This is a genomic window from Mesorhizobium sp. M0317 (genome assembly GCF_040321555.1).
Classification (GTDB): domain Bacteria; phylum Pseudomonadota; class Alphaproteobacteria; order Rhizobiales; family Rhizobiaceae; genus Mesorhizobium.
The window spans coordinates 1-55017 of the sequence record NZ_JAMYRV010000011.1 but is presented as its reverse complement, the minus strand read 5'-3'; the positions used below and the strand labels follow the sequence as shown (position 1 = coordinate 55017).

Annotated in this window: 59 protein-coding genes (1 of these 59 only partly in view); 34 read left to right on the top strand and 25 right to left on the bottom strand. The window is 63.0% G+C overall.

The window, feature by feature from the left end:
- Window positions 1-127 carry the start of a branched-chain amino acid aminotransferase gene (locus NKI88_RS11015; RefSeq protein WP_352655089.1) on the bottom strand. Its footprint begins 767 nt before the window's first position, so 127 of the gene's 894 nt are visible here — the first part of the coding sequence; it begins with the start codon at window positions 125-127; its stop codon lies off the left edge, out of view.
- A 244-nt stretch (window positions 128-371) separates the two neighbouring features.
- On the opposite strand from NKI88_RS11015, the gene NKI88_RS11010 reads away from it, so the two are divergent.
- The 4 genes from NKI88_RS11010 (at window position 372) to NKI88_RS10995 (ending at window position 4346) form a co-directional block, all read left to right on the top strand.
- Window positions 372-905 (top strand): MarR family winged helix-turn-helix transcriptional regulator, encoded by a 534-nt coding sequence (locus NKI88_RS11010; RefSeq protein WP_023817578.1) that lies wholly within the window; start codon window positions 372-374, stop codon window positions 903-905.
- On the top strand, window positions 892-1611 hold the full coding sequence (locus tag NKI88_RS11005; RefSeq protein WP_023672025.1) for a response regulator: 720 nt from the start codon (window positions 892-894) through the stop codon (window positions 1609-1611). The genes NKI88_RS11010 and NKI88_RS11005 overlap by 14 nt, the downstream gene beginning before the upstream one ends.
- 74 nt (window positions 1612-1685) lie before the next feature.
- Window positions 1686-3101, top strand: coding sequence for an ATP-binding protein (locus tag NKI88_RS11000; RefSeq protein WP_023672026.1), 1416 nt, complete (start codon window positions 1686-1688; stop codon window positions 3099-3101).
- A gap of 222 nt (window positions 3102-3323) precedes the next feature.
- On the top strand, window positions 3324-4346 hold the full coding sequence (locus tag NKI88_RS10995) for a glycosyltransferase family 4 protein (RefSeq protein ID WP_023683722.1): 1023 nt from the start codon (window positions 3324-3326) through the stop codon (window positions 4344-4346).
- A gap of 10 nt (window positions 4347-4356) precedes the next feature.
- On the opposite strand, the gene NKI88_RS10990 is transcribed toward NKI88_RS10995, so the two are convergent.
- From NKI88_RS10990 to NKI88_RS10980, 3 genes are all read right to left on the bottom strand, one after another.
- Window positions 4357-4716: a tRNA-binding protein gene (locus NKI88_RS10990; RefSeq protein ID WP_023672028.1), complete on the bottom strand. Its 360-nt coding sequence runs from the start codon at window positions 4714-4716 to the stop codon at window positions 4357-4359.
- A gap of 6 nt (window positions 4717-4722) precedes the next feature.
- Window positions 4723-5223: a type III secretion system chaperone family protein gene (locus tag NKI88_RS10985; protein ID WP_006202532.1), complete on the bottom strand. Its 501-nt coding sequence runs from the start codon at window positions 5221-5223 to the stop codon at window positions 4723-4725.
- Between the two features lie 314 nt (window positions 5224-5537).
- Complete coding sequence (locus NKI88_RS10980) at window positions 5538-5840, bottom strand: accessory factor UbiK family protein (protein ID WP_023672029.1); 303 nt, start codon at window positions 5838-5840, stop codon at window positions 5538-5540.
- A gap of 77 nt (window positions 5841-5917) precedes the next feature.
- Here NKI88_RS10980 and NKI88_RS10975 point away from each other — a divergent pair, with 77 nt between their 5' ends.
- The 10 genes from NKI88_RS10975 (at window position 5918) to NKI88_RS10930 (ending at window position 14068) form a co-directional block, all read left to right on the top strand.
- Complete coding sequence (locus NKI88_RS10975; RefSeq protein WP_023683721.1) at window positions 5918-6088, top strand: hypothetical protein; 171 nt, start codon at window positions 5918-5920, stop codon at window positions 6086-6088.
- Between the two features lie 149 nt (window positions 6089-6237).
- Window positions 6238-6477 (top strand): BrnA antitoxin family protein, encoded by a 240-nt coding sequence (locus NKI88_RS10970; RefSeq protein ID WP_023683720.1) that lies wholly within the window; start codon window positions 6238-6240, stop codon window positions 6475-6477.
- Between the two features lie 103 nt (window positions 6478-6580).
- Complete coding sequence (gene lgt, locus NKI88_RS10965) at window positions 6581-7465, top strand: prolipoprotein diacylglyceryl transferase (protein ID WP_352655087.1); 885 nt, start codon at window positions 6581-6583, stop codon at window positions 7463-7465.
- Window positions 7462-8526, top strand: a complete 1065-nt coding sequence (locus NKI88_RS10960; protein WP_352655085.1) for a class I SAM-dependent methyltransferase — start codon at window positions 7462-7464, stop codon at window positions 8524-8526. Before lgt ends, NKI88_RS10960 begins: the two co-directional genes overlap by 4 nt.
- 151 nt (window positions 8527-8677) lie before the next feature.
- Window positions 8678-9472, top strand: a complete 795-nt coding sequence (gene pgeF / locus NKI88_RS10955) for a peptidoglycan editing factor PgeF (RefSeq protein ID WP_352655082.1) — start codon at window positions 8678-8680, stop codon at window positions 9470-9472.
- Complete coding sequence (locus NKI88_RS10950; protein WP_023672036.1) at window positions 9472-10623, top strand: M24 family metallopeptidase; 1152 nt, start codon at window positions 9472-9474, stop codon at window positions 10621-10623. The genes pgeF and NKI88_RS10950 overlap by 1 nt, the downstream gene beginning before the upstream one ends.
- A 55-nt stretch (window positions 10624-10678) precedes the next feature.
- Window positions 10679-11266 carry a hypothetical protein gene (locus NKI88_RS10945; protein ID WP_023695795.1) on the top strand — a complete coding sequence of 196 codons (588 nt, stop codon included), beginning with the start codon at window positions 10679-10681 and terminating at the stop codon, window positions 11264-11266.
- A 140-nt stretch (window positions 11267-11406) separates the two neighbouring features.
- Window positions 11407-12342, top strand: coding sequence for a ribose-phosphate pyrophosphokinase (locus NKI88_RS10940; RefSeq protein WP_023686119.1), 936 nt, complete (start codon window positions 11407-11409; stop codon window positions 12340-12342).
- Window positions 12343-12434: 92 nt separating this feature from the next.
- Window positions 12435-12950, top strand: coding sequence for a hypothetical protein (locus tag NKI88_RS10935; protein ID WP_023670049.1), 516 nt, complete (start codon window positions 12435-12437; stop codon window positions 12948-12950).
- A 146-nt stretch (window positions 12951-13096) separates the two neighbouring features.
- Window positions 13097-14068, top strand: coding sequence for a Bug family tripartite tricarboxylate transporter substrate binding protein (locus NKI88_RS10930; protein ID WP_352655079.1), 972 nt, complete (start codon window positions 13097-13099; stop codon window positions 14066-14068).
- A 34-nt stretch (window positions 14069-14102) separates the two neighbouring features.
- On the opposite strand, the gene NKI88_RS10925 is transcribed toward NKI88_RS10930, so the two are convergent.
- Window positions 14103-14975: an AraC family transcriptional regulator gene (locus tag NKI88_RS10925; protein ID WP_352655077.1), complete on the bottom strand. Its 873-nt coding sequence runs from the start codon at window positions 14973-14975 to the stop codon at window positions 14103-14105.
- Between the two features lie 203 nt (window positions 14976-15178).
- Between NKI88_RS10925 and NKI88_RS10920 the strand changes: the two genes are divergently transcribed.
- Together NKI88_RS10920 and NKI88_RS10915 are read left to right on the top strand one after the other, a co-directional pair.
- Window positions 15179-16423, top strand: coding sequence for an MFS transporter (locus NKI88_RS10920; RefSeq protein ID WP_023744301.1), 1245 nt, complete (start codon window positions 15179-15181; stop codon window positions 16421-16423).
- A 141-nt stretch (window positions 16424-16564) separates the two neighbouring features.
- Window positions 16565-17479, top strand: a complete 915-nt coding sequence (locus tag NKI88_RS10915; RefSeq protein WP_352497571.1) for an alpha/beta fold hydrolase — start codon at window positions 16565-16567, stop codon at window positions 17477-17479.
- Window positions 17480-17577: 98 nt separating this feature from the next.
- On the opposite strand, the gene NKI88_RS10910 is transcribed toward NKI88_RS10915, so the two are convergent.
- Complete coding sequence (locus NKI88_RS10910; protein ID WP_155923731.1) at window positions 17578-18420, bottom strand: alpha/beta fold hydrolase; 843 nt, start codon at window positions 18418-18420, stop codon at window positions 17578-17580.
- A gap of 149 nt (window positions 18421-18569) precedes the next feature.
- On the opposite strand from NKI88_RS10910, the gene NKI88_RS10905 reads away from it, so the two are divergent.
- Entirely contained in the window at window positions 18570-19001 is a 432-nt protein-coding gene (locus NKI88_RS10905) for a MarR family winged helix-turn-helix transcriptional regulator (protein WP_023828119.1), read from the top strand.
- Between the two features lie 22 nt (window positions 19002-19023).
- On the opposite strand, the gene NKI88_RS10900 is transcribed toward NKI88_RS10905, so the two are convergent.
- The 4 genes from NKI88_RS10900 to NKI88_RS10885 all read right to left on the bottom strand — a co-directional run bounded on the left by NKI88_RS10900 (window position 19024) and on the right by NKI88_RS10885 (window position 24460).
- Window positions 19024-19785, bottom strand: a complete 762-nt coding sequence (locus tag NKI88_RS10900; protein ID WP_023828120.1) for a glutamine amidotransferase — start codon at window positions 19783-19785, stop codon at window positions 19024-19026.
- A 79-nt stretch (window positions 19786-19864) separates the two neighbouring features.
- On the bottom strand, window positions 19865-20866 hold the full coding sequence (locus tag NKI88_RS10895) for a rhamnose ABC transporter substrate-binding protein (protein WP_023828121.1): 1002 nt from the start codon (window positions 20864-20866) through the stop codon (window positions 19865-19867).
- 46 nt (window positions 20867-20912) lie between these two features.
- On the bottom strand, window positions 20913-21902 hold the full coding sequence (locus NKI88_RS10890) for an ABC transporter permease (RefSeq protein ID WP_023831424.1): 990 nt from the start codon (window positions 21900-21902) through the stop codon (window positions 20913-20915).
- The gene (locus NKI88_RS10885; RefSeq protein ID WP_352655074.1) at window positions 21899-24460 is read right to left on the bottom strand and encodes an ATP-binding cassette domain-containing protein; all 2562 of its coding nucleotides are present in this window, start codon (window positions 24458-24460) and stop codon (window positions 21899-21901) included. Before NKI88_RS10885 ends, NKI88_RS10890 begins: the two co-directional genes overlap by 4 nt.
- A 187-nt stretch (window positions 24461-24647) precedes the next feature.
- Between NKI88_RS10885 and NKI88_RS10880 the strand changes: the two genes are divergently transcribed.
- From NKI88_RS10880 to NKI88_RS10860, 5 genes are all read left to right on the top strand, one after another.
- Window positions 24648-25934 carry an ROK family transcriptional regulator gene (locus NKI88_RS10880; RefSeq protein WP_023825363.1) on the top strand — a complete coding sequence of 429 codons (1287 nt, stop codon included), beginning with the start codon at window positions 24648-24650 and terminating at the stop codon, window positions 25932-25934.
- A gap of 263 nt (window positions 25935-26197) precedes the next feature.
- Window positions 26198-26842: a 50S ribosomal protein L25/general stress protein Ctc gene (locus NKI88_RS10875; protein ID WP_023683704.1), complete on the top strand. Its 645-nt coding sequence runs from the start codon at window positions 26198-26200 to the stop codon at window positions 26840-26842.
- Window positions 26843-26863: 21 nt separating this feature from the next.
- Complete coding sequence (pth, locus tag NKI88_RS10870) at window positions 26864-27604, top strand: aminoacyl-tRNA hydrolase (RefSeq protein WP_023683703.1); 741 nt, start codon at window positions 26864-26866, stop codon at window positions 27602-27604.
- A gap of 95 nt (window positions 27605-27699) precedes the next feature.
- Window positions 27700-28803: a redox-regulated ATPase YchF gene (ychF, locus tag NKI88_RS10865; RefSeq protein ID WP_023683702.1), complete on the top strand. Its 1104-nt coding sequence runs from the start codon at window positions 27700-27702 to the stop codon at window positions 28801-28803.
- Window positions 28804-29042: 239 nt separating this feature from the next.
- Window positions 29043-29969, top strand: coding sequence for a three-Cys-motif partner protein TcmP (locus tag NKI88_RS10860; protein ID WP_084627161.1), 927 nt, complete (start codon window positions 29043-29045; stop codon window positions 29967-29969).
- Here NKI88_RS10860 and NKI88_RS10855 read toward each other — a convergent pair.
- Window positions 29924-30676, bottom strand: a complete 753-nt coding sequence (locus tag NKI88_RS10855) for a DUF5131 family protein (protein ID WP_023683701.1) — start codon at window positions 30674-30676, stop codon at window positions 29924-29926. The two genes, NKI88_RS10860 and NKI88_RS10855, sit on opposite strands and share 46 nt — an antisense overlap.
- Before the next feature lie 340 nt (window positions 30677-31016).
- On the opposite strand from NKI88_RS10855, the gene corA reads away from it, so the two are divergent.
- The 3 genes from corA to NKI88_RS10840 all read left to right on the top strand — a co-directional run bounded on the left by corA (window position 31017) and on the right by NKI88_RS10840 (window position 32992).
- The gene (gene corA / locus NKI88_RS10850; protein WP_352655070.1) at window positions 31017-31991 is read left to right on the top strand and encodes a magnesium/cobalt transporter CorA; all 975 of its coding nucleotides are present in this window, start codon (window positions 31017-31019) and stop codon (window positions 31989-31991) included.
- A 78-nt stretch (window positions 31992-32069) separates the two neighbouring features.
- Window positions 32070-32531: a MaoC family dehydratase gene (locus NKI88_RS10845; RefSeq protein WP_023670033.1), complete on the top strand. Its 462-nt coding sequence runs from the start codon at window positions 32070-32072 to the stop codon at window positions 32529-32531.
- Window positions 32528-32992 carry a MaoC family dehydratase gene (locus NKI88_RS10840; RefSeq protein WP_023733357.1) on the top strand — a complete coding sequence of 155 codons (465 nt, stop codon included), beginning with the start codon at window positions 32528-32530 and terminating at the stop codon, window positions 32990-32992. The genes NKI88_RS10845 and NKI88_RS10840 overlap by 4 nt, the downstream gene beginning before the upstream one ends.
- 115 nt (window positions 32993-33107) lie before the next feature.
- Here NKI88_RS10840 and NKI88_RS10835 read toward each other — a convergent pair whose 3' ends face one another.
- From NKI88_RS10835 to petA, 5 genes are all read right to left on the bottom strand, one after another.
- Window positions 33108-33653: an adenine phosphoribosyltransferase gene (locus NKI88_RS10835; protein ID WP_352655068.1), complete on the bottom strand. Its 546-nt coding sequence runs from the start codon at window positions 33651-33653 to the stop codon at window positions 33108-33110.
- A gap of 9 nt (window positions 33654-33662) precedes the next feature.
- Window positions 33663-34808, bottom strand: coding sequence for an alpha-hydroxy acid oxidase (locus tag NKI88_RS10830; protein ID WP_023741061.1), 1146 nt, complete (start codon window positions 34806-34808; stop codon window positions 33663-33665).
- 186 nt (window positions 34809-34994) lie between these two features.
- Window positions 34995-35867 (bottom strand): cytochrome c1, encoded by an 873-nt coding sequence (locus NKI88_RS10825; RefSeq protein ID WP_023670029.1) that lies wholly within the window; start codon window positions 35865-35867, stop codon window positions 34995-34997.
- Window positions 35868-35890: 23 nt separating this feature from the next.
- On the bottom strand, window positions 35891-37234 hold the full coding sequence (locus tag NKI88_RS10820; protein ID WP_023670028.1) for a cytochrome b: 1344 nt from the start codon (window positions 37232-37234) through the stop codon (window positions 35891-35893).
- Window positions 37235-37250: 16 nt separating this feature from the next.
- Complete coding sequence (gene petA, locus NKI88_RS10815) at window positions 37251-37811, bottom strand: ubiquinol-cytochrome c reductase iron-sulfur subunit (RefSeq protein ID WP_023670027.1); 561 nt, start codon at window positions 37809-37811, stop codon at window positions 37251-37253.
- A gap of 314 nt (window positions 37812-38125) precedes the next feature.
- Between petA and NKI88_RS10810 the strand changes: the two genes are divergently transcribed.
- Entirely contained in the window at window positions 38126-38470 is a 345-nt protein-coding gene (locus tag NKI88_RS10810) for a cupin domain-containing protein (protein WP_023683696.1), read from the top strand.
- 20 nt (window positions 38471-38490) lie between these two features.
- On the opposite strand, the gene NKI88_RS10805 is transcribed toward NKI88_RS10810, so the two are convergent.
- From NKI88_RS10805 to NKI88_RS10785, 5 genes are read right to left on the bottom strand one after another with little or no spacing between them, the layout of a single operon-like run.
- On the bottom strand, window positions 38491-38799 hold the full coding sequence (locus NKI88_RS10805) for a DUF6665 family protein (protein WP_023683695.1): 309 nt from the start codon (window positions 38797-38799) through the stop codon (window positions 38491-38493).
- 1 nt (window position 38800) lies between these two features.
- Window positions 38801-39277, bottom strand: coding sequence for a GNAT family N-acetyltransferase (locus tag NKI88_RS10800; RefSeq protein ID WP_352655066.1), 477 nt, complete (start codon window positions 39275-39277; stop codon window positions 38801-38803).
- A 3-nt stretch (window positions 39278-39280) separates the two neighbouring features.
- Window positions 39281-41164: an ABC transporter ATP-binding protein gene (locus NKI88_RS10795; RefSeq protein WP_352655064.1), complete on the bottom strand. Its 1884-nt coding sequence runs from the start codon at window positions 41162-41164 to the stop codon at window positions 39281-39283.
- A 10-nt stretch (window positions 41165-41174) separates the two neighbouring features.
- Window positions 41175-43070 (bottom strand): ABC transporter ATP-binding protein, encoded by a 1896-nt coding sequence (locus NKI88_RS10790; RefSeq protein ID WP_352655062.1) that lies wholly within the window; start codon window positions 43068-43070, stop codon window positions 41175-41177.
- A gap of 27 nt (window positions 43071-43097) precedes the next feature.
- On the bottom strand, window positions 43098-43505 hold the full coding sequence (locus tag NKI88_RS10785; RefSeq protein WP_023670019.1) for a hypothetical protein: 408 nt from the start codon (window positions 43503-43505) through the stop codon (window positions 43098-43100).
- A 445-nt stretch (window positions 43506-43950) separates the two neighbouring features.
- On the opposite strand from NKI88_RS10785, the gene NKI88_RS10780 reads away from it, so the two are divergent.
- Window positions 43951-44409 carry a tRNA (cytidine(34)-2'-O)-methyltransferase gene (locus tag NKI88_RS10780; protein ID WP_352655059.1) on the top strand — a complete coding sequence of 153 codons (459 nt, stop codon included), beginning with the start codon at window positions 43951-43953 and terminating at the stop codon, window positions 44407-44409.
- A gap of 146 nt (window positions 44410-44555) precedes the next feature.
- Window positions 44556-45002 carry a redox-sensitive transcriptional activator SoxR gene (gene soxR, locus NKI88_RS10775; RefSeq protein ID WP_023683689.1) on the top strand — a complete coding sequence of 149 codons (447 nt, stop codon included), beginning with the start codon at window positions 44556-44558 and terminating at the stop codon, window positions 45000-45002.
- Here soxR and NKI88_RS10770 read toward each other — a convergent pair.
- On the bottom strand, window positions 44999-45256 hold the full coding sequence (locus tag NKI88_RS10770) for a hypothetical protein (protein WP_023683688.1): 258 nt from the start codon (window positions 45254-45256) through the stop codon (window positions 44999-45001). The genes soxR and NKI88_RS10770 overlap by 4 nt on opposite strands.
- A 275-nt stretch (window positions 45257-45531) precedes the next feature.
- Here NKI88_RS10770 and hemF point away from each other — a divergent pair, with 275 nt between their 5' ends.
- From hemF to NKI88_RS10755, 3 genes are all read left to right on the top strand, one after another.
- Complete coding sequence (gene hemF / locus NKI88_RS10765) at window positions 45532-46446, top strand: oxygen-dependent coproporphyrinogen oxidase (RefSeq protein WP_023683687.1); 915 nt, start codon at window positions 45532-45534, stop codon at window positions 46444-46446.
- A 255-nt stretch (window positions 46447-46701) separates the two neighbouring features.
- A complete protein-coding gene (locus NKI88_RS10760; protein WP_023683686.1) occupies window positions 46702-46962 on the top strand; it encodes a DUF1344 domain-containing protein in 261 nt (86 codons plus the stop codon).
- Between the two features lie 230 nt (window positions 46963-47192).
- Window positions 47193-47378 carry a DUF1059 domain-containing protein gene (locus NKI88_RS10755; protein WP_023670013.1) on the top strand — a complete coding sequence of 62 codons (186 nt, stop codon included), beginning with the start codon at window positions 47193-47195 and terminating at the stop codon, window positions 47376-47378.
- A 6-nt stretch (window positions 47379-47384) separates the two neighbouring features.
- Here the strand turns inward: NKI88_RS10755 and NKI88_RS10750 are convergent, their stop codons facing one another.
- From NKI88_RS10750 to NKI88_RS10740, 3 genes are read right to left on the bottom strand one after another with little or no spacing between them, the layout of a single operon-like run.
- The gene (locus NKI88_RS10750; RefSeq protein ID WP_352655055.1) at window positions 47385-48656 is read right to left on the bottom strand and encodes a CCA tRNA nucleotidyltransferase; all 1272 of its coding nucleotides are present in this window, start codon (window positions 48654-48656) and stop codon (window positions 47385-47387) included.
- Window positions 48653-49285 (bottom strand): CoA pyrophosphatase, encoded by a 633-nt coding sequence (locus NKI88_RS10745; protein ID WP_352655159.1) that lies wholly within the window; start codon window positions 49283-49285, stop codon window positions 48653-48655. Before NKI88_RS10745 ends, NKI88_RS10750 begins: the two co-directional genes overlap by 4 nt.
- Window positions 49285-49914: a DUF1285 domain-containing protein gene (locus NKI88_RS10740; protein WP_352655157.1), complete on the bottom strand. Its 630-nt coding sequence runs from the start codon at window positions 49912-49914 to the stop codon at window positions 49285-49287. The genes NKI88_RS10745 and NKI88_RS10740 overlap by 1 nt, the downstream gene beginning before the upstream one ends.
- A 146-nt stretch (window positions 49915-50060) precedes the next feature.
- Here NKI88_RS10740 and NKI88_RS10735 point away from each other — a divergent pair, with 146 nt between their 5' ends.
- Genes NKI88_RS10735 through NKI88_RS10725 form a run of 3 tightly spaced genes read left to right on the top strand, consistent with a single transcriptional unit; the run spans window position 50061 to window position 54801 of the window.
- Complete coding sequence (locus tag NKI88_RS10735; protein WP_023670009.1) at window positions 50061-51065, top strand: AAA family ATPase; 1005 nt, start codon at window positions 50061-50063, stop codon at window positions 51063-51065.
- A complete protein-coding gene (locus tag NKI88_RS10730; protein ID WP_352655053.1) occupies window positions 51065-51979 on the top strand; it encodes a DUF58 domain-containing protein in 915 nt (304 codons plus the stop codon). Before NKI88_RS10735 ends, NKI88_RS10730 begins: the two co-directional genes overlap by 1 nt.
- Entirely contained in the window at window positions 51976-54801 is a 2826-nt protein-coding gene (locus NKI88_RS10725; protein WP_352655051.1) for a DUF4159 domain-containing protein, read from the top strand. Before NKI88_RS10730 ends, NKI88_RS10725 begins: the two co-directional genes overlap by 4 nt.
- Window positions 54802-55017 lie beyond the last annotated feature (216 nt).

Here is a 55017-nt window from a genome sequence, read left to right as displayed (position 1 = left end):
CCTCGAAGACGGCGCTGGCATAGTGCAGGCCGTGGGTCAGCACGTGGATCTTGGCATCGGCCCATTTGACGAACTCGCCGTTGATCCAGATGAAGCCGTCCAGTTGGTCGAAGGGAACGGATGCCATGGAAACCTCCCGCGGGCGGCGACCCGCACATCATTGGTGTTGTTTTTGTTGCGCGACAGCCGCGTCGGGCGGCCCTTGAACCGTAAGCGGAGAATCGAACTCTGGCAAACTCAGGAAGTTCCGGAAAAACGGCACTCCCTTGCCTTTTCATTCGCATTCAGCCGAAAAGCTTGTCAAAAATTACCATTGCGGGGAAATTACGTCAATAGTACTGACATAATATCCCTCTATGGACGGAGAAATGATGACGGATCGAAGCCGAGCTGCCGGAAAACCGATCAAGACGCCGATCACCGACGAGGACGGCATCGACTTCGCCATCATCGAACTGTTCTTCTTTGCGTATCGCGATTTCACTTCCGATCCGGACCAGATCCTGGCCGATTACGGCTTTGGCCGCGCTCATCACCGTGTGCTGCATTTCGTCAACCGCCGGCCGGGACTGACGGTCGCCGAACTGCTCGACGTGCTCAAGATCACCAAGCAGAGCCTGGCGCGGGTGCTCAAGCAGTTGATCGACACCGACCATATCGTGCAATTGCAGGGTCCGCGCGACCGCCGCCAGCGGGAGCTCTATCCGACAGCCAAGGGGCGCGCCCTGGCGCTGGCCCTGGCGCGGCCACAGTCACGCCGCATCCGTGCTGCATTGGAAGATTCCGGAGCCAGCGAGCGTCCCTTGATCGAACGATTCCTGGAAGCCATGGTCAATCCGGAACTAAGGGCGCAGATCGACATTGTGCCTGCAAACATGTCAGGGAAAAGCCATGGAGACCATTGAGAGGGTGGACCAGCCGACGGCGCCGGACGATGACGCGCCGCATCTGCTTGTGGTCGACGACGACACCCGCATCCGCAATTTGCTCAAGCAGTATCTGACCGAAAACGGTTTTCGCGTCACTGTCGCCGGAAATGCCGGCGAGGCCAGGCGCAAGCTCGCCGGGCTCGACTTCGACCTCCTTGTCCTCGACGTCATGATGCCCGGAGAGACCGGCGTCGACCTCACCAAGGCGCTGCGGGCGGAGAAGAACGTGCCGATCCTGATGCTCACCGCGCTATCGGAAACCGACAGCCGCATCACCGGGCTCGAGGCCGGCGCCGACGACTATCTGCCCAAGCCCTTCGACCCGCGCGAACTGATCCTGCGCATCAATAACATTCTGCGCCGCGGCGGCCCGGCGACGACGCCCAAGGTCGAGCAGCTGGTCTTCGGCCCTTATACTTTCCAGATCGCCAGGCGCGAACTGAAGCGGGGCGGCGAGGCGCTGAAGCTGACCGACCGTGAGCAGGAGATCCTGGCGATTTTTGCCGCGCGGGCCGGCGAAACCATCCCGCGCCATGAGCTTGTCGGTGACGATTCGGAAGTCGGCGAGCGCACCATCGACGTTCAGATCAACCGGCTGCGCCGCAAGATCGAGCGCGATCCGTCCAATCCGGTCTGGCTGCAGACGGTGCGCGGTATTGGGTATCGGCTCAGCGTGGAATAGAATGCCGCTGACGGCCGCCCTTGGCCATAGATGTGTGGCCATCGACCAGCGGCCATTGACCAGCGAAAGGACAAATGGCGACCACGCAACTGGAACGGCCGGAACAAGGCGGCTTTGGCGCGCGCGTATCACGCGCGCTGAAAGCAATGCCGCGTGCCTGGAAGCGGTTCTGGCGGCTGGTTGCGTTCTATATGCCCAAGCGGCTTTATGCTCGCTCGCTGATCATCGTCATCGCGCCGATGATCCTTCTGCAGTCGGTCGTCGCCTTCGACTTCATGGAACGCCACTGGGCAACCGTGACGCAGCGCCTGTCGCAGGCCACCGTGCGCGACATCGCCGCGATCATCGACATGATCGAGACCTATCCGCACGATGGCGACTACGCGAACATCATCCGCATCGCCCAGGACCGCATGCAGTTGAAGGTCGACCTCTTGCCGCCCGACCCGTTGCCGGCGCCTGGACCCAAGCCCTTCTTCTCGATCCTTGACGACGTCCTTTCCACCGAGATCACCCGCCAGATCAACCGCCCGTTCTGGATCGACACGGTCGGCAATTCCAACATCGTCGAGGTCCGCATCCAGCTCGAGGGCAAGGTGCTGCGCGTCTTCGTGCGCCGCAGCCAGGCCTATGCCTCCAACACCCACATCTTCCTGATCTGGATGGTCGGGACGTCACTGGTGCTGCTGACGATTGCCATCCCCTTCCTTCGCAACCAGATCCGGCCGATCCTGTCTCTGGCCGAGGCCGCCGAAAGCTTCGGCAAGGGCCGGCCGATGCCGCGCGATTTCCGCCCACGCGGCGCCGAGGAGGTTCGCCGGGCCGGCTTTGCCTTCATCCAGATGCGCGAGCGCATCGAACGCCAGCTGGAACAGCGCACCGCCATGCTGACCGGCGTCAGCCACGATCTCAGAACCATCCTCACCCGCTTCAAGCTGCAGCTGGCGCTGGCCGGCGGCAAGCCCGAGACCAAGGCCGCGCTCAACCAGGACATCGACGACATGCAGTCGATGCTGGAAGGCTATATCGCCTTTGCCCGCGGCGAAGCGTCGGAAGATGCCGGCCATTTCGATCTCGAGGCCTATTTCCAAAAGCTCGGCGAGGAGGCGTCGCTGCACAAGCGCAAGCTATCGACCGTGCTTGCCGGTGATCCGGACGTGCATGTGCGCCCGCACGCTTTCGCCCGGCTGTTGTCCAACGTCGCCGGCAATGCCTTGCGCTATGCCAAGACGGTGGAGATCAGCGCCGATCACGGCCGCGGCTCACTCGTCGTCACCATCGACGATGACGGTCCGGGCATCCCGCCGGAAAAGCGCGAGGACGTGTTCAAACCGTTCGTGCGGCTCGACGAGGCGCGCAACCTCGACGCCAGCGGCACCGGCCTTGGTCTCTCTATCGCCCGCGATATTGCCCGCAGCCATGGCGGCGACATCATGCTGGAAGACAGCCCGCTCGGCGGCCTGCGGGCGGTGATCAAGGTGCCCGCCTGACCAAAGCATGATCTGGAAGGCGGGCTCGGCCAAAAACCACCTTCATCCGCCCGTCATGAAACCATGGTCAAGAGCGCGCATGAAGCGCGCGACCTCAGTTGATTCGGCTCAGCCGCCTTACTTCGACCTCGTGCCTGCCCGGGTGCGGTGGAGCGAAGCGAGGGCAGCCGGGCCGTACCGCTATCGCATCAAGGCAACCGTCGACCCGAGCAAAGGACCGCCATGCGCATCCTGATGGTCACCGACGCCTGGCGGCCGCAAGTCAACGGCGTCGTCCACACGCTGGAGCGGCTCACCGAAACGCTGAAAACCTTCGACGTTGCGGTCGACTTCCTGACCCCGAACATCTTTCGCACCTTGCCGTTGCCGACCTACCCCGACATCAGGCTGGCGCTGACCACGCCCGGTCATGTCGCGCGGCTGATCGAGGCTCGCAAGGCCGACCATATCCATATCGTCACCGAAGGCCCGCTCGGCATCATGGCGCGGCGCTATTGCCGCAATGCTGGCCGTCCCTTTACCACCAGCTATCACACCCGCTTTCCCGAATATCTCAGCGCCCGCCTGCCGGTGCCGGAGAGCTGGGCCTATCGCTGGCTGCGTGATTTCCACAATTCGGGACAAGGCACGCTGGTCGCCACCCAGTCGCTGGCGGAGGACCTTGCCTCGCGAGGCTTCACCAAGCTCAGGCCGTGGACGCGGGGCGTCGACACCGATCACTTCCGCCCGGACAAGAAGAAGGACCTCGGCTTTCCCGGCCCGGTATTCCTGTGCGTCGGCCGCGTCGCCATCGAGAAGAACCTGAGCGCCTTCCTCGATCTCGACCTGCCCGGCAGCAAGGTGATCGTCGGCGAAGGACCGGAACTGGCAAGGCTCAGGGCGAAGTACCCGCAGGCGCACTTCCTCGGCCATCGCCCGAACGATGAGCTGGCCGAGATCTACGCCTCGGCTGATGTTTTCGTTTTCCCCAGCCGCACCGACACGTTCGGCAACGTCATCATCGAGGCGCTGGCCAGCGGCACGCCGGTGGCCGCCTATCCGGTCACCGGACCGATCGACATTGTCGGCGACGGCATCGGCGGCGCGGTGTCGACCGATCTGCGCGAGGCCTCGCTCGCCGCGCTCAATGTCGACCGCGCCGAGGCGCGCGAACGCGCCATGCGCTACAGTTGGAAAGCCTGCGCCGAAATGTTCATGGACACGGTCGAAGAGGCGCTGAGCACAAGGCGCAAGCTGGCCGCCTGACGCAATCTTCCTAAAACAACCTGCCGCCGTCCGGCACCTTGCGCTCGATGGCGCCAAGGACCACGGCGCCTTCCTCATCAGGGAAGCCGAGCGTGAGCACTTCCGACATGAACGGACCGATCTGGCGCGGCGGGAAATTCACCACCGCAAACACCTGCCGTCCCACCAGCGTTTCCGGCGCATAGTATTTCGTGATCTGTGCCGAGGATTTCTTCACGCCGATCTCAGGGCCGAAATCGATCTTCAGCTTGAAGGCGGGTTTGCGCGCCTCGGGGAAAGGCTCGGCCTCGACGATCGTGCCGGCACGGATGTCGACACGATCAAAATCGGCAAAGCTGATCTCGGGCTTGCGCGCGCTGCTCGAACTCATGGAAGCTCAAGCGTTGCCATAGGTCTCGAACAGGACACCGGCCAGCGCATCCTTGGCCGAGGTTCCCGACCAGACAACGAACTGGAAGGCCTGGAAATAGCATTCGCAGGCTTCAAGCGCCGACGACAAAAGCACCTCGACCTGCTGGCTCGACGGTTCGACCCCGCCGGCGAGCAGCAGTGACTGGCGAAACATGATCGCGCCCTCCTGCTCCCAGAGATCGAAATGGCCAAACAGCATCTGCTCGTTGATCAGCGACAAAAGCCGCATCACTTCCAGCGCGCGGGCTTCCGGCACCTTGATGTCGAAAGCACAGGCCAGATGCAGCGCCTCGAAGTCCTCCATCCACGAGAAGGAGACGTGATAATCGGTCCAGCTGCCGGCAACCGAGATCGAGATTTCGTCATCGCCGGCCCGTTCGAAGGACCAGTCATTGTTATGGGCGACCTGCTCGATGACATCCACCGGATGGATTTCGCGGGAGAATTCGAGTTCGAGAAGTTCCATGGAATGCTTCCTGTGTTCAGGGGAGCGCCACACGCTCCGGGGCACACACGACGAACAATCTTGTCTTGAACTCGGACGGCCAGGACTTCACGACACAAACACCCCGGACCGGACCCCACCGCCCGGCCGCATGACCCTGCTCCGAATCATACAACAAATTCAGTCTATTGATCGGGAGTCGCGTGAACAGCCTAATTTTTCGCACTGCGTCATCAGCATGTGGAAAGGCGCTGTCACAAAGATTCATGCATTGCCGGTAAACGATTCACGGCAAAGCATTTTTTCGGATTGTGCTTTGTGGAAAAGTTCAAATTTTATTTTTTTGCTTTGGGCTTTGCCGCAGCCACAGGTGCGGCCTGTCCGGTCAATTCGGCAAGCCTGGCCTCGAGCGCATCGATGCGGGCGGCCAGCCTGGTGTTTTCTTCGCGGGCCTTTGCAGCCATGTCGCGGGCAGCCTCGAACTCCTCGCGCTGCACCACATCCATGGTGTTGAGGATGCGCTCCGCCTGCCCCTTGAAGGCAGTCTCCACCTCGCGGCGCACGCCTTGTGCGGCACCCGCGGCATCGGTCATCAGCTTGGCGAATTCATCGAGAATGCGGTTCGGTCCGGTTGACATGGCAAATCCTCGCTTGCTCGAATTGACGTAGTGGCACTGCCTGCGGAATGCAAGAACGTTGAAGCTGGTGCGGCTTCATGTCGGACGCGATTTGGCTCACGGTCCGGCCGACAGATTGCTATTATCGCAAATGGATTCTTGGAACGACGGTTGCCGTGACGGACAGTGCGGACTTGGAGAAGCGCTTTGCAGCACTCGATGCAGCACTCGCAAAGGGCATTTCGGATGCCAGTGCGGGCCGGGTCTAGCCTGGCGACGAGGTGCTGGACAGGCTTGAAGCCAAATACAGGGCAACGTCAGAGAGAACCAAGTGAAGTTACTGGTCTTCACAGACCAGCGGCCTAGTTTTCCTCACGACTTGCTCCAGGCAAGAGTCACTCTCATTCAGGATCAACCAATGGCAACGCCCCCGCGCCGACCGACCAATCCGATGGAAGCCGCTGAAGCGGCCTTCAAGCCGGTCAAGAAACCCGCGCCTCCCATTCGCGAACCCTCCGCCGCACCAAACGTTCGCGAGCTTGTCTCGATCAGGATCGATCGCGCCGTGCTCGACCATTTCCAGGAAGATGGCCCCGGCTGGCAAGACAGGATCAACGATGCGCTCAGGCAATTGGTCGCCGGCAAGCCGCAGGGTTGAGCCCATTATCTCTGACGATCAGGCTGTCGTCACCTTGCCTTGACCCCGCCAAAACCCTGCCGCATGGTCCGCGCCCTAACGCGAGCCCTCCCAGGAGATCCTGTTGAACGACTATTTCCCGCTGCCGATGGCGTCGCTGTCCTTCCCCAACATCGACCCGATCCTGGTTCAGATCGGCCCGCTGGCTGTGCACTGGTACGGCATCGGCTATATCGTCGGAATCCTGTTCGCCTGGTGGTACGCCAAGCGGCTCGTGACCAACACAAGGCTGTGGCCTGATGGCGTCTTGCCGATGAAGCCGATCGACCTCGACGATTTCATCGTCTGGGCCGCCGTCGGCGTCGTGCTCGGCGGACGCACCGGCTATGTGCTTTTCTACGATTTAAAGCGCTATATCGACCACCCGCTCGACATCTTCGCCGTCTGGCAGGGCGGCATGTCGTTCCATGGCGGCCTGCTTGGCGTCATCCTCGCCATGACGCTGTTTTCCCTCAAGCGCGGCATCCGCACCTGGACGCTGTTCGACGTGGTGGCAGCCGGCGTGCCGGTCGGGCTCGGCCTCGTCCGCATCGCGAACTTCGTCAATGCCGAACTCTGGGGTCGCGTGACCGACGTGTCGTGGGGCGTCGTCTTCTGCAACGAGCGTCTCCAGCAGACCGTGGTGGGTTGTGTCGCGGGCCTGGAGCCTCGCCATCCGAGCCAGCTCTACGAAGCGCTGCTCGAGGGCGCGGTGCTGTTCCTGGTCCTGCGCTTCCTCACCCATTCGCGGCTGAAGCTGAAGACGCCGCGCTTTGTCGGCGGCGCCTTCATTTGCGGCTACGGCCTGTCACGCATCTTCGTCGAGTTCTTCCGCGAGCCCGACCAGCAGCTCGGCTACCTCCTCGGCGGCTGGCTCACCATGGGCATGGTGCGGTCGCTGCCGATGGTGCTGGCCGGCATCTGGGCGATGGCCACAGCCAAACCGGCGCCGCAACCACAGCCGGCATGACACGGCTGAAGACCCGCATCGTCGACCTGATCGGCGCGCTCGGCCCCCTCCCCGTCAACGAGTACATGGCGCTCTGCCTGTTCGATCCCAGCGACGGCTACTACACCACGCGCGAGCCGTTCGGCGCCGCCGGCGACTTCGTCACCGCACCCGAGATCAGCCAGATGTTCGGCGAACTCGTCGCCGTCTGGCTCTATCAGGCCTGGCTGGCGATCGGCCGACCGCTGCCGGCCACCATCGCGGAGATCGGGCCCGGCCGCGGCACGCTGATGAAGGACATGCTTCGCACCCTGACGCGGCTCGATCCGGCTATCGCCGCCGGAGCGTCCTTCGCTCTGGTCGAGACCAGCCCGCGGCTAACCGAAATCCAGAAACAGACGCTTGCCGAAAGTTCGGTTGAGCTCGGCTGGCACGAAACCATCGCCACGCTAGCGCAGGCGCCATTGCTGATCGTCGGCAACGAATTGTTCGATGCCGTGCCGATCCGCCAGTTCATCCGCGCCGGCGCCGGCTGGCGCGAACGGGTGATCGGCCTCGATGTCTCAGACGAGTTGAGCTTCTTCGCCGGCGCCGGCTCGGTCGAGGCGACGCTGCTGCCGGAAGACGCCGCCGAGGCGCCACAAGGCTCTATTTTCGAAATAGCACCGGCCCGCGCGGCACTGATGGCGACCATTGCCGAACGCATAGCCGACCACGGCGGCGCCGGGCTGTTCCCTGATTACGGCCATCTCCAGCCCGGTTTCGGCGACACATTGCAGGCCGTGCGCAGGCACGCCCCCGAAGATGTGCTAGCCAATCCCGGCGAAGCCGATCTCACCGCCCATGTCGACTTCGCGGCACTGGCCGCCGTCGTGCGGGCGCATGGCCTCGATGTGGAATTGGCGACGCAGGGCGACTTTCTGCTTGGCATGGGATTGCTTGAGCGAGCTGGCCAGTTGGGCAGCCAGGCAAGCCAAGAGGCACGACAAACCATTGCCGATGCCGTCGAGCGCCTGGCCGGCCCCGACGGCATGGGCACGCTGTTCAAAATCCTGAAAATCCTGCCGCATCAGCCAGTCTGACCCTCAGAGATCGTTACAAGCCGTCCCGCGACGCCGCCTATGGTCGCATGCCTGCTTTTGGCCAATGCAAAGTCGACGCGGCAGCACTGTCGCAATCACTCGGCCGAACTTCGCCTTGACGAAAACGCTGGCACGGACAACAAACCCATCCATGCTGAATCAGACCAAACCGGATCCTGTTCGCTCGCCGCTGCTGGAAGCGGCCAAGCCGCAAGGTATCCGCCATGGCTATTTCACCCGTATCGGCGGCGTCTCCGGCGGCATCTATCAGGGACTTAACATCGGCACCGGCTCGGATGACGATCAGATGCTGGTCGCCGAGAACCGCCGCCGCGTCGCTGCCTGGATGGGCGTGCCGGCCAGCCATCTCCTGACCGCGCATCAGGTCCACTCGCCCGATGTCGTTATTGCCAGGGAACCCTTTCCCGGCCCGCGGCCCAACGCCGACGCCATCGTCACCGACCGGCCGGGCATCGCCATCGGCGCCTCGACGGCCGATTGCGGCCCCGTGCTGTTCGCCGATGCTCAAGCGCGCATCATTGGCGCAGCGCATGCCGGCTGGAAGGGCGCTTTTACCGGCGTGCTTGAAAACACCATTGCCGCGATGGAAAGCCTTGGCGCCCGCCGTGAGCGCATCATTGCGGTTCTCGGTCCTTCGATCGGCCCCGACAATTACGAGGTCGGGCCGGAATTCGTCGCCCGTTTCGTCGAAGCCGATGCCGAAAACATCGGCTATTTCGCGCCTTCGGCCAATCCGGCGCATGCAATGTTCGATCTCAACCTCTATACGGTCGACCGGCTGAAGAAGGCTGGCGTGACCGCCGAGGGGCTTGGCCGCTGCACCTATGCCGAGGAGGATCTCTTCTTTTCCTACCGGCGCGCGACGCATCGCAAGGAACCGGACTATGGTCGGCAGGTTTCGGCAATTGTTTTGGAGAACGGATAATGGCGCTGCATTTCGAACGGTCGGAATTTGACGCCCGGCGTGACCGGTTGATGATCGAGATGACGGAAAAGAAGCTCGATGCTGTACTGCTTTTCGCCCAGGAGAGCATGTACTGGCTAACCGGCTACGACACGTTCGGCTTCTGTTTCTTCCAGTGCCTGGTTGTGAAGGCTGACGGCTCGATGGTGCTGCTCACCCGCTCGGCCGATTTGCGCCAGGCGCGCCACACCTCGATCATCGACAACATCGTGCTGTGGACCGACCGCGACGGCGCCAACCCGGCGATCGACCTGCGCAACCTGCTCAACGACCTCAATCTCCTCGGCGCCCGCATCGGCGTCGAATACGACACCCATGGCCTGACCGCCTTCAATGGCCGCCGCGTCGACGAGCAGCTGCAGACCTTCGGCCAGATCGCCGACGCCTCCGGTATTGTCGGCCGTCTGCGCCTGTTCAAGAGCCCGGCTGAAATCGCCAAGGCCGAAAAGGCCGCCAACCTTTCCGACGACGCGCTCGACGCGGCCCTGCCGCTGATCAAGCAGGGCGGCGACGAAGCTCTGATCCTTGCCGCCATGCAGGGCGCGGTGTTTGCCGGCGGCGGCGACTATCCGGCGAATGAATTCATCATCGGCTCGGGCATCGACGCGCTGCTCTGCCGCTACAAGGCCGGGCGCCGCAAGCTGACCAAGAACGATCAGCTGACGCTCGAATGGGCCGGCGTGTTCCATCACTATCACGCGCCGATGATGCGCACCGTGCTGACCGGCAAGGCGTCGAAGCGCCATCAGGAGCTGTTCGACGCCGCCCGCGCGGCTCTTCTGGCGGTCGAGAAGGCGATGACGCCCGGCAACACCTTCGGCGACGTCTTCGACGCGCATGCCCGCACGCTGGAGGCGCACAGCCTGACCAAGCATCGGTTGAACGCCTGCGGCTATTCCGTCGGCGCCCGCTTCACCCCGTCCTGGATGGACATGCCGATGTTCTACCAGGGCAATCCCGAGCCGATCGCGCCCAACATGACATTGTTCGCGCACATGATCATCATGGACTCCGAAACCGAGACGGCGATGACGCTTGGCCGCACCTACCTGACCACCGAATCCCAGCCGAAGCCGCTTTCACGCCATGATCTCGACTTGATCGTACAGTGAATCCATAATGGTTGGTCCACGCGGGGGCGTTCACGACTAAGGAGTTTTCGGGCAGATGAGACGATCGCATGTGACGACCGTGTCATTGCTCGCAGCGCTTGTGCTAGCCGCTTGCACCAACGCCAAGGACGTCCTTGAGCCGTCCGCCATCACGCCGCCGGCAGCCTCGGCTCAGCCCTTGGCTGCCCCGGGCATCGCGCCCGCCGCCACACCAGCGCCGGCCGTCGGCGCCACGACACCCGCCAACCCCGCGCAGAGCGCCGCCGCTTTGTCGAAGACCCGGCTGCAGATCGCGCCGATCGTCGGCGCCTCGGTGGAAGCGGCAACGCCGCTGACGGCCGAACTGCAGACACGCGCCAAGCAGCGCGGCATCACCCTCGCCGGCAGCGCCGACCAAGCCGCCACCCATGTGCTGAAGGGCTACTTCTCGACGATGACGGAAGGCAAGGACACCACCGTTATCTATGTCTGGGACGTCTATGACCCCGCCGGCAACCGGCTACACCGCATCAATGGCCAGCAGAAGGCGCCCTCGGTCAATGCCGCCGAAGGCTGGCCCGCGGTTGCACCCGCTACCATGCAGGCGGTCGCCGACCAGACGATCGACCAGTTCGCGGCCTGGCTCGGCGGCAGCGCCGGCTGATCCGCCTGTTACCGGCTTCCGTTCACTGTTGACGTTTTGAGATTAGCCGGCGGATTCCCGTCAACGAGGCTTGCAATACCGGCACGGCTCGCTACAAGCCCGATTAAGAGGACCTCCCCATCCTTCGCCAGGAACGGTGCATGAAGCTTTTCGCGGGCAATTCCAACCGGGTGCTGGCCGAAGCGGTCGCCCGCTATCTCAATGTCCCGCTGGGCAAGGCCAGCGTCAGACGCTTCGCCGATCAGGAAATCTTCGTCGAAATCCAGGAAAACGTGCGCGGCGAGGATGTCTTCATCCTGCAGTCGACCTCGTTCCCGACCAACGATCATCTGATGGAACTGCTCATCATGATCGATGCCTTCATGCGCTCCTCGGCCAAGCGCATCACCGCGGTCATCCCATATTTCGGTTACGCCAGGCAGGATCGCCGGGCCTCGGGCCGCACACCGATCTCGGCGAAGCTGGTCGCCAACATGATCACCCGCGCCGGCGTCGACCGCGTCTTGACGCTCGACCTCCATGCCGGCCAGATCCAGGGTTTTTTCGACATTCCGACCGACAATCTGTTCTCGGTGCCGGTGATGGCCCGTGACGTGAAGGCAAAATACAAACAGCTTGCCAATGTCGTCGTCGTCTCGCCCGACATCGGCGGCGTGGTGCGCGCCCGCGCGCTCGCCAAACGCTTCGACGCACAACTGGCCATCGTCGACAAGCGCCGCGAACGTCCCGGTGAATCCGAAGTGATGAACATCATCGGCGCGGTCGCCGGCAAGGATTGCCTGCTGATCGACGACATCGTCGATTCCGGCGGCACGCTGTGCAACGCCGCCGATGCGCTGCTCGCCAACGGCGCTACCAGCGTCACCGCCTATATCACCCACGGCGTGCTGTCGGGCGGTGCGGTCGCCCGCATCAGCGGCTCGAAGCTGCAGGAACTGGTGATCACCGATTCCATCCAGCCGACGCAAGGCGTGCTCGACGCCCCGAATATCCGCGTCATCTCCATCGCCGACCTGATGGGCGAGGCGATTTCGCGCACAGCGACCGAAGAGTCCGTGTCGAGCCTGTTCGATTAATCCATGTTGCCCAAAAGCGTGCCCCCGGGCCTGGCTCGGGGGTAATCTCGTTTTTGGAATCTGCCCCAAACCGTCGTGAAAGGAGCCAGCTGATGCGCAATCGAATCAAGGCTGCAGGCATCGCAGGAATGCTTCTCGCAATCGGCATCGCCAGCGCGGCCTATGCGCCGACAATCGCTCCGGTTTCGACCGCGCAGGCGCAAACGGAATATCTTCCCACCGAAAAGGATTTCATCGGCAAATGGAGCATCGCAGGGTCCGCAATCCGGCCACCGCGTGATCTGAAAGAGCCGGCGAAGCCCGACCAGGAAGCGGCTGCGACCGAATTTCAGCAGACTGTGACCGCCTTTTATGGCGCCTTCGACTATCTGGAGATCACGGCGGACGGCCGCTACAATTTTCACCAACCGGGTGACCCGGCATCGGGGCCTTGCGTCTGGTGCGGGACATGGTCGTTCAAGAACGATTCCGTGTGGCTCGAACTGGACACGGCACCCAGGCTCGACATCTACACCGAGGGCGGCGACATGCAGATGACCTACACGGCCGAGCCTGAAGAGACGTCACGATACAAATGGCTTGTTTTCAGCTGGACCAAGGCTGATTGAACTGAGGGGTGAGGCGTTCTCGCGCACGCCAACCGAAGCATCGGTGTCAAGCCCGATCTCCTGAGGCGGGCAGTCAGTCCATGGTTGCATTGTGCGAGGAGTTCACCATGGCCATACTGCCCCTCCAACCAACGGAGGAGTAGCAGATGCGGCGTAGGACTTTGCTCGGGCTCGCGGTTTCCATTGCAGCCACCCTTTCAGTACCGGCGGCCTGGGCCGCCGATTTTCCGGACCGGACCATCACCATGGTTGTCCCCTTTTCCGCCGGTGGCTCGACGGATCTGGTCGCGCGCCTAGTCGCCAACAAGATGTCCGAAAAGCTGGGCCAGCAGATTGTCGTCGAAAATGTCGGCGGCGCCGGGGGCAGCATCGGCGCTGCCCAGGTCGCCCGAGCCGAACCGGACGGCTACACGATCCTGATGGGCACGGTCGCAACCCACGCGCTCAACCCGCTGATCCTGAAGACAAAGCCCTACGATGCGGAGAAGGATTTTGCGCCGATATCGTTGCTCGTGCTGGTGCCAAACGTCCTGGTCGTGAACCCTGAATTCCCTGCCAAGGACGTCAAGGAACTGATCGAGATGCTGAAGAAGGACCCGGACAAATATGCCTACGCCTCATCAGGCAATGGCACCCCGCTCCATCTCTCCGGCGAGCTTTTCAAGACGATGGCCGGCGTCAGTATGCAGCACATTCCCTACAAGGGCGCCGGACCGGCCTTGAACGACGTCATCGGCAATCAGGTGCCGATGATGTTCGACAACCTCCCCTCTTCATCGGGCCATATCAAGAGCGGGACGCTGAGGGCTCTCGGCGTTACCACCAAGGAACGCGTTCCCTCCTTCCCCGACATACCGGCCATTGCCGAAACCATTCCCGGCTATGAAACCTACAGCTGGAACGCTCTGTTCGCGCCCGCAGGCACGCCGCCGGAGGTCGTCGCCGTTCTTCAGAAGGCGGCAGTTGAAGCCCTGAAAGACCCTGATGTGATCGCCCGCATGGCCCAGTTCAGCGCCTCGATCGTGGCCTCCACCCCCGAAGAGCTTGGAGCGCATGTGAAGGCCGAACTCGCCAAATGGGAACCGATCGTCAAGGCCAGCGGCGTTCAGCTGGACTAGGGCCTACGACAAGTGCTGCGGGCTTTTCCGGGCGCTACGGCGCCGGGGCCTCAAGTCGAGGCTGAGCCCGCCGCATGCCTTCGTCGCGGGCGCCGCGCATATAGCCGCGCGGCGAGGCGCCGAGCATGCGCTTGAACATGGTTATGAATGCCGGCACGCTGTCATAACCGAGGTCGAGCGCCACCCTGGTGATCGGCTCGCCATCGGCGAGCCTAGGCAGGGCCGCAAACAGGCAGGCCTGCTGGCGCCAAGTCGACAGCGACAGGCCGGTCTGGCGCTGGAAGGCGCGGGTGAACGAACGGCGGCTCATGCCTGCGGCATCCGCCCACTCGTCGATCGTGGCGTGCGGCGAAGGTGCCGCGACAAAGCGTCGGCAGAGCGCCGCCAGCTTCGGGTCGGACGGGAACGGCAGCCCGAGCGGCCGTTCCGGCAAGGTCGGAATCTCGTGCAGCAACAGGTTCATGATCAGCCCGCCGCGGCCTTCCAGTTCGCCGCCTTGCGGCAGCTTTTCCGATTCGACGATCAGGCTGTGCATCAGCTCGGTGATGCCGACGACGCGCAAGCCTACCGGCAGGCGGGGGATCGCGCCCGGCATGACATAGACCGAGCGCATCGAGACATCGCCCAGCATTTCGACGGAATGCTCGGTGCCGGCCGGTATCCACATTGCGTGGTCGGGCGGCACCATCCAGCGCCCGTACCTGGTCGTCACCAGCACGACACCGACCAGCGCATGCAGCAGCTGGCTGCGGCTGTGGCGGTGTTGCGGCACGAGATAACCGTCGGGGTATTCGGTCGGCAAAGCCACCGCCGGCCCGGAAACCTCCTCCAGCCACTGCCAGCGGCTTTCATGCAATCGGCCGAGATCGGCATTGCCGGCGCGGAAGATATCCTTGCCATGTGGCATCGGCTATGGCCCACTTGCGAAACTATTGGACCAAACCACGAAAGAAGTCGCCCGGCAAGCGGCTTATAAGGCAGTCGTCCCCAAGGCGATCCGTAGGGGCGTCGCCCAAGCGCTTCAGACGAGCGTCCTTAAGGCGGTCCGCGGGAGCGGCCGCCAAGCCTGCCCGCGGGCAAACACCCGCCAAAAAGACCTCGGAGCCTGCCTTGACCGATACGACAGCCACCAGCATTGCACCGCAGCCAAGCGCCAGCCTCCCTTCAGCCCAGGCGACCGCCTTCACCGTCATCCTGGCGGTGAGCTTTTGCCACGGCATCAACGACATCATGCAATCGCTGCTGCCGGCGATCTATCCGCTGCTGAAAGAGAATTACGGTCTCGATTTCTGGCAGATCGGTCTTCTGACCTTCACCTTCCAGGTCACGGCGTCGCTGCTGCAGCCGGTCATCGGCATGATCACCGACAAGCGGCCAATGCCCTATTCGCTGCCCTACGGCATGGCGTCCTCGCTGATTGGCCTGATCGTTCTGGCCTATGCCGGCCACTATGCGCTGCTTCTGGTCGGCGCCTCGCTGATCGGAATCGGCTCGGCGATCTTCCATCCGGAATCCTCGCGCATTGCCCGCTTTGCCTCCGGCGGCCGCTTTGGCCTGGCGCAATCTTTGTTCCAGGTCGGCGGCAATTTCGGCCAGTCGATGGGGCCGCTGCTCGCTGCCTTCATCGTTGTGCCCTTCGGCCAGACCAGCATTTCATGGTTCGCCGTCGGGTCTCTGACCGGCATCATCGTTTTGTCGCGGGTCGGCGGCTGGTACAGCCGGATGCGCGCCGCGCAGGGCAATCGCAAGGCGGCAAGCTTCGTCTCCCCCTTCCCGCGCAAGAAGGTGATGGGAGCGCTGGCGGTGCTGACGCTGCTGGTGCTGACCAAGAACGCCTACATCGCCTCGCTCTCCAGCTACTACACCTTTTATTCCATCCATAAGTTCGGCGTGTCGGTGCAGATGAGCCAGGTCATGCTGTTCCTGTTCCTCGGCGCCTCGGCGCTGGGCATCCTGCTCGGCGGACCGTTCGGCGACCGCTACGGCCAGAAGGCGATGATCTGGTTCTCGATCGTCGGCGTGCTGCCGTTCACGCTGGCGCTGCCCTACGCCAATTTCGAATGGACGATGGTGCTGACGGTGCTGATCGGCCTGATCCTGTCCTCGGCCTTCTCCAACATCGTCGTGTTTGCGCAGGAGTTGGTGCCGGGACGTGTCGGCACCATCGCCGGGATCTTCTTCGGCTTCGCCTTCGGCATGGGCGGCATTGCAGCCGCCGTGCTCGGCGTCGTCGCCGACATGAAGGGCATCGATTTCGTCTTCCAGATCTGCTCGTATCTGCCGCTGCTCGGCCTGCTGACGGTGTTCCTGCCCAACATGAAGGAAGCCAGGAAGGCGCAAGCGGCGGCCAGATAAAACCGGTCGATTTTGCGGATTTGACGCAGGGCGCGGCATTGCTGCGCCCTCTGTGATTCTTTCACCATGCGCTGGTTGAAAAGCCTGCTAGAGATAGTCATCAACGAAGGCTTGGGGCCTTCGACGTCTCTGGGGGATGACATGCGCAAGATCGTATTGGCCGTATTGGGTGTGCTTCTTGTTACCTTGCCGGCGACGGCACGCATCGTTCCCTTTCCGCCGGGTTTCAAGACGCAGTCCGTCGGAACCAACGGCACCAAACTCTATGTGCGCGTTGGCGGCAAGGGTCCCGCCGTCGTGCTGCTGCACGGCTTTGCCGATACCGGAGACATGTGGGGCGCCGCGGCCATCGCCCTCGCAAAGGACCACACCGTCATCGTGCCGGACCTGCGCGGCATGGGTCTGTCGGCCCACCCGGAAGCGGGCTACGCCAAGAAGAACCAGGCCGTCGACATCGCCGGCGTGTTGGATGCCCTGAAGATCGACAAGGCAGATCTCGTCACCCACGACATCGGCAACATGGTCGGCTATGCGCTCGCCGCTCAGTATCCCAAGCGCATCACCAAATGGGTCATCATCGATGCGCCGCTGCCCGGCATCGGCGATTGGGAAAAGATCAAGCAAAGCCCGCTGCTTTGGCACTTCAACTTCCGCGGCCCGGATATGGAGCGGCTGGTCGCAGGGCGCGAGCGCATCTATCTCGATCGCTTCTACAACGAACTGTCGGCAGACCCCAAGAAGATCGACGAGGCCACGCGCAAGCACTACGCCAGACTCTATGCCCGCCCGCATGCGATGCATGACGCTTTCGAGCAGTTCAAGGCGTTTGACCAGGACGCGATCGACAACCAGGCGATGCTTGCCGCCGGCGGCAAACTGACCATGCCGGTGCTGGCTGTCGGCGGTGAAAAATCCGCCGGCACCACGCAGGCCGATCTCCTGCGGCTTGTTGCGACCGATGTCACGGGCGGCATCGTGCCCGCTTCCGGACACTGGATCATGGAGGAAAACCCCGACGACACCGTCAAACTGATCACTGGTTTTCTCGATAAATAGGCACTGTCCCGCTGACATTTCGACGAAAGCAAATGCACCCGCCCGGCGGCGGGTGCCTTGCCTATCCAACTGGACGATGTCTATTCAACTGAACGATTCTACGCCTTGAAGAACGCCAGCAGGTCGGCATTGATGACATCGGCATGGGTCGTCGCCATGCCGTGCGGGAAGCCCTTGTAGACCTTGAGCTCGCCCTTTTTGAGCAGCTTGACAGCCAGCAGCGCGGAGTCGGCGATCGGAACGATCTGGTCGTCGTCGCCATGCATCACCAGCACCGGCACCTCGATGGCCTTCAGATCGTCGGTGAAGTCGGTTTCCGAGAACGCCTTGATGCAATCGTAATGCGCCTTGGTGCCGCCCATCATGCCCTGGCGCCACCAATTCTCGACGACAGCCTGCGACACCTGGGCGCCGGGGCGGTTGAAGCCGTAGAACGGGCCGGCCGCAACATCGTGGAAAAACTGGGCGCGGTTGGCTGCCTGGGCGGAGCGGAAACCATCGAACACCTCGATCGGCAGGCCACCCGGATTGGCCGCCGTCTTCAGCATGATCGGCGGCACCGCGCCGAGCAATGCGGCCTTGGCGACACGGCCACCGGAGCCGTACTTCGCGACATAACGGGCCACTTCGCCGCCACCGGTGGAATGGCCGACATGGATGGCGTCTCTGAGGTCGAGATGCGCCGCAAGTTCCGCGACATCGGCGGCATACGTATCCATCTCGTTGCCGGTATCGGTCTGGGTCGAGCGGCCATGGCCGCGCCGGTCATGGGCAATGACGCGGTAGCCCTTGGACAGGAAGAACAGCATCTGGGCGTCCCAGTCGTCGCTGCTCAGCGGCCAGCCGTGATGGAAGACGATGGGTTGTCCCGTTCCCCAATCCTTGTAGAAAATTTCGGTGCCGTCCTTGGTGGTGATCGTGCTGCTGCCGGGCTTGGTCATCTCGCTCTCCATTGATTGCTTCCGCGATAATCAATATCGCGATAACCATAAGACTAGCGCAGGTCCAAATCCTTGTCTACAGAAAAATATATCGCGATATCATTTTTCGTGGTACATATTGATGTGCTCAGTCGGCAAAGGAATGCCTCGTGCCTCTCCCGTTGGACAACCAGCTCTGCTTCACGCTTTACGCCACCAGCATGGCAATCAATCGCACCTACAAGCCCATGCTGGACGAGATGGGCATCACCTATCCGCAATATCTCGTGCTGAACGCACTTGCCGAAGCCGGCGGGATGTCGGTCGGCTCGATTGCGCACAGGCTCGCTTTGGAATCGAGCACCATCACGCCGCTGTTGAAGCGCATGGAACAGGCCGGTCTCGTCACCCGCCAGCGCAGCCAGACGGACGAGCGCCAAGTGCAGGTCGACCTGACGCCTGCCGGCCGCGCGCTGCTCGTCCAGTGCAACTGCCTCAACGAAACCCTGATCGAACGCTCGGGCATGACGATGGCTGATCTCGATGCCTTGAATCGGCGGATCCAGGCGCTGCGCGAAGCGTTGAGCAGCAAGCCGGACTAGCTGCCCTACAAACACGCCAGGCTTAATCCTTGCCGGCCAGCCAGCGCATGATGTTGGCCATCAATATGCCGTAGAGCGGCCATCCCAAAAAATCCTGCGACAGCCAGTGCGGGCCGATGTCTGTCGCCCACGCGACGGTGCGGCCACGGCCATGCTCACGAACCGCCAGCAGCGGCCAGTCGGTGCCGCGATACTGGCAGGTCGCCAGAAGCTGGGACGAGCCGTCGCGCCTGAAATCGAGTTTGTTCATGCCGAGGATCGGCGGCAACGGGCCCGCGACACCGGCAAGGATTGGATGCGACGCCTGAAGGATCGACGGCTGCAGGCCTTGCGGCACTTCCAACCCATCCGAGAATGGCAGGCAGCGCACGGGCAGCACGTCCTCCACCGGCGTGTCGTGGAAACGCGCCGTGCCGAACATACCCTGGAATCCCATATAGCCTCCGGCCAGCATCAGCCCGCCGCCGCCTTCGACATAGGCCTTGAGGACGTCGAGTCGGTTGACGCCGATGCGCCCGGCGCGGGCCTCCGGCGTGACCAGCAAGGTCAGCGCGCCGACATCGGAGATCACCACCGCCTGGTATTCGGCCAGCGCGTCGAGGTCATACGGAAATTCGGCCGCACAGCGATCGCCACCGATCTGCGTCACCGCTATGCCCTCTGCGGCAAGGGCGGCATTGAAGGCCGTCGCGCCATTCACCCATGTCGCACTTGTCAGAACGTCGCCGCCGGCAGCGACCGACGTCGTCGCCGCGAAGGTCTCGCCTGCCAGCAAGAGTTTCATCGTCGCCCTCACGCTTTTCGACTGACAATTGAACGAGCGGGCGCCGGCTTGAACCGGCGCCCGCCGGGCCTTGGGAGGCTTAGAACTTGAACTCGGCCAGGTTTTCCGGCGTCACGATCTTGGCCGGGCCAAGGATCAGTTCGCCGCTGGCCCCGATCGTGTATTCGCCGAGCCTGCCCGCCGTGAACTTCTCACCTTCCTTGCCGGTGATCTTGCACTGCGCTAGCGCCTGGGCCGCCTGATAGGTCAGGTAGCCGAGATCGGTGACATTCCACCAGATATCCTGGGCAGCGCCATCCTTGATGTATTTCGAAATCAAAGTGGCCGGCGCAAGGCCGGTCAGCTTGACCTTGCCGATCATGCCGGCTTCCTCGAGTGCGCGCGCGGCCGCCGGAAGGCCAATGCCTGCCGGCACGATGATCACCTTGAGATCCGGAAACGCCTGCACCAGCGCCAAGGCCTGCTGCTGGTTGACCTGCTCGCTCTCCTCGCCATAGGCGACCTGCACCAGTTTCATCTTGGCGTATTTCGGCTCTGCCGCCATCTTCGCCTTCATGAAGTCGATCCAGGCGTTCTGGTTGGTCGCCGTCGGCGTCGACGACAGGATGGCGAACTCGCCTTCGCCGCCGCTGAGGTTGAATGCGCTTTCCAGCATCATTTCGGCCAGACTGTCGCCCTTCACCTGGTTCACGAACACCGCGCGCGCATCGGCCGCGACGTCGGAATCGTACGATATCACCCGGACGCCTTGCTGAACGGCGCGCTTCAGCGCAGGCGCAACCGCATTGGCGTCGTTGCCGGCGATAGCGATGACCCCGACCTTCTGCGACACAAGGCTGTTGATGAATTCGATCTGTGCCTCGGCCGTCGCCTGCGACGGGGCGACCTGGGTGGCGGTGCCGCCAATTTCCTTCGCAGCCTCCTCGGCGCCGCCGAAAGCCACCTTGAAGTAGGGATCGGTGTCGAGCTTGGGCAGGAAGCCGACCGTTACAGGTTCCTTGGCGCATTCCTGGCTGTATGCCAGCGAGGCCGGCGCAAGCAGAACCGCGGATGTGAGCAGGGCTATTCTAAACGCTTTCATTGTGTCTCCTCCGTCAGAATTCGGGCTTGAAGAAAGGGGCCCGAGATCACCCCTTGGTTTCGCGCAGGACGCGCGATCTTGACAGCCGCTCCTCCAGGGAGCGCCAGTAATTGCCGACCAGCAGCGAGCCGATCAGAAGCAGGCCGATGATCATGCCTTGAGCGTCGCCGCCGATCTGGTTGAGCGCCAGCACATTTCGGATGATGGCGATCAACAGCAGCGCCAGCATGACCCCCGTGAGCCGCCCCTTACCACCGAAGACGCTGACGCCGCCGAGCAGCACGATGGTGATGACATCGAGCTCCATGCCGAGCGCATTGTTGGCGCGGGCGTTGGAGAGGCGCGCGGTGTAGACGATGCCGGCGATGGCCGCGACGAGGCCCGAAACGACGAAAAGCTTCAGCACCATTTGGCGCGTGTCAATGCCGGAATAGCGCGCCACTTCGGGGCTGCCGCCAAGCGCATAGATGCGCTTGCCGGTCGGCGTCTTCTGCAGCACCACCGCGAAGATCGGCGCCAGCAGCAGGAACGGCACGATGGTCCACGGGATTTGTGTGCCCGGCAGATTGCTGATGCCGAAATCGACAACCGCCGGCGGCAATATGTTGACCGAACCGGTGCCGAGCAGGATGTAGCCAATGCCCCGATACAGCGCCATGGTGCCGAGCGTCACCACCAGCGACTGCAACCCGAGGCCCGACACCAGATAGCCGTTGAAGGCGCCGAGCAGGCCGCCGAAGACGAGCGTCAGCGGAATGGCGGCCAGCGTCGGCACGCCGGCCTGGACAAGCAGGCCAAAAATCACGGATGTCAACGCCAGCACCGAGGCGATCGACAGGTCGATCTCGCGGGTGATGATGAGCAGCGTCATCGGCAGGATCAGCAACGCCTTTTCCGAGGCGCTCGCCCCCAGCTGAGAAAGGTTAAAGCCGGAAACGAAATTCGGCACGAAGACCGCCGCATAGATAAAGACGGCGAGGCAGGCGGTCGCCAGCAGCAAATCCCAGAAGTCGATCGAGCGGATAAACTTTCTCATCTCGCCCTCGCCTGTCTTGCCTGTTCGGCACGCCGCACGATGAAGGTGTCGATGCCGATGGCAACCAGGATCACCAGGCCATAGACGCCCTGCAGCCAGAGCGGGTCGACACGCACCAGCGTCAGCCCGTTCTTGATGACCAAGAGAGTGAGCGCGCCAAGGATGATGCCGAGCAGCGTGCCCGAGCCGCCGCGGATGGCGACGCCGCCGACCACTGCAGAGGCGATCACCGTGAGTTCGAAGCCGAGCGCGACGCGGGCATCGATGGTGGCATAGCGCGATGCCCACAGCGCCCCGCACAGACCGCCGAGCAGGCCGGCCATGCCGAAGGCCAGCAGGATGCGCCGGTCGACCGGGATGCCGATCAGCCGTGCGCCGTCGGGATTGGAGCCGGTGGCAAACAGCTCGCGCCCGGTTGCGGTGCGATAGAGCAGCACATAGCCGGCGCACAGGATGACAATAGCGATGATGACGATCAGCGGCACGCCTGCGATCTTCAGCCCGGTCATGTCGAGCCAGGCTTGCGTGACTTCGTCGGCGCTGACCTGGTCGCCCGCCGCCCAGATCGAGTTGAAACCGCGGAAGATCGACATCGAAGCCAGCGTAACGACGATGGCCGGGATCTTTCCCCTGGTAACGACTAGGCCGTTGAGCAGTCCGGCAAAGCCGCCGACCGCGCAGGCGGTGATCAGGCCGATGCCGATGTCCAATCCGGGATAGGCCTGAACCATGCTGGCCGCCATATAGGCGGAGAGGCCGATCACAGCTGCGATCGACAGGTCGATGTTGCGGGTGATCAGCACCAGCATCTGCGCCAGTGCGGCGACAATCAGCAAGGCCGCGTCCATCGACACAGCGGTGAGGTTCGCCGCGCTCACCATGCGCGGGTTGATGATGGTGACCGGAATGGCGACGGCGAGCATCGCCGCAAGCAGGCCGAATTCCCGCCGCTTCAGAAAATCGAACGGTCCTTTTGCCTTTTCCTCCTCGGCGGCGCGTTCTATCTGCGCTGCCTGGCCGGCACGTTCATCGGTCCTGGTCGCCGCTTCCAGTACCTTTTCCTGCGTGGCTTGCCCGCGCGAAAACTCGGCAGTCTGGCGGCCTTCGCGCAGCACGATAATGCGGTCGCACATGCCGATCAGCTCGGGCATCTCTGACGAGATCAGCAGGATCGCCATGCCTTGCGCGGCAAGGTCAGCGATCATTGCATGCACTTCCGCCTTGGTACCGACATCGATGCCTTGCGTCGGCTCGTCGAGGATGAGCAAGCGCGGCTCGGTGCGCAGCCATTTGGCCAGCACCACCTTCTGCTGGTTGCCGCCGGATAACTCTTTCACCGGCTGCCCGTAGCCGGAAAAGCGCAGCTTCATGCGCTTCAGCCAGTCCGCCACCAGACCGATGGCGCGGTCGGTGCCGTAGAGACCGCGTTGTGCGGCCTTGTCGAGAACAGGTAGCACCGCATTGTCGAGGATGGAGAAATCCATCACCAGGCTCTGGCCCATGCGATCTTCCGACACATAGGCGATGCGCGCATCCATGGCGTCGCGCGCCGAGGCGAACTGCACGGGCTTGCCGTCGATCAGGATTTCGCCGGCGTCGGGCCGGTCGATACCGAACAGCACGCGCGCAATCTCGGTGCGTCCGCTGCCGACCAGGCCGCCAAGCCCCAGCACCTCGCCGGCGTGAAGCTTGAGGTCGATACCGGCAAACCCGCCGGCGCGCGAAAGTCCCTTCGCCTCCAGCACCAGCGCGCCTGAGGCATGGCGCCGTTCGGGATAGAGGTCGGTGACTTCACGCCCGACCATCATGCTGATGGCGGCAGCGCGGCCAAGCTCGGCCTTCGGCTTGACGCCGATCAGGCGCCCGTCACGCAGCACCGCGATGCGGTCGGCGATGCGGAAGATTTCATCCATGCGGTGGCCGACGAACATCATCGCCACGCCGTGCAGCCTGAGATCGGCAACGACGGAAAACAGCCGCTCGACCTCGCGTTGCGACAATGCGGCCGTGGGTTCGTCCATGATCAGCACGCGGGCATCCAGCGACAGCGCGCGGGCGATCTCGACCAATTGTTGTTCAGAGGTACGCAGTGTTCCCAGCCGCGTTGCCGCCGGCACATCGAGCCCGACGGTGGCCAGCACCTTGCGGGCGCCGGCCAGCATGGCGGCATTGTCGATGCCGCCAAAGCGGTCGCGCGGCATGTGGCCGAGATAGATGTTCTCCGCCACCGACAGATCGGGAAACAGGCCAGGATGCTGGTGCATGACCGCAATGCCGGCCGCCTGCGCGTCATGCGGCGAATGGAAGACGGCTGATTTGCCGTCAACCTCGACATGACCGCTGGTGGGAGAATGCACACCGGCCAGAAGCTTCACGCAGGTGCTCTTGCCGGCGCCGTTTTCGCCAAGCAGCGCCAGCACCTCGCCGGAGCGCAATTCGAAGGAGGCGTCCTTGAGCGCAATCGTGCCGCCGAAAGCCTTCGTCGCCTGAACCAGGGCAACAGGAACAGCCCGCACCACCGCAGCGTCGGCTTCGCTTTGTGTGCCCGAGTGCAGCACGTCTCCTCCCTGACTAGTTATTTTTTCAATTTGCTATATTAAATAGCGCAAAGGCGCAACGGCAAAATTGACTTCCATGGTTCCGACGCGCACTGTCGCCTCTCGCACAGGCATCGCAGGATGCTTCGGCCGAAGGTGGTTTCGGCCTCTTGCGGTAAGAACGGCGACATTTGAGGAGACGCGGGTTTTGTCAGGGAAAGGCAGCAATTCTGTCAAAGTTCGCCACTACAACGAGCGTTTCGTGCTCGACGCCATCCGTCGCCTCAAGGAAGCCTCCAAGTCCGATCTGGCGCGCGCGGCCAGCCTGACGCCGGCGGCCGTCGCTGCCATCGTCGACGGCTTGGAATCATCCGGATTCGTAAAGCAAGTGGGAAAAAGGTTCGGGCAACGCGGATCGCCCTCCACGCTTTACCGGCTGACACCGGAACGCATCTACAGCGTCGGCATCAAGATCGGCCGGCGTGCGCTTGAAGCCGTTCTGGTCGACTTCGCCGGTGAAATCCGCGCAAGAGAGTCGCACGAATACCGCTTCCCCGATCCTGATCTGGTGCTGAAGGCCGGCAACATGGCGCTGGCCACCTTCGAAAAGCTGGTGGATGGGCTTGGCGATGCCAGCATCGTCGGCGTCGGCATTGCCTCACCCTATTTCCTCGGCGGCTGGAGCGAGGAACTCGGCTTTCCCGACGATCTCGGCAGCCGCTGGGAGGCGATCGACCTGACGACATGCTTTGCCACGCCGGCGAAGACGCCGGTGTTCGTGGAAAACGACGCCACGTCGGCGGCGCTGGCCGAACTTGTCCAGGGCGCCGGCGCCCGCTTCCGCGATTTCATGCACATCTCGATCGACACTTTTGTCGGCGGCGGCCTGGTGCAAGGCGGCAGGGTCCATACCGGGCCGCATGGCAACAGCGCTGCCCTCGGACCCTTGCCGGTCTCGCCCTCAAGCCTCGATTCGGTGGCGGCGAAGCCTGCGCGCTACCAGAGCCTGCTGCATCGCGCCTCGATCTATGTGCTGGTCAATCACCTGAGGTCGCGCGGCGTGGTGATCAACCGCGTGCGAGAGCTCGATCCGTTGCCGCCCGAGGCGCGCGCGCCCTTGTTCGAATGGATCGACGATTGCGCGAGCGCGCTGGTCGAGGCGATCATCGCCATCACCTCCATCATCGATATCGAGGCCATCGTTCTCGACTCGATCCTGCCCAGGCCGATCCATCTCGAACTGCTGGCAAGGGTGCAGGCCCAGTTCAACCAGGCCAGCGCCATCGGCATCGTGGCGCCGGAGATCGTGCCGGGGCAATTCGGCCCCGAAGCGTCCTCGATCGGCGCCGCCATGCTGCCGTTCTCGGCGCTGCTGGCGCCCGACAGCGGCGTGCTCATGATCGGCAAGGACCGGACGAAACTGCTGAGCGCTCTGTCCACGCTCGGTGGCGCCAAGGGAAACGGATCAAATCCGCCCACCGACCTGCCGGCCTGAGCGCAATGCGGCGCCCAACGCAGGCATCGGCCACCCTTGCCCGCCATGGCTTGCACGCCTGCCCGCCTTCCGCTATAGAGCCGCCACCCGCGTAGACACCCTTGGAGGCAACGCGGCGGAAGGCTGCCTTCCCTTGTGATCCCGAACAAAGCTCCGCGTATGCGGTTTCTGGCATTCGGACATCCAGGCCTGGCGGCTTTCGACGTTTACGGTCCAGGCACACTGCCACCGCAAACGCTCCATAAAACGCGAAAGGAAATGCCATGAGCCACGATACTTACGAGCTCAAGGCCGAAGCGCGCGAACAGGTCGGTAAGGGGTCCGCCCGTGCAGTTCGCCGCAACGGTAAAGTGCCTGCAGTTATCTACGGCGACAGACAGCCTCCCCTGGCGATTGCGCTGAACTATAAGGACGTCTTCTACAAAATCCATGGCGGCGGGTTTTTGACCACGATCGCCACGATCGATGTCGACGGCAAGAAAATCCAGGTTCTGCCCAAGGATTTCCAGCTTGACCCGGTCAAGGATTTCCCGGTCCATGTCGACTTCCTGCGCATCGGCAAGGACACCGAGGTCAACGTCGACGTGCCTGTCCACTTCATCAATGAAGACAAGTCGCCCGGCATCAAACGCGGCGGCGTGCTCAACATCGTGCGTCATGAAGTCGAGTTCCACTGCCCGGCCAATGCAATCCCGGAATTCATCACCGTCGATCTCACCGGCGCCGACATTGGCGATTCGATCCACATCTCGGCGGTTACCTTGCCGGCCGGCGTCAAGCCGGTGATCTCCGATCGCGACTTCACCATCGCGACCATTGCCGGCTCCTCGGCGATGAAGCCGGAGACGGAAGAGACGACGGAAGCGGCAGCCCCCGAAGCGGCGGCTCCTGCTGCCGAAGAGAAGTAATTTTCGGGCCCGGAGTTCACGATGCTTGTCTTTGCAGGCCTCGGCAATCCGGGCGCGAAATACGCTGATAACCGGCACAATGTCGGCTTCATGGCGGCGGACGCAATTGCCCGCCGCCATTCGTTTTCGCCCTGGTCGAAGAAGTTCCAGGGCCTGATCGCCGAAGGCACGATTGCCGGCGAAAAGATTCTCCTGATCAAGCCGCAGACCTTCATGAACCTGTCGGGACAGCCGATCGGCGAAGCCTTGCGCTTCTACAAGCTCGGCCCCGAGGCGCTGACCGTCTTCTACGACGAGATCGACCTGCCGGCCGGCAAATTGCGGGTCAAAGTCGGCGGCGGCGCCGGCGGCCACAACGGCATCCGCTCGCTCGACCAGCATGTCGGCAAGAATTTTCGCCGCGTGCGCATCGGCGTCGGACACCCCGGCGTCCGGGAAATGGTGCATGGCCATGTTCTCGGCGACTTCGCCAAGGCCGATCGCGAGTGGCTGGACGTGCTGCTCGACACCATCGCCGACGATGCCGGGCTGCTGGCCAAGGGCGACGACAGTTCCTTCATGAACCGCATTACTCTGGCCCTGCGCGACAAGCTGGTGCCGACCAGCGACGACGACCGGCCGCCGCCCAAGGCGCCGAAGGCTGAAGGTCCAAAGGCTCAAAGCCACATCCGCCAGGCACGGCCACAGCAGGCGGCGGCCAAGCTGCCGGAAAGCGGCCCTATGGCCGCCATGCTGAAGAAACTGTTCGGCAAGAAGGACTGAGCGTCGATAGGATCGGGACCGCGGGGCTTGACGTTGCTCACCCCTATCGCCCATAGCCCTCATCAAATTTCTAGTTTCCCGATAGGACCGGACACATGGGTTTCAAATGCGGCATCGTTGGCTTGCCCAACGTCGGCAAGTCGACGCTTTTCAACGCGTTGACCAGGACGGCGGCGGCGCAGGCCGCCAACTATCCGTTCTGCACCATCGAACCGAACACCGGCGAGGTGGCGGTGCCCGATCCGCGGCTGCAGAAGATCGCCGCAATCGCCAAGTCTAAGGAGATCATCCCGACCCGCATCTCCTTCGTCGACATTGCCGGCCTGGTGCGCGGCGCCTCCAAGGGCGAAGGGCTGGGCAACCAGTTCCTCGCCAACATCCGTGAGGTCGACGCCATCGTGCATGTGCTGCGCTGTTTCGAGGATGACGACATCACCCATGTCGAGGGCAAGATCGACCCTGTCGCCGACGCCGATACGGTCGAGACCGAGCTGATGCTCGCCGACCTCGACAGCCTCGAGCGCCGCATCGTGCAGATCCGCAAGCGCGCCGGCAGCAAGGACAAGGAAGCAACCACCGTGCTGCCGATGATGGAGGCAGCACTCGAGCTCCTCCAGGCCGGCAAGCCGACCCGCATCCTGCTCAAGGGCATTTCAGCGGAAGACCTGCGCATCCTGCAGGGACTGAACCTCTTGACCTCGCACCCCGTGCTCTATGTATGCAACGTCGCCGAAGCCGACGCCGCCACCGGCAACGAGCACACCAGGGCCGTGGAAAAGATGGCGACCGCGCAGGGCGCCGGCACCGTGGTGATCTCAGCCGCGATCGAGGCCGAAGTCGCCCAGCTCTCCGACGAGGAAGAGATGGAGTTCCTGTCCTCGCTCGGCCTCGACGAACCTGGCCTCAACAAGGTCATCCGCGCCGGCTATGATCTGTTGCACCTGATCACCTATTTCACCGCCGGGCCGAAAGAGACGCGCGCCTGGACCATCCACAAGGGCGACAAGGCCCCGCAGGCCGCCGGCGTCATCCACACCGACTTCGAGCGCGGCTTCATCCGCGCCCAGACCATCGCCTATAACGACTACGTCACGCTGGGCGGCGAAGTGGCGGCCAAGGAGGCCGGCAAGGCGCGCGACGAAGGCAAGGAATATGTCGTCCAGGACGGCGACGTGCTGCTGTTCAAGTTCAACACCTGATTTGATGGAAATCGCGTCACCCATGGGGCGCGGCCATGTAGGCGAAGGCAGGCGCCTACACCCGCAGTGGGCACGAGATTGCAGGATGGCATCCCCGATACTGTAAAGCGCACCGATACGGCGGTCGATATCTGGGTAGACGAAATCATTCAGCCTCTATGCGCAATAAATACACCCCTATGACATAGTTCCTCCTAGACACTCCACTCATTCTGCGTATCGATGTACGAGGGTGGAGGATGACGACGATGGTAACACACGTCTTTGGGGGGCCAGACACCCCTAAAAAGCTCCGTTGCTTACAGGAATATCTCCAAGCCTTCGCTATCGCTTTGCGCGATCAGGATTTCGCTTGCGTTTACATCGACGCTTTTGCCGGCTCGGGGACCCGTACAGAAGTCCGCCCCGGTCTTCCTCTCTTCGGTTCCGAAATGGCAGAACCAGAAGAAGTAACCACACGGGGATCAGCCAGGATTGCAATCGAGGTCGACCCGCCGATGCATTCTATCGTGCTGATCGAACAAGATAATTCCCGTTTTGCGCAGCTCGAGGAGCTGATCTCTGAGTATCCCGATCGCAAGATAATTGCTCGAAACGGGGATGCTAACGATCTTGTCCAGCGCCTTTGCAAGCGCACAAATTGGCGCGGACCGGAGACTGTCGGCCGTGGAATTCGTGGCGTTGTCTTTCTCGATCCCTACGGCATGGAGGTTTCCTGGAACACGGTAAAGGCCATCGCAGCAACAGAAGCCTTAGACTGTTGGTATTTCTTTCCGTTATCAGGTCTCTACCGAAATGCTCCCCATGACCCAGCAAAGCTCGATCCGAGCAAGCAGGCAAGCCTGGATCGCGTTCTAGGAGCAACCGATTGGCGGGAGCGTTGGTATGGTCACGAAGGTGCGCGCCAAGACCTATTCGAAACGAACGGGCAAGCAGTTCGACGAGCGGATGTGAACGCTATCGAATCCTACGTGAAGGAGCGCCTGCGCACAGTATTCAAAGGGGCTGTTTTGGACCCAGTTCGCCTTCATCACAAAGGCGGCGCGCCACTGGCTTCACTTTTTTTCGCTGTGTCAAACACTAGTCCGGCCGCAGTCGCACTAGCGACAAAGATGGCCTCTCATATTCTCAAATCGGGAAGATCGTCCCAAAGCCGGTCACGATAGGTGCGGCCTGTCACCTTCTTGTTCTTGCCGCCCCACTGTTTGAAGAAGAACGCTGTGTCCGCATCGGTGCATTGGTCGAAAATCTCGTCCACCCATCGGGTGTCTAGCGGCCTAGCCTGCGGTCCGCTTTCGCCTCCGACGATTGCCCAGTGAATGCTTTTAAGATTGGCGCCGGCGACAGAGCCGATCAGGGGTTCGAATGAAACAAATCTCACGGCCGCAGGAACCGCCCGGAGTTCATCCAGCCTGTACAGCACACGACTATCTTCGACACTGGTGCCGAGCCAGACGTTCGGAAGCACATTAAACTCGGGGGAGGAAAGTACTTCCGACATCCTATCGGGCCGCTTTGTCAGAATTTGATAAGTGTGGCGAGGCGTAGCTGCCATGACCTGCCATATCTCAGCGATGAAGGCCGTTGGCACTTCCGCATGGAAGAGATCCGACATTGAGTTTACGAAGACACGCTTGGGTTTCTTCCATTCTTGCGGAACAGAAAGCGATGCGTGATCGAGCTTAATCTTGCCTGTCCATTTCGCTTTGCCGCCGGTTTTGCGTGTCACCCCCGCATACTTGTCGACTCCCATGGCCTCCAGCCGAGCAGCCATCCTCATCGCGTAGCAATTTGTACATCCGGCAGTGAGGATGGTGCAGCCGGCGACCGGGTTCCAGGTCGCATCTGTCCATTCGATTGATGTTTCGGCCATCAAATCACCTTCCGTGTTGATGGAAGAGTGGCATAGACATTGTAAACGTCACTCTAAGAAATACTCTAGGAATTTGTTCACAACGAGGCTTTTGGGTCGGCTGTACCACGACGAGCTTGGGGGAGATAGACCACGTCCAACAGCGGCAACGGTATCAGCCCCTCGACAAGGGTTTTCAAGCGGCCGGAGCCCGTCCTGCCATTCGGTCGCCTGTCTTGATTTTGTCACCTCACAAGTCTAAGCGGCGGGCGCACGGTCGGCTCACGCGGCGAAGAGCCGTGCAATCTGACACGACGCGTCAATCTGAACGCACCCTTTAATCCGCCAAGGGAGACCGACGATGATCAAGGCCTTCGTCGTCGACAATGATCGCCTGCGCCTCGCCGACGATCTCGTGGCCAATGGCGATCAGGTCGTCTGGGCCGACCTTCTCAACCCGACCAAGGAAGAGGAAGCAACGATCGAAACCTGGCTCGGCGTTGCCATCCCGACGCGCGAGGAGATGGAGGAGATCGAGATTTCGAGCCGCCTCTACATCGAGGACGGCGCCTATTTCATGACCGCCACCCTGCCGGCGCAGACCGAAATCGATGATCCCTTGATGTCGCCGGTTACCTTTGTGCTTGCCGGCCCGAGACTGGTCACCATCCGCTATCATGAGCCGAAGGCGTTCAAGACCTTTCCGCTGCGCGCCGAGAAGGTGGCGACCGGCTGCACCACCGGCAACACCATCCTGATCGGCCTGCTGGAGGCGATCGTCGACCGGCTGGCCGACATTCTCGAACGCGCCGGCCGCGACATCGAGACGATCTCGCGCGATATCTTCGAAGCGCGCTCGACCAAGGTGAACAAGCGCAACCGCGATTTCCAGGAACTGCTCAAGGCCATCGGCCGCAAGGAGGACATCGCCTCCTCGATCCGCGACAGCCTGATCTCGTTGCAGCGCCTCACTGGCTTCCTCGCCCATGTCGCGACCCAGATCAAGATGAGCAAGGACATCCGCGCCCGCATCAAGACCGTGTCGCGCGACGTGCTGTCGCTCGCCGACCACGCCACCTTCCTGTCGCAGAAGATCTCGTTCCTGCTCGACGCGACGCTCGGCATGATCTCGATCGAGCAGAACGCCATAATCAAGATCTTCTCGGTCGCCGCCGTCATCTTCCTGCCGCCGACGCTGGTAGCTTCGATCTACGGCATGAATTTCGACGTCATCCCGGAGCTGAAATGGGAGCTCGGCTATCCCTTCGCCATCGGCCTGATGATCCTGTCGGCGATCCTGCCGTTCTGGTATTTCCGCCGCCGCGGCTGGTTGTAGGCCCAATAGAATTCGCTTGACCAAACGCCGCCCGGACGGCATCCGGATGCCCGGTGATCGTACAACCGGATTGGGATCATGACCGCAAAAAGCTGGGCCTACGAGGATTTCACCGAGGGCGCATCGATCGACCTCGGCGCCAAGCAGGTGAGTGCGGCCGAAATCATCGAATTCGCCACCGAATTCGACCCGCAGCCGATGCATCTCGACGAAGCCGCCGGCAAGGCCAGCATCCTTGGCGGCTTGGCCGCCTCCGGCTGGCACACCTGCGCGATCTTCATGCGCATGCTGTGCGACGCCTTCCTGCTCGACTCGACCGCGCAAGGCGCGCCCGGCATCGACCAGGTCAAATGGAAGAAGCCGGTGCTGGCCGGCGACACACTGGCCGGCAGCACCAGCGTGCTTGCCAGGCGCCTGTCGAAATCCAGGCCTCAGCTCGGCCTCGTCACCTTGCGCAGCGAACTGTTCAACCAGCGCGGTGAAAGCGTCTTCGAACTTGAGAACACTGTCATGTTCTTGACCCGCGAGGCCGGCGCATGAGCCTCGACGCGTTCTTCCGCATCGGCGATACCATCAACCTCGGTTCGCACACATTCGAAGCCGAGGCGATCAAGGCGTTCGCCTGCAAATACGATCCACAGGTCTTTCATGTCGACGAGGAGGCGGCGAAGAAAAGCGTGTTCGGCCGCCTCTGCGCCTCAGGCTGGCACACCGCGGCCACCTGGATGAAGCTCAATCTCAAAAATCCTATGGACGCTTCTCAATGGACCGGACCCGGCCCGGTACCAGAATTCGGCCCGTCCCCCGGCTTCAGGAACCTGAAATGGCCAAAGCCGGTCTATGCCGGCGAAACCGTCACCTTCATGCGCACGGCCCTGTCCCACCGCCCGCTTGCCACCCGCCCCGGCTGGCGCCTGCTGGCGCTGCGCTCGGAAGGTTCCGATTCGGCAGGCGACAAGGTGCTGGAGTTCGACAGCGCGGTGCTGGTGAAGGCTGGGTAGGGCTAGGGTTTAGGCAGTAGGGATTAGGCAGCAGTGGGTGCTGCGCCTTGCACGGAATGCGGAGCTTCCCTCCCTACTCCCTACTCCCTACTCCCTACTCCCTACTCCCTACTCCCTAATGCCCCTCAAACCCGATCAACGTCCGCACCGGCACGCCCAGCGCTTCGAGCTTCGCCCGTCCGCCGAGATCCGGCAGGTCGATGACGAAGCACGCGGCAAGAATATCGGCGCCGATCTGCCTCAGCAGCTTGACCGCCGCCTCCGCCGTGCCGCCGGTCGCGATCAGGTCGTCCACCAGGATCACCTTCTCGCCCGGCGCAACGCCGTCCTTGTGCATCTCCATCTCGTCCAGCCCGTATTCCAGGCTGTAGGCGACGCGTACCGTCTCGTAAGGCAGCTTGCCCTTCTTGCGGATCGGCACGAAACCGGCCGAAAGCTGGTGCGCGACCGCACCGCCGAGGATGAAGCCGCGTGCCTCGATGCCGGCGATCTTGTCGATCTTCTGGCCGGCATAGGGATGCACCAGCTCGTCGATGGCGCGGCGGAAGGCGCGCGCATTGCCGAGCAAAGTGGTGATGTCGCGAAACAGGACGCCGGGCTTGGGGTAGTCCGGAATGGTGCGGATCGCGGCGAGCAGCGTGTCTTCGAGCGAGGATTTCATGGGTCGAGATTACCTGAAACGGAGGTTGTTGCGCGACAATTGTTCGATCGAACTGCAGCCCATCAGCTTCATGCCGCGCTCGATCTCGACCCGCATCTGCTCCAGCGCCCGCTCGACGCCCGGCTGTCCGGCCGCCGCCAAGGGGAACAGATAGTAGCGGCCGACGCCAACAGCCTTGGCGCCGAGCGACAGCGCCTTCAGCACATGGGTGCCGCGCTGCACGCCGCCATCCATGATGACGTCTATTCTGTCGCCGACGGCATCGACGATCTCGGCCAGCTGGTCGAACGCCGCCCGCGAGCCGTCCAGCTGCCGGCCGCCGTGGTTGGACAGCACAATGCCGCTGCAGCCGATCTCGACGGCGCGCTTGGCATCCTCCACCGACATGACGCCCTTGAGACAGAACGGACCTCCCCACAGTCTGACCATCTCGGCAACATCGTCCCAGGTCATCGACGGATCGAGCATCTCGGTGAAGTAGCGGCTGATCGACATCGTGCCGGCGCCCATGTCGACATGCTCGTCGAGCTGCGGCAGCTTGAATCCCTCATGGGTGAAATAGTTGATCGCCCAACCCGGCTTCAGCGCGAACTGCAGCATGCCGGCAAGGTTGAGCTTGAACGGGATGGCAAAGCCGGTGCGCTTGTCGCGCTCGCGGTTGCCTCCGGTGATGCTGTCGACGGTCAGCATCATCACTTCGACTCCAACCGCTTTCGCCCGCTGCATCATCGCCCGGTTGAGGCCGCGATCCCGGTGGAAATAGAACTGGTAGACCTGCGGGCTGCTGCTGATCTTGCGCGCTTCCTCAAGACTGACAGTGCCGAGCGAGGACACGCCGAACATCGTGCCGAATTTGGCCGAAGCCTTGGCCACCGCGCGCTCGCCTTGATGATGGAACAGCCGCTGCAAGGCGGTCGGCGAGCAATAGACGGGCATGGCCAGCTTCTGGCCCATCACCGTCACCGACATGTCGATCTCGCTTACCCCGCGCAGCACGTTGGGAACGAGGTCGCAGCGCTCGAAGCTCTCGGTGTTGCGGCGATAGGTGACCTCATCGTCGGCCGCGCCATCGATGTAGTTGAAGATTGGCCCCGGCAACCGCTGCTGGGCCATGCGCCGGAAATCGGAAAAGTTGTGACAGTCGCGTAGCCGCATCATCGATCCCAAATGCCCCTTTAGCCGGCGATCCGCCGGGCGCGCGTGCAATACCAATCGCATGGCGGCGTGCCAACGGACTTCTTACTGGACGGCTGCTGCGCCAAGATGCGAACCATGTCCGGTTTGGCAAGCAAAAAGGGCGTCCGAAGACGCCCTTTCCATTTCCGAGGAATAAGATGCGGCTTAGTGCGCCACGCCTTCCCACACCTTGCGCTTGGTCAGATACATCAGCGCCCCGAACAGAAGCAGAAACACCAGCACGCGGAAGCCGGTCTTCTTGCGGTCTTCCATATGCGGCTCGGCCGCCCACATCAGGAACGCCGAGACGTCGCGCGAATACTGGTCGATCGTCTGCGGCGAACCGTCATCGTAGGTCACCTGGCCGTCGGAGAGCGGCTTGGGCATCTTCAGCGACACGCCGGACATGAAGTATGGATTGTAGTGGGTGCCTTCGGGGATCACCATGCCGGCAGGTGGCGTCTCGTCGTAGCCTGTCAGCAGAGAATGGATGTAGTCCGGGCCGCCCTGCGCGTATTGCGTGAAGATGTCGAAGACGAAGCGCGGGAAGCCGCGCTCGACGCCGCGCGCCTTGGCCAGCAGCGACATATCCGGTGGGGCAGCGCCGCCGTTGGAAGCGGCAGCCGCCTCCTCATTGGCGAACGGCGCCGGGAAATGGTCGGACGGCTTGCCCGGGCGGTCGAACATGTCGCCGGCATCGTTGGGTCCATCATGGATGGTGTACTCGGCCGACAGGGACTTGATCTGCGCTTCAGAATAGCCGAGGTCCTCCAGCGTGCGGAACGCCACCAGATTCATCGAGTGGCAGGCCGAGCAGACTTCCTTGTAGACCTTCAAGCCACGCTGCAGCTGCGCCTTGTCGTAGGTGCCGAACGGACCGGCAAAAGTCCAGTCCATCTCCTTCGGCTCGTGGATCGGGAAATGCGTCGGTGCCGCCGCGTTGTGCGCCTCTTCAGCGGCGATCGCCACACTGCCGACGGCTCCGATGCCAGCGGCAAACACGCCTAGCAGGGCGAGCGAGGTGAGAATCTTTTTCATGCCAAATCCCCTTAGATTCTCACTCAGCCTTTGGTTTCCGGCGCCGCGGTCGCACCGGCCGGATGTCCCCCTCCGGCACCCTTGTTCTTCTCCAGCACCGCCTCGGTGATCGAATTCGGCAGTCTGCGTGGCGTCTCGATCAGGCCAAGCACCGGCAGGATGACGAGGAAGAAGGCGAAGTAGAACAGTGTCGCCGCTTGAGCGTAGCCAACGTAGTTGCCCGAGACCTCACCTATCAGGAGGGTCAACAGACCGCCGCCTTCCGCCGGCTGCGAGCCAAGCCAGCCAAGCAGGACAGCGTCGGCGACGAACAGCCAGAAGAACAGCTTGTACCAGGGCCGGTAGACCGCCGAGCGCACCTTGGAGGTGTCGAGCCACGGCACCAGGAACAGCATGACGATGGCGCCGAACATGCACAGCACGCCACCGAGCTTGGAGTTGATCGGCCCGATGTTGAAGGTGATCGCGCGCAGGATCGCGTAGAACGGCAGGAAGTACCATTCCGGCACGATGTGGGCCGGCGTCTTCAGCGGGTTGGCGATCGTGTAATTGTCCGGATGGCCGAGAAAGTTCGGCAGGTAGAAGACGAAATAGGCGAAGAAGAACAGGAACACGATCATGCCGAATGCATCCTTGATGGTCGCATAGGGCGTAAAGGCAACGGTGTCGGTCTTCGATTTCACCTCGATGCCGGTCGGGTTCGACTGGCCGACCACGTGCAGCGCCCAGACGTGCAGCACGACGACGCCGGCGATCATGAACGGCAGCAAATAGTGCAGCGCAAAGAAGCGGTTGAGCGTCGGGTTGTCGACGGCGAAACCGCCGAGCAGCAGTTCCTGGATCCAGTTGCCGACCAGCGGAATGGCGCTGAAGAAGCCGGTGATGACGGTGGCGCCCCAGAAGCTCATCTGACCCCAAGGCAGCACATAGCCCATGAAGCCGGTCGCCATCATCAGCAGATAGATGATGCAGCCGAGGATCCACAGCAGCTCGCGCGGCGCCTTGTAGGAGCCGTAATAAAGCCCGCGGAAGATGTGGATGTAGACGGCGACGAAGAAGAACGAGGCGCCGTTGGAATGCATGTAGCGCAACAGCCAGCCCGAATTGACGTCGCGCATGATCTTCTCGACCGAATTGAAGGCGAGGTTGGTGTCGGCGGTATAGTGCATGGCCAGCACGATACCGGTCAGGATCTGCGCCACCAGCATGATCGTGAGGATGCCGCCGAAGGTCCACGCATAGTTAAGGTTGCGCGGCACCGGATAGGCGATGAAGCTGTCATAGACCATGCGCGGCAGCGGCATGCGGGCGTCGAACCAGCGTTCGATACCGGTCTTGGGCGTATAGGTCGAGTGTCCCTCGCTCATCGAATTATCCCCTGCCTCAACCGATAAGGATTTTGGTATCGGAAATGAACTTGAATACCGGCACGGCCATGTTTTCCGGCGCCGGGCCTTTGCGGATGCGGCCGGCGGTATCGTACACCGAACCGTGGCACGGGCAGAACCAGCCGCCGAAATCGCCTTCCTGGCCAAGCGGAATGCACCCCAGATGCGTGCAGACCTGCACCATCACCATCCAGGCTTCCTTGCCGGGCGTGGTGCGGTTGGCGTCGGTCGCCGGCGCATCGGCGGGCAGATTGGCGTTGCGGGCAATAGGATCCTTGAGGTCGGCAAGGTTCACGGCCTCGCCGTCCTTCATCTCCTGCTCGGTGCGGTTGCGCACCACGACCGGCTTGCCGCGCCATTTGACGATCAGCGACATGCCAGGCGTCAGCGAGGCGACGTCGACCTCGACCGAGGCCAGCGCCAGCGTCGAGGCATCGGGGCGCATCTGGTCGATGAAGGGCCAGGCAACGGCGCCTGCGCCAACCACTGCGGCCATGCCGGTGGCGACGTAGAGAAAATCACGACGGTTGGGATCCTGGGTGTCGGTTGCGCTCACGGGTGCCTGATCCTTTCGCCTCTTCCGAGCCGGCGGCCGAGCTTTGTCCCCGCTCCATCGCGCCGGCCCGACAGCGCATGGCGAACAAGCAAGCGAATTCCTCCGGCATTTGGATTTCGGTTTATGCGTGAAGCCCGTTTTTGTCCAGCGGGCTGAAGCCACAAGGGCAGATTGTCGCGGGGACAGAACAGCGCGTCAGTTGGCCAGATGCCCAAAGGTCGGCAAAGGCGGCTAAACAACAGGGAAATATAAGCAAATCCGAGGCTCCCCGCCTGTCTCGACAGGACAGGTTGCCGTGATCTAGTCTCGCCGGCATGGCACATATTATCGACCGCGAGACCTGGACCAGGACGCCCGGCCGCTGGCAGGGCGAACTGCAATGCGGCGCCTACGACTCCAACTCCTGCCTGATTTTCAACTATCAGGAAGAGATTGGCGGCGGCCCGCGCCTGCACACGCATCCCTATTGTGAAATCTTCATCATCCGGCAAGGCACCGGCCTCTTCACGATCGGCGACCAGCAGATCGAGGCCACGGCCGGCCAGATCCTGATCGTGCCGCCCGATACGCCGCACAAATTCACCAATCTTGGCCCAGGCCCGCTCGAAACGACCGACATCCACGAAAACGGCAGCTTCATCACCGAATGGCTGGAATGAATGTTGCCGGCTGGTGACCTCTAGCTTGCACCGAGCCTGACCAGCACGGCCCTTGGGATATCGTATTCGCGGATGACCGACTCATGCCGGCGCAGGCCGCAGAGTTCACGCTGGATGAAATAGGCGTGCACCGCTGCGGCAGCCTCCTTGAGCAGCCGCGGTCGCTGCTCCTCGTCGTCGTTGTTCTGACGGAGCTTGGCCAGCGTTTCCTCGACCCGTTGGCCGGCACGGCCGAGCGCTGCGGCCTTTTCAGCCAGTATCTCATGGCCGAGGGCGTCGAACGCGGCTTCGGCAGCCGAGGCGCCTAGGGATGGCGGACGCAGTGACATCTCAGCCTCCTTTTCTGTCTTGAGAGAGCATCATGCGGTGCGTGACGAATTCTTCGCCCACCACCGGCTGGAAGCCAAGCCGTTCATAGAACCCAAAGGCTCCTTGTGGCGCGCGGGTGTTCAGCACGGCAAAATGCTGACGTGCCCTGTCAATGACGGTCTCGACCAGCATGCGGCCAACGCCGCTGCGGCGATGACGCGCGCTGACGAACAGGTGCCTGACCCGGCCGTGGTCCCTGCCTTCGAAATAAGGATCGATGTTCAACCCGCACACACCAGCGAGTTCTCGGCCATGCCATGCGCCAAACAGCGCCTCGCCTCGTTTCAGGAACTTATTGCAGCCGCCTGCCCAGCCATCCGCCAGCCGCACCAGCATCCAGTAGCCCTCCAGCCGGCTCTCCTCCTTCAGCGCATCGAAGGCCGGCGCGGTTGGCCGCAGCCGCTTGAGGACGTAGCCGATATCAGGCGACGCTGCCATGCCCTACTCCGCCGGCCGTGTCTCTTCCAGCACGCTTTCCTCGTGGTAGAGGAAGCCGCCGGACTGCCGCTTCCACAGCCGCGCATAGAGCCCGTCGAGCGCCACCAGCTCGTCATGCGTGCCCTGTTCGATGATGCGGCCTCCGTCCAGCACCACAAGACGGTCGAGCGCGGCGATGGTCGACAGCCGATGGGCGATGGCGATGACCGTCTTGTTCTCCATCAGCCTGGCCAGATTCTCCTGGATCGCCGCCTCGATGTCGGAATCGAGCGCCGAGGTCGCCTCGTCGAGGATCAGGATCGGCGCATCCTTGAGGAAGACGCGGGCGATCGCGACGCGCTGGCGCTGGCCGCCCGACAGTTTCACGCCGCGCTCGCCGACAAAAGCCTCGTAGCCGGTACGGTCCCGGTTGTCGCGCAGGCCCAATATGAACTCGTGCGCCTCGGCCTTCTTCGCCGCCGCGATCACCTCGGCGTCAGTTGCATCCGGCATGCCGAGCTTGATGTTGTCGCGTAGCGAGCGGTGGAACAGCGCCGTGTCCTGGCTGACCACGCCGATATTGGCGCGCAGCGAGTTCTGCGTCACCTCGGCGACGTCTTGCCCGTCGATCAGGATTTTCCCGCTCTCGAGGTCGTAGAGGCGCAGGATGAGATTGGCTAAGGTCGTCTTGCCCGCACCGGACGGCCCGACCAGCCCGACCTTCTCGCCAGGCTTGACCACAAGGTCGATGCCATTCAGCACGCCAAAACCCTTGCCGTAGTGGAACTCGACATTCTTCACCTCGATGCGGCCGCCGGCGACGACAAGCTCTTTCGCATCCGGCGCATCGACAAGGCCAAGCGGCTGCGAGATCAGCGCCTTGGAGTTTTCCAGGACGCCGAGATTTCGCAATATGCCGTTGAGCTGCATCATCACGCGCCCGAGCAGCATGTTGAGCCGCAAGACCAGCGACAGCGTGAACGCGACGGCGCCGACGGTGATCGACCCTTCGACCCAGAGATAGACGGCAAAGCAGCCAATCGCGGTGATCATGATGCCCGACAGCGTCGTCAGCGCCATGCGCACGCCGGTCAGTCGGCGGGTGAAGGGCCGTAGTGCATCGAGATAGATGTCGAAGCCGTTCTTGATGTAGCGGTCGTCGCCATCGGCCGAGAACAGCTTCAGCGTCTGCACGTTGGAATAGGAATCGATGATGCGCCCATTGATCATCGAGCCCGCTTCGGCCGTGGCCTCGGCATGCCTGCGGATCGAGGGCAGATAGAGCTTGGCCAGCCAGGCGAAAGCGAGGATCCAGATCACCACCAGCAAGGCCAGGCGCAGATCCAGCCCGGCGACCAGCGCCAAGGTCGTCACCGTATAGATGAGCATGAACCAGATGACCTCGATGAAGCTCTCCATCAGGTCGCCGGTCGCCTGCCCCGCCTGCCAGACTTTTGTCGCGATACGGCCGGCGAAATCGTTCTGGAAGAAAGTGTAGGACTGCCGCGACACATGCCGGTGTGCCTGCCAGCGCACCAGATTGTAGAAGCCCGGCGTGATCGTCTGTTCGTTGACCAGCGCCGACAGGCCGACGACGACGGTGCGGATGACCAGCACCACTGCGATCATGAAGACAAGCTCAGGCCCGGCGGCGGTCCACAGCGCGTGCCAGCTGCGCTCGCCAGGAAGCTGGTCGAGAATATCGACCAGCCGCCCGACGAAGTAGAAAAGCCCGGCCTCGATCAGCGGCGCAATGCCGCCGATGACCAGCATGGCGAAGAAGGCGAACTTCGCCTGGCCGACATAGTGCCAGAGGAAGCCGCCGACGCTTGGCGGTGGCCGAAGGTCCGCCGGCTCCCTGAACGGATAGACCCAGTCCTCGAACCAGCGATAGACGGCTGTCATCATGCTGACGTCATCACTCTGCGGCTTCACCCTTCACGCCGATGTCGTTGGCAACGGCGTCATTGGCGGCATCGACCGGACCGTCGTCGAGCAGGAACCCGCCCGACTGGCGCTGCCAGAGCTGCGCGTAGAGCCCGCCGCTGGCAACGAGTTCCTCGTGCGACCCTTCCTCGATGACACGGCCCTTGTCGAGGACGACGAGCCTGTCCATCGCCGCGATGGTCGACAGCCGGTGCGCAATGGCGATGACGGTCTTGCCTTGCATGAGCTTGTAGAGATTCTCCTGGATGGCGGCCTCGGCTTCGGAATCCAGCGCCGACGTCGCTTCGTCAAGGATAAGTATCGGTGCGTCCTTCAACATAACGCGAGCAATGGCGATGCGTTGCCGCTGGCCGCCGGACAATTTGACGCCGCGGTCGCCGACATGAGCGTCGAGCCCTTTACGTCCGGTGTGATCCGAAAGCCTGCCGATAAACTCCAGCGCCTCGGCCCGCCCGGCTGCCTCGACAACCATTTCCTCCGTCGCATCGGGCCGCCCGTAAAGGATATTGTCGCGCACAGAACGATGCAGCAGCGAAGTGTCCTGCGTCACCATGCCGATCTGCGCGCGCAGCGAATCCTGCGTCACCGAAGCGATCTCCTGGCCGTCGATCAGGATCCGGCCGTTCTCGAGGTCGTAGAACCGCAACAGGAGATTGACCAGCGTCGACTTGCCCGCGCCCGAGCGCCCGACAATGCCGACTTTCTCGCCGGGCTTCACCGTCAGCGACAGGTTCTCGATGACGCCCTTCTGCTTGCCATAGTGGAAACGAATGTCGTCGAAGCGGATCTCGCCCTTGGTGACGGCAATGTCCTTCGCCCCCGGCCGGTCTTCGACCAGGCGCGGCAGCGAGATCGAGGCGATGCCGTCTTGCACCGTGCCGATGTTCTCGAACAGGCTCGACATTTCCCACATGATCCACTGCGACATGCCCCACATACGGAGCACGAGGCCGATGACCACGGCGACGGCGCCGATCGTCACCGCCTGGCCGAGCCATAGCCACAGCGCCAGCGCAGTCACCGAAAACAGGAGCAGCGCGTTGAGGATATAGAGCAGGCCGTAAAGCACCGTCACCAGCCGCATCGACCGGTAGACGGTGTCAAGGAAGCCTGCCATGCCTTCTTTGGCGAACGTTGCTTCGCGCCGTGCATGGGAAAACAACTTGACCGTCTGGATGTTGGTGTAGCTGTCGACGACGCGGCCGGTCATAGTCGAGCGCGCATTGGCCTGCGCCTCGCCGACCTTGGCCAGCTTCGGGATGATATAGCACAACAACCCGATATAGCCGAGCAGCCAGACGCCGAGAGGTGCCGCCAGCCGCAAGTCGGCCGAGCCGACGATGAACAGCATGCCGAGGAAATAGACGATGACGTAATTGAGCACCTCGATCACCTTGATGACGCATTCGCGCACGGCGAGTGCCGTCTGCATCAGCTTGGTGGCGATGCGGCCGGCAAATTCGTCCTGGTAGAAGCTCATCGACTGCTTCAAGAGATAACGATGCACCTGCCATCGGATGCGCATGGGGTAGTTGCCCATCAGCGTCTGCTGGTTGAGCAAAGAATGCAGCCATACCGTACCCGGCAGCGCGAACAGCACGACGAAGGCCATGCCGGCGAGCTTCCAGCTCTCGGTCTGCAAGAAGGTTTCGCGGTTCTGCCCGGACAGCCAGTCGACGATGTGGCCCATGAAGCCGAACATCCACACTTCCGCGATGGCAATCGCCGTCACCAGCACCGCGTCGACGATGATGTATGGCCAGGCGCCGCGCGTATAATGCACGCAGAAGGCAACCAGCGTCTTCGGCGGCTCGACCGGTTCCGCTGCGGGGAACGGATCGAGCCTTCTTTCAAACCAGCTAAACATAGTGATGCTCACAAAACTTTTGTCCGCTCATGCGGCGCGGGAAAAATCCCCGGGGCGCTCCGCGTCCCCAGACCGTACGTCGGCGGGGACCGACGGCCCGGAATCACCCGGGCCATCGGTCCTGCTTCGCGCAATATAGGGACTTGCGGGCTTTTCACCGACAGAAGCCTTCGACTGAGCTGACGGCACGCCGCCGCCAGTCCGGTTTTTCGCGCCCGGCCGGATCAGCCGGATGATCCGGCGCACCAGCGACGGCCGGCTGTGGTCGGGAACCGCACGCGAGAAATCGACATCCGGCAACATGCCGCGATGCGGACGCCGGCGCGTCTGGGCGTGAACCGCCGACGAATAGGTCTCGCCGACCAGCAACGCCCAGGTCGCCGTCTTGCGTTCGTGCAGGCTTCTTGAACCCGGTATCTTATAGGGATCGAACATCGGTCCGTCCTCCGTGTGAAAATAGACATAAAAAGGCGAAGCAATGTCGTGCGCCGGCGTTCGGCCGGAGGCACGGATTGTATCCGTCGGGACACGAGGATAGGCCTCGGTCGCGACATGCTCAGCTGGGGCGCTTGGCCCCTTTGACCGGTTGAAAAACATCGCAGGATTCCTTCGAGAGCCGAAAATTGGGTTCGGCGGGAATCGGTGCGATCAGATCCAAGAAATCAGGTAAATCGTCGTACCGAAACCGCCAGCAGGCAGGTAAGCCCACGGGAGGGGCGCTGGATGTGCATGGTCATCATGAAATACCCCTCCATCGGTTCGGGTTGACAATGCGTGCGGTATAATCGACTTCGCAGAAAATGGCCACCCGCAGGTCCAGCAATTTCCAAAACCAGCCACCCGCTGTGGCCGATCTGCCACTTATTAGAAAGACGCGGAAATGAACCACCGTCTCCGCATCGCCCTCTACCAGCCTGACATCGCCGGCAACGCCGGAACTATCCTGCGCTTCGCCGCCTGCCTCGGCCTTGGCGTCGACATCATCGAACCAGCCGGGTTTCCGCTCTCCGACAAAGCGCTCAAGCGTGCCGGGATGGACTACCTCGAAATGGCTGCCCTGACCCGCCATGTCGACTGGAACGCCTTCGAGGATTGGCACAAGGGCGAAGCCTGCCGGCTGGTGCTGCTCACCACCAAAGCCGCGACCCCCTATGCGGGCTTCAGCTTCGCCCAAGGCGACATCCTGCTGTTCGGCCGCGAATCCGCCGGCGTGCCGGATCCTGTCCATCAGGCGGCGGATGCGCGGCTGACGATCCCGATGCAGCCGGGCACGCGCAGCATCAACGTCGCGCTGTCGGTCGCCATGGTCGCCGGTGAAGCCATCCGGCAGCTCGGCTAGACCCTTCAGCGCGTTGTCGTCATCGCCAACGACCGTTGCGTCTTGCATCATTCTCACCCAGGCGCACATCGCCTTCTCCTCAATTGCCCTATCGACGTTTCCTGGCTACAAGCTCAACTTAAGTTGAGGTCAAGCGGAAAATCGAGATGGCTCCGGTAAAGGAATTGACGGTCGGCCAAGTGGCGATGCGCAGCGGCGTGGCGGTGTCGGCGCTGCATTTCTACGAGGCGCGCGGGCTGATCCGCAGCCACCGCACGTCGGGCAACCAGCGGCGCTATGGCCGCGACGTGCTGCGGCGGGTGGCGATCATCCGGATCGCCCAGGAGGTCGGCATTTCGCTGGCCGAGATCGGCGCCGCACTTGAATCGCTCCCAGAAGGCCGCACCCCGACGCGCGAGGACTGGAACCTGTTGTCGACCGGCTGGCGCGACGACCTCGATCGCAAGATCACTCAGCTAAAGAAGCTGCGCGACGGCCTGACCGACTGCATCGGCTGCGGCTGCATGTCGATCGACAAATGCCCGCTGCGAAACAGGGAAGATCGCTTGAGTGCGCAAGGGCCGGGCGCAAGGCGACTGCTGGTGGGATCCTAATCCGCCGCCGGCAGCCGCCGTATCGTGAATTCTATGACGTCGCCCGGCCGTTCGAACCAGCTTTCGATCTCGGTCCAGTAGGCCTGCTTGGGAAAGCGTTCGAACCATTCCTTGGCTTTGAGCCGCGCATCGGGGCGCGGCAAGACAAAGGTCTCCCGCAAAAACCCGTCACGCGGCATGCGCTCGCGCTCGGCGCGTGAACGATCGAGCCTTTTCTTCAGGCCATGCAGCGGCGGTCTTGCCGGCGTGCGCATGAAAGAACTCCTGGGCCGAACCAGATGACACTTGACCCTTGCCCCTAAGAGATTAGGGATCGCGCCCGGAAAAGGCTAGTGCTCCGATTCCAACATTCGCCTTCCTAATCCCCAGTCGCCGTTGCGAACGTTGGAATCACAAGGACCACTAGCAAGTTTATGTTTCTGGTGGAGTTCTCGAATTTGACATTTGCGCCGTGCCCTGCGCCACGCTGTGTGCAAATCTCAAATTCACTCCACTAGGTCCTTTGTCGGCTGCGACCGGAGACAGCATTTTGGAACGACCAGAAATACCGGCAGGCCTGCCAGCCGACATCGAACAGAAGAAAATGAAGGCCAGGCTCTGGTTCGAGACGCTGCGGGAGCGCATCTGCACCACCTTCGAGCAGATCGAGCAGGACTTGACCGGTCCGCTGGCCGAATGGTCGCCCGGCCGCTTCGAAAAGACGCCGTGGGAACGAGACCATGGCAAGGGCGGCGGCGGCGCCATGTCGATGATGCGCGGCCGCGTCTTCGAGAAGGTCGGCGTCCATACTTCGACCGTCTATGGCGAATTCTCGCCCGAATTCAGGAAGCAGATGCCCGGCGCCGAGGAAGACCCGAGCTTCTGGGCATCAGGCATTTCGTTGATCGCGCATCCCTGGAACCCCAACGTGCCGGCCGTGCACATGAACACCCGCATGGTCGTGACGTCGCGCCACTGGTTTGGCGGCGGCGCCGATCTGACGCCGGTGCTCGACCGCAACCGCACGGAAGATCACCCCGACACGGTCGCCTTCCATCGAGCCATGCAGTTCGCCTGCGAGAAGAACGCTGCGATCGCCGACCACCCCAAATTCAAGGCCTGGTGCGACGAGTATTTCTATCTGCCGCACCGCCACGAGCCGCGCGGCGTCGGCGGCATCTTTTTCGACTGGCTGCATTCGGGGGAGGAGAAAGGCGGCTGGAATGCCGATTTGAACTTCGTCCAGGATGTCGGGCGTTCTTTCCTTGTCGTCTACGGACACCTGGTTCGCGCCCATTTCAACGAGAACTGGACCGACGACGACCGCGACGAGCAGCTCATTCGCCGCGGCCGTTACGCAGAATTCAACTTGCTTCACGATCGCGGCACCATTTTCGGCCTGAAGACCGGGGGCAATGTCGCCTCGATCCTGTCCAGCCTGCCGCCGGAGGTCAGGTGGCCGTAAACTATCGGTGAGCGCAACGTGAGCCACAATGGCGTCCCATTCGCCGAATCTTGGGATGGAATGTGGCGCAGCGACTATCTTTTTCGTCTAATAGGCAGTTGGAATAAAACGACTATTTGTCGTTTCCGGGCCGGGAAGCGCCGGCGGTTCCCTTGAGAGCAATGAAGGGTGTCGCGACACGACGCTACCGGACGGCCCTGAACAAGGCGGAGCATTTTCCCAAACGAATGCCCGCATTTTCCAGGAGTACTTACCATGCGAAAGCTCATTGTATCGGCAACCGCCGCTGCACTTCTCGCTTCCGGCTCGATTGCCTTTGCCGCGGTCAAGCACACCACGGGCACGGTCAAGACCTATGATGGCACGGCCATGAGCCTTGTTCTGGACGATGGATCCACCTTCACGCTGCCCCAGACCTTCAAGGATCCAGGCTTGAAGGCCGGCGAAAAGGTCCGCGTTTCCTGGGACATGAGCGGCAAGAACAAGGTTGCCGAGTCCGTCAAGATCGTGAAGTGATGGGGACAAGACCGAACGGTCTTGCCTTGGCTTAGCCTGACAAGAGGGGCGGCGCAGCGCCGCCCCGCCTTTTCGCACCCACGGCAACCAAAACCGTCGAACCGTGTTATGCTAGCTCCCCCGTGCGTGCCCCCGAAACCGACTGCTGTGACAGGGCGCGGAACAGAGATGGCGGAGCTTCGTGTGCCCATGAGAGGCACAGGCTCCAAGGAGGAAAAGGAGAAAACCCCATGAAGGAATTCCATTGCGGCTCGCTGGTTCCCGGCTGTGAGTGGCACACCCGTGCCGGTGAGGAAGCCGAGGTCATGCGCCGCGCCGTCGACCATATGCGCGAGACACATGGCGAAACGGTCATTCGCGAGACGATGATCGAGGCGATCCGCTCGCGCATCGAGAAAGTTCGCGACGCGGCCTGAGCAGTCCTATCTGGCCTTCAGGGCTTCCGCGGCGCGCTCCAGCAGCGCGTCGCGATCGAGCGCAAAGCCGGACCCGATCCATTCCTTTTCCAGGTTTTTCAGGATCGCACCGAGTATTGGCCCCGGCGACGCGCCAAGCGCCGTCAGATCGCCGCCCTTGACTGGGAACACCGGTTTTTCCCATTTCAGCGCAAAAGCGAGCAGGCGCGAAAACCCGCCGGCCTGAACCAGCGCGTCATTGTCCTCGAGAGCCCGCGCTCGCGCCGACGCCAGCGACAGCCGCAGGCGATCGAGAAAACCCTGGCGCTCGCCGGAATAGAGTTTCTTGGCCAGTTCCGCTTCGCTTGTCTTGGGCTCGACGGCAGCCGTCAGGGCCCAGTGGCGCAGGCGCTCCGCCTCAGTGGTCGAAAGTTTCAGCCGCTCGGCCAGTGTCTTCATCCTCTCCGCATCGGGCGGCACGATCGCCTCCAGCCTGAGCAGCGGGTCCGGCGCCCAGCCCAGATCCTTTTCTGTCTTGGTCAGCCCATGAATGGCATCGATGCCCCATTTCTCGCTTTCCGGCAGGGCGCTGGTGAGCACGCCGGCCTGGCGCATCCACAGCAAGGCGCGCGACGGATCTGGGGCCGATAACAACTTCTTCAGCTCGGACCAGATGCGTTCGGCCGAGAGATGGGCGAGACCGTCCTTGAGCCGGGCGCAGGCCTTCAATCCCTCGGCATCGGGCCGACCCTCGCCATACCAGGCGAAAAAGCGGAAGAAACGCAGGATGCGCAGATAGTCTTCGCGGATCCGCTGCTCGGCATCGCCAATGAAGCGCAGCCTTCGTGCCTCGATATCGCCGACGCCGCCGACCAGGTCCACGACCGTCCCGTCAGCCTCCGCATAGAGCGCGTTGATGGTGAAATCGCGCCGTTCGGCGTCGGCCTTCCAGTCGCGGCCGAACGACACTTTGGCGCGGCGGCCATCGGTCTCGATGTCGGCGCGCAGCGTGGTGACCTCATAGGGCGCGCCGCCGGCAATCACCGTGATCGTGCCGTGCTCGATGCCGGTCGGCACCGCCTTGAAGCCCGCCGCCTCGGCGCGGCGAACGGTTTCCTCGGGCAGGCAAGTGGTAGCAACGTCGATATCGGCGACCGGCTGCCCAATCAGCGCATTGCGCACCGCGCCGCCCGCGATGCGGGCTTCCTCGCCGCCCTGCGCCAGCACGGCAAGCAGCCGCTGCAGATGCTTTTCACCCAGCCAGTCGGCTCTGCCCGCCAGCGATATCGGATCACTCAAGCATAGAGCCTTTCATAGAGCGTGCGGATGATGCCGGCGGTGACGCCCCAGATGCGCTGGCCGCCATAGGGCATATCGTAGAAGAACCATTCCAGGTCGTTCCACATGCGGCTGTCCCTGGTGTGGTTGGCCGGATCCATCAGGAACGAAAGCGGCACTTCGAAGGCGGCGTCGACCTCGTCGGAATTGAGCGACAGCGTAAAACCGGGCTCGACGATCGCCAGCACCGGCGCGATGCGATAGCCGCTGCCGGCGACATAATCGGGCATGCGGCCGATGATCTCGATGCGGTCCTGGCCGAGCCCGATCTCCTCGAAGGTTTCGCGCAAGGCCGCTGCTTCCGGGGTCGCATCGGTGGGATCAATGGTGCCGCCGGGAAAAGCCACCTGCCCGGAATGGCTGCGCAGTTTTTCCGCCCGCTTGGTCAAAAGCACGGTCGCATCGCGTCCATGATCGACGACCGGGATCAGCACCGCGGCGTCTCGCAGCGCTTTGAGCTGCGTCAACCGTGGATGGCCGGGGTTGAAGCGATGATCGCCATAATCGTCGCCGGCATGGGCTTCAGCTTGCGCCGCGACCCGCGCGCGAAAATCCGCTGTGGAAAACGGCGGCTGCCTCACCTGATCCATCATGCGCTCAGCCGCTTCAGTTTTTCCGCCGGCATGATCGGATAGATTTCGCCTTTCGAGCGCACGGCAAACATCGTCTTGCCGCCGATATCGATCTCCTCGCCATGCTCGACCAGTTCGTACATCACCGGCCGCGCCACCAGCGCTTCCAGCCGCCCGCGCACCAGCACATAGGGTTTTAGCCCGCCGGTCTCGTTCTCGTCGACGAAGCGCAGCGGATGGCCAGGTCCGGCCTCGACGACATCGCCGACATTGGTGCGGAAAGTGATGGTCTGCTCGGCGCCGGCGCCGGAAACATCCATTTCAACCGCGATGAAAGGCGCGTCCACGACGCGGATGCCGACCCGTTCGACCGGCGTCACCAGATAGGTCCTGCCATCCTCGTCCTTGCGCAGCACGCTGGAAAACAGCTGCACCAGCGGCATGCGGCCGATCGGCGTGCCGAGATAGAACCACATTCCGTCTTGTTTGATCTCCATGTCGAGATCGCCGCAGAAGTCGGGATTCCAGCGCTCCACCGGCGCCGCGCCCTTGCCGGCGCGAGCCGCACGCGAGATCAACGCTTCGAGACCGCGCGCCTCGGTTGCGGCAGCAAGGCTGTGTTCGCGATGTTCGGAGCGTTCCGTCATGGTCACGAAATAGTCACTGTTGTTCCGCTTGTCAGCCTAAGTCTGTGATTTAAATTCATTCGTAGGCGCCAGGCGAAGCCGAATCGCGGCATTCTAAGGCACACTGCAGTGCAAGCCGGTACTTCCAGCACAAGGATCGATGCGGCATGAGCGTAATGGTCAAGGAAAGCCCAATCAGCGAAAAGGACATGATCGCCCAGGCCGAGACGGCGCTGGCCGATATTTCCAGGGTGCGCGACGGCGTCGGCCGCGTCATTTTCGGCCAGGAAGTGGTGGTCGAGCGCACGCTGGTGGCGCTGCTTGCCGGCGGCCATGCGCTGCTGGTCGGCGTGCCCGGCCTTGCCAAGACCAAGCTGGTCGAAACGCTCGGTGTCGTGCTCGGCCTCGATTCGCGCCGCATCCAGTTCACACCCGACCTGATGCCGTCGGACATTCTCGGCTCAGAGGTGATGGAACAGGACGAGGCCGGCAAGCGCTCCTTCCGCTTCATCTCCGGCCCGATCTTCGCGCAATTGCTGATGGCCGACGAGATCAACCGCGCCTCGCCGCGCACCCAGTCGGCGCTGCTGCAGGCGATGCAGGAATATCACGTCACCATCGCCGGCATTCGCCACGACCTGCCCGCGCCCTTCCATGTACTGGCGACGCAAAACCCGCTGGAGCAGGAAGGCACCTATCCCCTGCCCGAAGCACAGCTCGACCGCTTCCTGATGCAGGTCGACATCCTTTATCCCGAAATCGAGGCCGAGCGGCGCATCCTGCTCGAAACCACCGGCATCGAGGACGCCAAGGCGCAAAACGTCCTGCAGCCGGCGCGGCTGAGGGAAATCCAGACGCTGATCCGCCGTATGCCGGTGCCCGAAAGCGTCGTCGACGCCATCCTCAAACTGGTGCGTTCGGCGCGTCCCGGCCAGGGCAATGCCGAGACCGACAAGCATGTCGCCTGGGGTCCCGGCCCGCGCGCCAGCCAGGCGCTGACGCTGTGCGCCCGTGCGCGCGCGCTTTATGACGGGCGGCTGGCACCGTCGGTGGACGACATCCGCGCGCTGGCCGAACCGGTGCTGCAGCACCGCATGGCGCTGACCTTTGCCGCCCGCGCCGAGGGCACGACCGTGCGCGACGTGGTAGCGAAACTGGCCAAAGGAATCTGATGGCGCGTATCGGCGAAGTCCAGGCACCGGCAGCGACGCGCGACGCGCTCGCCAGGGGCCGGTTGCGGGCTTCGCTGGTGCCGGACCTGCTGGTCGAGGCACGCCGTATCGTCAATACGGTAATTGCCGGCTGGCATGGCCGCCGCAAGCGCGGCATCGGCGAGAATTTCTGGCAGTTCCGCCCCTATGTCGAAGGCGATTCCTCGCGCATCGACTGGCGCCGTTCGGCCCGCGACGACCACACCTATGTGCGCGACCGCGAATGGGAAGCAGCCCACACGGTGTGGCTTTGGGCCGACCCATCGCCCTCCATGCTCTACAAATCGACTGGCGCCAGCGTTTCCAAGGAATCGCGCGCGCTGGTGCTGGCACTGGCCATGGCCGAATTGCTATCTCGCAGCGGCGAGCGCATCGCCTGGCCCGGCCTGACCGATCCGTTCACCGCCCGCAACGGCGCCGAGCGCATCGCGGCGCAATTGATGCACGCCGCCGGCCCGCCAGCAAAGCCTGACCTGTCCGCCATCCGCCGCTTCTGCGACATCGTCGTCGTCAGCGATTTCCTCGACCCGGTCGAGGAGACCATGGAATGGCTCGATGTGCTGGCGCGGCATGGCGTGCGTGCGCATCTGATCGAGGTTGCCGATCCGGCGGAGGAGACCTTTCCTTATGCCGGCCGCACCGAATTCACCGATCCCGAGACCGGCGACAAGTTGACCGCCGGCCGCGCCGAAATGCTCGGCGACGAATACCGCCTGCTCTACACCGCCCGCCGCCAGGAGATGGCCAGCTGGTGCAAGCGCCTCGGCTGGAGCTACACCGTCAACCACACCGATCGCCTCGCTTCCGAGGCGCTGGTGCGCATCCACATGGCGATGACCGCCGATGGCGCATTCGTGGGAAGGGCCGGCGCATGAGCTGGCTGCCGCTCTCCTTTGGCGCTCCCATGGTGTTATGGGGCCTGCTCGCGCTGCCGGTGATCTGGTGGCTGCTCAGGCTCACACCGCCCAAGCCGCAGTCCGAAATGTTTCCGCCGCTGAAGATCCTCGCTCGCGTGCTGAAGCGGGAGGAAACGCCGCAGCAGAGCCCGTGGTGGCTGACGCTGCTGCGGCTGTTGATGGCAGCCCTTGTCGTCGCGGCATTAGCCGAACCCGTTTTCAATCCGCGCGAAAAATTGCCGGCCGAGGGCGCCGCCCTGGCGCTCGTCATCGACAATGACTGGGCGAGTGCCGCCGACTGGGGCAAGCGCGTCGCCACCGCCCAGCGGCTGATCGCCGATGCCGGTTCGAACGGCGTACCGGTCGTCATCGCCTTCACCGCCGAAAAGCCGAACGCCGAGATCGGCCCCTTCGATGCGGCGGCTGCCCTCGACCGGCTGCGCGCCGCCAAGCCGAGGCCGATCCCGACCGACCGACCCGCTGTCTATGCCCGCGTCGCCGGCGTGCTGGGAACCTTGCCCGGCGCCAGCGTTGCCGTTCTCGCCGACGGCCTTGCGGCAAAGGGCGACGAGGCCGCCTTCAACACACTGCTGTCGAAAAACGCCGCCCGTGTCGTCTGGGCCAATTCCGACCGGCTGGCGCTGACTGGGCTCACTGGCGCCGAAAATCAGGTCGACGGCTTCGCCCTGACCGCCATCCGCGCGCCCGGCGATCCGGCGCCGGCACAAGTCACCGCCGGCGCCTTCGACGATAAGGGCCGCCGCATCGCCGACGCGACGCTGACCTTCGCGCCGGGTGAGACTACCGCCACCGGCACGATGGCGGTGCCGTTCGAACTGCGCAACGACTTTGCCTCGATCGCGCTCGACGGCGAACGCCAGGCAGGTGCGGTGCGCGTGCTCGACGAAAGCTCCAAGCGCCGCCGCGTCGGACTTTTATCGCAGGCCGAGGCCGACCAGGCGCAGCCGCTTCTGTCGCCGCTCTATTACATCAGGCGGGCGTTGCAGCCTTTCGCCGATCTGGTCGAACCGTCGAGCGTCGATCTCGCCGACGCCATCCCGCAGCTTCTCGACCAGAAGCCGGCGATGATCGTCATGGCCGACATCGGCACCATTCCGCCGCAGGTCCATCAGCGGCTGGTCGACTGGGTCGACAATGGCGGCACGCTGGTGCGCTTCGCCGGTTCGCGGCTGGCCGCCGCCGGCAATGACGACGACCTTCTGCCGGTCAGGCTGCGCACCGGCGAGCGCTCGCTTGGCGGCGCGCTCTCCTGGACGACGCCGCAGGCGGTGACCGAATTCCCGAAGAACGGCCCGTTCGCCGACCTCGCACCGCCGGCCGAGGTCACGGTGAGCCGGCAGGTGTTGGCCGAACCGACGCCAGACATCGTCGAACGCACCTGGGCAACCCTTGCCGATGGCACCCCGCTGGTGACCGGGTTGAAGAAGGGCAAGGGCACGCTGGTTCTGTTCCACATCACCCCGGAAGCGACATGGTCGACGCTGCCGATCTCCGGCAGCTTCGTCGAGATGCTGCGGCGCATTGTGCAACTGTCGCGCAACCAGGGTGCGGCGGTTGCCAACGCTGAAGCCGCTGCTACGTCGCTGGCGCCTTATCGCATGATAGCCGCCGACGGCACTTTGGTGCCGCCGACGCCGGACGCACGACCGCTGGTCCCTGGCGCCGGCTCGCTGCCGGTGACGTTCGAGAACCCGCCCGGCCTCTATGGCTCGGAAACCGGCGTTTTCGCCCACAATCTGCTCGACCCGGCCACCGCCTTCGCGCCGCTGGTGCGCCCGCAATTCACAGTGCCGGTGACCAATATCCAGTACGCTTTCGATGAATCGCGCGACCTCAAGGGATCGCTGGTCACAGCGGCACTTGTGCTTATGCTGCTCGACACGCTGGCGGTGTTCTGGATGGGCGGGCTGATGTCGCGCCGACCGCGCCGCGCCCGATCGGCCGCGGCAACGACGGCTGCGCTGCTGCTTGGCCTCGGCATGCTGTTTGGCCATGCCGACCTCGCCCGCGCCGACGACGCCAAGCCCGGCGATGCCGCCGCTATCGAGGACATTGCCAAGACCCGCATCGCCTATGTGCTGACCGGTGTGCCCGGTGACGATTCGATCAGCCGCGCAGGGCTCGAAGGCTTGACCCGCTTCCTGATCGAGAAGACCGCGCTCGAGCCGGGCGCGCCGGCGGGCGTCGATATCTCGAAGGACGAGCTTTCCTTCTATCCGCTGATCTACTGGCCGATCGATCCCTCCGCGCCGATGCCGAGCCAAGCCGCGATCGCCCGCATCGACGCCTATATGCAGCAGGGCGGCACGGTGCTGTTCGACACGCGCGACCAGTTCGCCAACGGCATCGGTGCGGATTCGGCGAGCCCGGCGACGGAACGGTTGCGCGACATTCTCGGCAATCTCAACGTGCCGCCGCTGGAGCCGGTGCCCGCCGACCATGTGCTGACCAAATCCTTCTTCATCCTGCCCGAATTTCCCGGCCGCTTCTCCGGCAGCCCGCTCTGGGTGGAAGCCTCGCTCGAGGCCAGCAATGCCGAGAATCGGCCGGTACGCGTCGGCGACGGCGTCTCGCCGATCCTGATCACCGCCAATGATTTTGCCGGCGCCTGGGCCGTCGACGAGAATGGTGACCCGCTTTTGCCGACCGTGCCATCGGATCCGATGCAGCGCATCTATGCGCTGCGCGCCGGCGTCAACATCATGATGTACATGCTGACCGGCAACTACAAATCCGACCAGGTGCACGTGCCGATCCTGCTCGAACGGCTGGGGCAGTAGGATGGCAGTATTGGCTAATTTCGTCTCGATCCTGTCTGGCGCCGGCGGCGCAGCCTCACCCTCCCCCTTTTGGGGAGGGTCGGCTCGCTGTCGCAGCGAAGCGAAGACAGTGAGCCGGGGTGGGGGTGCAGCGCCAGCGCTCTGTCGCCTAGCCGCCCCCCCCCGCGGCACCGCGCGGCGCCCGGCCCCCCCTGGGGGGGGGGGGCCCTGGGACGG

Excerpts from the sequence above, each read along its gene's own strand:
- NKI88_RS11010 (WP_023817578.1), top strand. The coding sequence starts at position 372 with ATGACGGATCGAAGCCGAGCTGCCGGAAAACCGATCAAGACGCCGATC.
- NKI88_RS11005 (WP_023672025.1), top strand. The coding sequence starts at position 892 with ATGGAGACCATTGAGAGGGTGGACCAGCCGACGGCGCCGGACGATGAC.
- NKI88_RS11000 (WP_023672026.1), top strand. The coding sequence starts at position 1,686 with ATGGCGACCACGCAACTGGAACGGCCGGAACAAGGCGGCTTTGGCGCG.
- NKI88_RS10995 (WP_023683722.1), top strand. The coding sequence starts at position 3,324 with ATGCGCATCCTGATGGTCACCGACGCCTGGCGGCCGCAAGTCAACGGC.
- NKI88_RS10990 (WP_023672028.1), bottom strand. The coding sequence starts at position 4,716 with ATGAGTTCGAGCAGCGCGCGCAAGCCCGAGATCAGCTTTGCCGATTTT.
- NKI88_RS10985 (WP_006202532.1), bottom strand. The coding sequence starts at position 5,223 with ATGGAACTTCTCGAACTCGAATTCTCCCGCGAAATCCATCCGGTGGAT.
- NKI88_RS10980 (WP_023672029.1), bottom strand. The coding sequence starts at position 5,840 with ATGTCAACCGGACCGAACCGCATTCTCGATGAATTCGCCAAGCTGATG.
- NKI88_RS10975 (WP_023683721.1), top strand. The coding sequence starts at position 5,918 with ATGTCGGACGCGATTTGGCTCACGGTCCGGCCGACAGATTGCTATTAT.
- NKI88_RS10970 (WP_023683720.1), top strand. The coding sequence starts at position 6,238 with ATGGCAACGCCCCCGCGCCGACCGACCAATCCGATGGAAGCCGCTGAA.
- NKI88_RS10960 (WP_352655085.1), top strand. The coding sequence starts at position 7,462 with ATGACACGGCTGAAGACCCGCATCGTCGACCTGATCGGCGCGCTCGGC.
- pgeF (WP_352655082.1), top strand. The coding sequence starts at position 8,678 with ATGCTGAATCAGACCAAACCGGATCCTGTTCGCTCGCCGCTGCTGGAA.
- NKI88_RS10950 (WP_023672036.1), top strand. The coding sequence starts at position 9,472 with ATGGCGCTGCATTTCGAACGGTCGGAATTTGACGCCCGGCGTGACCGG.
- NKI88_RS10945 (WP_023695795.1), top strand. The coding sequence starts at position 10,679 with ATGAGACGATCGCATGTGACGACCGTGTCATTGCTCGCAGCGCTTGTG.
- NKI88_RS10940 (WP_023686119.1), top strand. The coding sequence starts at position 11,407 with ATGAAGCTTTTCGCGGGCAATTCCAACCGGGTGCTGGCCGAAGCGGTC.
- NKI88_RS10935 (WP_023670049.1), top strand. The coding sequence starts at position 12,435 with ATGCGCAATCGAATCAAGGCTGCAGGCATCGCAGGAATGCTTCTCGCA.
- NKI88_RS10930 (WP_352655079.1), top strand. The coding sequence starts at position 13,097 with ATGCGGCGTAGGACTTTGCTCGGGCTCGCGGTTTCCATTGCAGCCACC.
- NKI88_RS10925 (WP_352655077.1), bottom strand. The coding sequence starts at position 14,975 with ATGCCACATGGCAAGGATATCTTCCGCGCCGGCAATGCCGATCTCGGC.
- NKI88_RS10915 (WP_352497571.1), top strand. The coding sequence starts at position 16,565 with ATGCGCAAGATCGTATTGGCCGTATTGGGTGTGCTTCTTGTTACCTTG.
- NKI88_RS10910 (WP_155923731.1), bottom strand. The coding sequence starts at position 18,420 with ATGACCAAGCCCGGCAGCAGCACGATCACCACCAAGGACGGCACCGAA.
- NKI88_RS10900 (WP_023828120.1), bottom strand. The coding sequence starts at position 19,785 with ATGAAACTCTTGCTGGCAGGCGAGACCTTCGCGGCGACGACGTCGGTC.
- NKI88_RS10895 (WP_023828121.1), bottom strand. The coding sequence starts at position 20,866 with ATGAAAGCGTTTAGAATAGCCCTGCTCACATCCGCGGTTCTGCTTGCG.
- NKI88_RS10890 (WP_023831424.1), bottom strand. The coding sequence starts at position 21,902 with ATGAGAAAGTTTATCCGCTCGATCGACTTCTGGGATTTGCTGCTGGCG.
- NKI88_RS10875 (WP_023683704.1), top strand. The coding sequence starts at position 26,198 with ATGAGCCACGATACTTACGAGCTCAAGGCCGAAGCGCGCGAACAGGTC.
- pth (WP_023683703.1), top strand. The coding sequence starts at position 26,864 with ATGCTTGTCTTTGCAGGCCTCGGCAATCCGGGCGCGAAATACGCTGAT.
- ychF (WP_023683702.1), top strand. The coding sequence starts at position 27,700 with ATGGGTTTCAAATGCGGCATCGTTGGCTTGCCCAACGTCGGCAAGTCG.
- NKI88_RS10860 (WP_084627161.1), top strand. The coding sequence starts at position 29,043 with ATGACGACGATGGTAACACACGTCTTTGGGGGGCCAGACACCCCTAAA.
- NKI88_RS10855 (WP_023683701.1), bottom strand. The coding sequence starts at position 30,676 with ATGGCCGAAACATCAATCGAATGGACAGATGCGACCTGGAACCCGGTC.
- corA (WP_352655070.1), top strand. The coding sequence starts at position 31,017 with ATGATCAAGGCCTTCGTCGTCGACAATGATCGCCTGCGCCTCGCCGAC.
- NKI88_RS10845 (WP_023670033.1), top strand. The coding sequence starts at position 32,070 with ATGACCGCAAAAAGCTGGGCCTACGAGGATTTCACCGAGGGCGCATCG.
- NKI88_RS10840 (WP_023733357.1), top strand. The coding sequence starts at position 32,528 with ATGAGCCTCGACGCGTTCTTCCGCATCGGCGATACCATCAACCTCGGT.
- NKI88_RS10835 (WP_352655068.1), bottom strand. The coding sequence starts at position 33,653 with ATGAAATCCTCGCTCGAAGACACGCTGCTCGCCGCGATCCGCACCATT.
- NKI88_RS10830 (WP_023741061.1), bottom strand. The coding sequence starts at position 34,808 with ATGCGGCTACGCGACTGTCACAACTTTTCCGATTTCCGGCGCATGGCC.
- NKI88_RS10825 (WP_023670029.1), bottom strand. The coding sequence starts at position 35,867 with ATGAAAAAGATTCTCACCTCGCTCGCCCTGCTAGGCGTGTTTGCCGCT.
- NKI88_RS10820 (WP_023670028.1), bottom strand. The coding sequence starts at position 37,234 with ATGAGCGAGGGACACTCGACCTATACGCCCAAGACCGGTATCGAACGC.
- NKI88_RS10810 (WP_023683696.1), top strand. The coding sequence starts at position 38,126 with ATGGCACATATTATCGACCGCGAGACCTGGACCAGGACGCCCGGCCGC.
- NKI88_RS10805 (WP_023683695.1), bottom strand. The coding sequence starts at position 38,799 with ATGTCACTGCGTCCGCCATCCCTAGGCGCCTCGGCTGCCGAAGCCGCG.
- NKI88_RS10800 (WP_352655066.1), bottom strand. The coding sequence starts at position 39,277 with ATGGCAGCGTCGCCTGATATCGGCTACGTCCTCAAGCGGCTGCGGCCA.
- NKI88_RS10795 (WP_352655064.1), bottom strand. The coding sequence starts at position 41,164 with ATGATGACAGCCGTCTATCGCTGGTTCGAGGACTGGGTCTATCCGTTC.
- NKI88_RS10790 (WP_352655062.1), bottom strand. The coding sequence starts at position 43,070 with ATGTTTAGCTGGTTTGAAAGAAGGCTCGATCCGTTCCCCGCAGCGGAA.
- NKI88_RS10785 (WP_023670019.1), bottom strand. The coding sequence starts at position 43,505 with ATGTTCGATCCCTATAAGATACCGGGTTCAAGAAGCCTGCACGAACGC.
- NKI88_RS10780 (WP_352655059.1), top strand. The coding sequence starts at position 43,951 with ATGAACCACCGTCTCCGCATCGCCCTCTACCAGCCTGACATCGCCGGC.
- soxR (WP_023683689.1), top strand. The coding sequence starts at position 44,556 with ATGGCTCCGGTAAAGGAATTGACGGTCGGCCAAGTGGCGATGCGCAGC.
- NKI88_RS10770 (WP_023683688.1), bottom strand. The coding sequence starts at position 45,256 with ATGCGCACGCCGGCAAGACCGCCGCTGCATGGCCTGAAGAAAAGGCTC.
- NKI88_RS10760 (WP_023683686.1), top strand. The coding sequence starts at position 46,702 with ATGCGAAAGCTCATTGTATCGGCAACCGCCGCTGCACTTCTCGCTTCC.
- NKI88_RS10755 (WP_023670013.1), top strand. The coding sequence starts at position 47,193 with ATGAAGGAATTCCATTGCGGCTCGCTGGTTCCCGGCTGTGAGTGGCAC.
- NKI88_RS10745 (WP_352655159.1), bottom strand. The coding sequence starts at position 49,285 with ATGGATCAGGTGAGGCAGCCGCCGTTTTCCACAGCGGATTTTCGCGCG.
- NKI88_RS10740 (WP_352655157.1), bottom strand. The coding sequence starts at position 49,914 with ATGACGGAACGCTCCGAACATCGCGAACACAGCCTTGCTGCCGCAACC.
- NKI88_RS10735 (WP_023670009.1), top strand. The coding sequence starts at position 50,061 with ATGAGCGTAATGGTCAAGGAAAGCCCAATCAGCGAAAAGGACATGATC.
- NKI88_RS10730 (WP_352655053.1), top strand. The coding sequence starts at position 51,065 with ATGGCGCGTATCGGCGAAGTCCAGGCACCGGCAGCGACGCGCGACGCG.
- NKI88_RS10725 (WP_352655051.1), top strand. The coding sequence starts at position 51,976 with ATGAGCTGGCTGCCGCTCTCCTTTGGCGCTCCCATGGTGTTATGGGGC.